We start from the raw sequence: 56,188 nt of genomic DNA, 5'->3' as shown, positions 1-56,188 counted from the left end.
GCGAGTTGAAGCTGAAGTACTGGTGCAGGAGCATCCAGGTGAGCTCGTGCTCGAACACCTCCGCGTCCTGCGGCGAGGTGAAGTACCCGTGCTCCTCGCCGGCCTTGCGGTAGGTCTTCACGACCCGGTCGAGCAGCTGCTTGAGGCTCCACTCGCGGTTGTCGTGACCGATCGCGCCACGGAAGTACTTCGTGGTGACGATGGTCGACGCGTTCACGCTCCAGAAGTCGGGGAACTCGACTCCGCGCTGCTCGAAGACCGTCTCACCCGTCTTCCAGTTCTGCTGTACGACGTCGCGGCGCTCCCACGTCACCTCGTCGTACGGGTGGACGCCTTCGGTGCTGAAAACGCGCTCGATGGTGAGTCCCGTGGGCGCGTTCTTGCGCCCTCGGAACCCGGCCGCCGACCGCTTGGTCGACCCCGAGTGGCCGGTCACCGTCTCTGTCATGGTTGCTCCTCGCCCTGTGTCTACTACCGCGGTCTGTCGGGACCGCCCCGTTGGTGTAACGCCTGTAACGCCTGAACTACCTGGAACTACCGTTCCCCCGGTTTATGTCTGCTGGGTCGGCTTCAGCGGGTCCGGCTCGGTGCCCTGCGGCTCCTTCTCGGCCCGCAGCAGCGCGATCTCCGTCTCGAAGTCGTCGGCGGACTCGAACTGCCGGTACACGCTCGCGAATCGCAGGTACGCGACCTCGTCGAGCTCCCGCAGCGGCCCGAGGATCGCCAGTCCGACCTCGTGCGCGGGCACCTCCGGCGAGCCGCTGCCCTTCAGCGCGTCCTCGACCTTCTGACCCAGGCGCGCGAGCTGGTCGGCGTTCACCGGCCGGCCCTTGCACGCCTTTCCGACCCCGTTGATGACCTTCTCCCGGCTGAACGGCTCGGTCGCGCCGGAGCGCTTCACGACCGTGAGCTGCATCTGCTCGACAGTGGTGAACCGCTTCTCGCAGACCGGGCACTGCCGGCGGCGGCGAATCGCTCCGCCGTCCTCGGCCACCCGGCTGTCGACGACCCGGGAGTCGGCATGTCGGCAATACGGACAGTGCACGACGAATCACTCCTCCCGTGCCACCCGCGAGGGGTGGGTTGTGGATCAGCCTGGGGACAACTTGTGTAGAACCTGTGTGCAACTAACCACTACCTGTGGAAAATTACACCCGTGTAACCACTACATCTAGGGATCCTAGATCGCTGCTCCGACAGTTTGCAAGCACGCCCCGGTTGCCCGCGCGTGTCATAGGTTTCAACACTCGCGCGGCCCCGTGTACTCCCGCGTGGCGCCACCGCGGCGACCCTTTCGAGGCGCAAACTACGGCCCGCACAGACCACTCCCCGGGACCGGTGCGGGATAGGGTTCGGCGGGACCCAGGGAGGATGTGGTGAGCGTGACCGAACCGGTCGACGAGCATGCGCAGCACGGTTACATCGGCGACAAGAAGGCGTACCTCGCGCGGCTGAAGCGGATCGAGGGCCAGGCCCGCGGGTTGCAGCGCATGGTCGAGGACGAGAAGTACTGCATCGACATCCTCACCCAGATCTCGGCCATGACGAAGGCGCTCGAGTCCGTCGCGCTCGGTCTGCTCGACGACCACCTCACGCACTGCGTGGTCGACGCCGCCGCGGCCGGCGGCCCGGAGGCCGATGCGAAGATCAAAGAAGCGTCCGCTGCGATCGCACGGCTGGTGCGCTCCTGACCGGCGTGCATCAGGATGTGCGCATGAAGCCGGTGATTCTCGATGTGGACACAGGGCTGGACGATGCGTGCGCGCTGCTGCTGGCGGCACGGCATCCCGAGCTCGATCTGAAGGCAGTGACCTGCGTCGGCGGGAACGTCGGCATCGACGACGTCGTGCGCAACACGCTCACGGTCCTCGACGCCGCGGGCCGTCCCGATGTCCCGGTTGCCCGCGGTGCCGCCGTACCGCTGATCCAGCCTGTGCGGTCGGCGCGGCATGTCCACGGCGAGGACGGGCTCGGGGATCTCGACTGGCCACGGTCGACGCGGTCGACGGACCCTCGGCATGCCGTCGAACTCCTCCGCGACGTACTGCGGGACGCGGCGGCGACTGGTGAGCTCATCACGTTGATCCCGTTGGCGCCGTTGACGAACATCGCGCTGTTGCTGCGGACGTATCCGGAGGCGGCGCGCGGGCTGCGCGAGATCGTGTTCATGGGCGGCGCCGCCGGGATCGGGAACGCGACAGCCGCGGCGGAGTTCAACATCTGGACCGATCCGGAGGCAGCCGCGATCGCGCTGACCGCGGCCAAGGATCTCGGCATCCCGGTGACCATGTACGGGCTGGATGTCTTCTACGACGTCGTGGTCACGCTCGATCAGGCGCGCGCGTTGAGCGGATCGCCCTCGGCGGAGCTGGCGTGCAAGCTGATCGAGAAGCGCAGCGAGCGGTACCAGTCGGACGGCGGCAGCATCGGCGACGGCGGCGCGGTGTGCGCGGTGATCGATCCGTCGGGCCTGACGACGCTGGAGTACCCGGTACGCATCGAGCTGTCCGGGAGTTGGTCGCGCGGGCGGACGATCGTCGACACGCGGGGCGCGTCGGACGTCGCGAACGATCCACAGGGACCAGCGGCGACGATCCGGGTCGCGACGGCAGTGGACGGCAAGCGGTACGCCGAGCTGTGGCTGGCGACCGTCAGCTGACCAGCTCGAGAAGCCGGGCGCGTACGCCGTACAGGAACAGGTCGAGGCCGTCGGCGAACAGGTCCGTGTCGTCGGCGTGCTCCGCGACGACGGCGGCCAGGCTCCAGCGCGCGGTGACTTCGAAGAGGTGACGCGCCTCGGGCTCCGGTACGCCGATACGCACCAGGGCGTCGATCTGGGCGCGGATGAGTTCGGCTCGCGAGCCTGCACCCTGGTCGCGGTCCGGCGTCGCCTTCGACTGCATCAGCCCGGCCAGCCCTGGATGGTCCGTGTAGAAGGCGCGGAGCTCTAGCGAGCCGGATCTGGTGAGCTCGATCCACTCGTCGACGGTGGTGAGTTCCTCGTACGCCGTGTTGTCCGCCGTGAACTGGTCGAACGCGTTACGAGCGACCAGGTCGAGGAGCTCGGACTTGTTGTGGACGTGGTGATACAGCGACGGGGCGCGAACCTGGAGACGCTCCGCGACGGCGCGCATGGTGAGACTGTCCACACCGTCGGCGTGGATGATCGCCAGGGCGGCGTCGGCGATCGAGGTGACGGTGATACCGGCCGCCGCATGCGACGAAGGGTCACGCCTGGTCACGAGATCCGTTGTCCGTCTGGTCACGAAATCTGTTGTCCCCGGTCGTGGATGGTGGGTACTGTCTAACGTCATTAGACAGCTTAGCCGAGGATGGTGCCGTGACTGGATTCCGACCCGCGTACCCGCTGCTGACCGAGCGGCTGGAGTTGCGGCCGCATCGGATGGACGACCTGGACGACCTGTTCGCGTTCCACTCACGGCCGGAGGTCGTGCGGTACACGCCGTGGCCGGTGCGGAACCGGGAGGAGACACGGGCCGCACTGGAGCGGAAGCTCCCGCAAGGTGAGTTGACCGCGGATGGTCAGTGGCTGGTGCTGGCGATCGAACTGCGCGAGACCGGGACCGTGATCGGCGAGGTGCTGCTGAAGTGGGCGAGCGAGGCCGATCGCCAGGGCGAGATCGGGTTCGCGCTGCACACCGACTACCAGGGCAAGGGGGTGGCCGCCGAGGCTGCGCGGGAGATGCTGCGGGTCGGCTTCGAGGAACTCGGACTGCATCGGATCGTGGCGATTCTCGACGACCGGAACACTGCCTCGGCGCGACTGCTCGAGCGGTTGGGGATGCGGCGCGAGGCGCATCACCTGCATGCCTCGCAGTTCAAGGGCGAGTGGGGCAACGAGTACGCGTATGCGTTGCTCGAGGACGAATGGCGCGCCGGGCGGGGCTGATCAGCAGGCGGGGTCGATCAGCCGGCGACGGGGATCTGCAGGGTCTGGCCGGGGATGATGTCCGCGGGCGTGGCGAGGTTGTTGAGGTTGGCGATCTTCTCCACGACCGCGGCGGGATCCTGGCCGGGGTTGGTGTCCTGGGCGATGGACCAGAGGCTCTGGCCCGGGGCGACCTGCACCGGCACGGTGTGGGTGAAGTGCGGGCCGGGCTCGAGGACGCCGGCGACCCGGAGGCCGAGGACGAGGATCGCGGCGCCGAAGATGAGGACGGACACGGCGGTCAGCAGCATCCGGCCGCGTCGGGTCAGCCGGAGGGCGGCCGGCTCGGGCTGCACGGACGCCCGGCGACCGAGCTCTTCACCCGAGCACCCGCGAACCGGCATCCGGTCGGTGGTCGCACCCTCGATCCGCGGACGCCGGCGCGGCGCCACCGTCGGGGCGGGAGTTACCGGCGAACCGGCCCGTGCGGCCGGCGACTCGGCGGGTGCGGCCGGGACGGCCTTGAGGTGAGCGGGCGCTGACCGCCGGCGTGGCGGGGTGGCCTCCGGCGAGCGGTGTCGGCCCAGTGCGTCGGCCGCTACGGCTGCTGTGCTCATCGGGTCCTCCAGACCTCTGTTCGGTGCGCGTCCTGCGGTGTCGAGTCCTGTCTATCGGCTGCCTCCGACAGTTTCTGGAGACCAGCCCGTTCAACCGACCCGAACACCTGTTCGATCGAACGCCTGTACGAATGATTAACCGACAGCCGCCCCTCGCGCAACCACTTCCAACCAGGACACGCCCAGGAAATTCCCTGCCGCGGCAGCACTCCGCGTACGCCTTATAACCTGACACCCGAACAAACATGCGAACCGACACGCCTTCGAACAGATGTTTGAAGAATCTCAGGATTCGGTCTACGGTCAACTCAGTCGAGCAAGTTTCGGCCGGTGGGACGATCGCCGGCCCGACCCGAGGAGTTACCACCGATGGCCAGGACGCCGAGCGGTTCCAGCAAAGATGACCGGGGCGGTGGGGCGGGGCAGCAAGGGCCCGCGCGCAGCAAGGCGGACCGGACCGTCGCGGAGCTGCCGGACGGACCGGCGGACGCGACCGGGCTGACCCCGCGCCAGCGCCGCGTGCTGGACGTGATCCGCGACTCGGTGGACAGCCGCGGCTACCCGCCGTCGATGCGCGAGATCGGTGAGCGGGTCGGCCTGACCAGCTCCTCCTCGGTGTCACACCAGCTGCGGGTGCTCGAGCAGAAGGGCCTGCTCCGCCGCGACCCGAACCGGCCGCGGGCGATCGAGGTCCGCTACCCGGGCGAGCTCGACGCGGCGGCCCGGCGGTCGGCGGTCGGCTCGGTGCGGCAGACGGCGTACGACGAGACCGGGGCCGGCGACGCGCACCCGGACGCGGTGTACGTGCCGGTGGTCGGCCAGATCGCCGCCGGTAACCCGATCCTTGCCGAACAGGAGATCGAAGAGGTCTTCCCGTTGCCCAAGGCAATGGTCGGCGAGGGCACGCTGTTCATGCTGAAGGTCAAGGGCGAGTCGATGATCGACGCGGCCATCTGCGACGGTGACTGGGTGGTCGTGCGGCAGGAGCAGACCGCGGAGAACGGTGACATCGTGGCCGCGATGATCGACGGCGAGGCGACCGTGAAGAGGTTCAAGAAGACCAAGACCGAGATCCTGCTGCTACCACACAACCCCGCTTTCGAGCCGATCGACGGCAAGGACGCGGTCATTCTCGGAAAGGTCGTAACAGTTCTGCGGCGAGTCTGACATATCGGACGGCGAGCGAAGTCGGGCGTGTCGTGTCAGCATTGAGCTATGACGACTGTCTATGACTTCAGCGCCACGCGGATCGAAGGCAATGAACAGTCTCTTGCCGATTTCCGCGACCAGGTGCTCCTGGTGGTGAACACGGCCTCGCAGTGTGCCCAGACCCCGCAGTACACGGGTCTGCAGAAGCTCTACAAGACGTACCGTCGGCAGGGCTTCTCGGTGCTCGGTTTTCCCTGCGACCAGTTCGGCCACCAGGAGCCTGGTGACGAGAACGAGATCGCGAACTTCTGCTCGACGATCTACCACGTCACCTTCCCGATGTTCGCCAAGATCGAGGTCAACGGGTCGCGGACGATCCCGTTGTACAACTGGCTGAAACGCGAGCAGGGCGGCCTGCTCGGCGGCCGGATCAAGTGGAACTTCACCAAGTTCCTGCTCGGTCGTGACGGCGGGGTGATCGCGCGCTACGCGCCGACGCACTCGCCGGAGAAGCTGGTCGACAAGATCGAGTCCGCACTGGCGGTGCCGGCGCCGTCCCGGGAAACGAACGACTGAAATTAGGTCATTTTCTGCGACAGTTGAACAGAGAATGTCGCAGCGCCGCAGAACATTCTCCGCATTTCAAACATTTCGGTCGGTGGCCGCATGTCCCGAATGCATTCAGGCGCGCTCTACAAGGACCGATCCCGGGTTGATGTCGAGGCGCAAACCGCGCCATACCGGATGCCGCAGCCGGCCGTCGCCGCCCCAGCCGGAGTAGGTGACTTCGGCGACCAGCGCAGGGTCGAGCCAGTGCGCGCGGCGCCGGTCCGTCATCGGGATGCTCGACGGGTCGAACGCCGGCCGATCGATCTCGAGACCGGTCAGCTCGGCGCTCAGCAGGTCCAGCGTCGCGAAGTCGAGTCCGGAGCCAACCTTGCCGATCAGCACCAGCTCATCGTCGGCGTACGCACCGCAGTAGAAGGAGCCGATCTTCCCTTCCCGGTTGCCCTCCCCCGGATGCCAGCCGCACAGCACGACGTCTCTCGTCAGCACCGGCTTGATCTTGATCCAGTCGGCGCTGCGCCGCCCCGGCAGGTACCGCGACTTGCGCCGCTTCGCCACCACCCCTTCGAGCCCTTGCGCAGCAGACTGTTCGAGCGCCTGGTCGCTGTCCAGCAGCGCCGGCGGCACCTCCCAGAACGGGTCGCCGATGTCCAGCGACTCGAGCAGTCCGCGACGCTCGTCGTACGTTGCCTCTAGCAACCACTCGCCGTCGAAGCGGAGCAGGTCGAACAGCCGCACGGACACCGGCACCTCGGTGATCAGGTGCCGGAGCTGGCGCGGGTCGCGGACATGCATCCGCCGCTGCAGCAGGCCGAACGACGGTGCTCCGTTCTCGTCCAGCGTGACGATCTCCCCGTCCAGTACGGCGGGCAGCCGCAGCCCCGGCGCTTCCGCCAGGCCGATCAGTTCGGGGTAGCCGCCGGACACGTCGTGGCTGTTCCGCGACCACAGCCGGCAGACCCCGTCGTCGACCTCGGCGATGACGCGGATGCCGTCCCACTTCATCTCGTACGACCAGCCCGCTCCGGACGGCATCTGCCCCAGGGCCGCCATCATCGGCAGCGCCGGCGGACCGGTCACGGGACTCATGACTGGCTCATGTGGTCTGCAACCGCTTCAGCGCGCCGAGCACCTTCTCACGATCGGCGGTCGGCCACATCGGCGGCAAGGAGGCGCGCAGGAACGCGCCGTACCGCTGGGTGACGATGCGGGGGTCGAGGATCGCGACGATGCCGCGGTCCGAGCTGCGGCGGATCAGCCGGCCGGTGCCCTGCGCGAGCAGCAGTCCGGCGTGCGTCGCGGCCACGGACATGAACCCGTTGCCGCCCGCCTCGTCGACGGCCCGCTGGCGGGCCGCCATCAGCGGCTCGTCCGGGCGCGGGAACGGGATCCGGTCGATGATCACCAGGTTGCAGGTCGACCCCGGTACGTCGATTCCTTGCCACAGCGACAACGTGCCGAACAGCGACGTCTCGGGGTCCTCGACGAACTCGCGGGCCAGCTCGCCGAGTTGCGCGTCGCCCTGGCACAGCACCTTGAGGTCGGTGGCCTCGCGCACCGCGGCGGTCGCCGCCTCGGCCGCGCGGCGGGACGAGAACAGGCCGAGGGTCCGTCCGCCGGCCGCGGTGACCAGGTCGATGATCTCCTCGAACTGCTTCTTGCCCAGTCCGTCGCGGTGCGGCGGCGGGAGGTGCTTGGCGACGTACAGGATCGCCTGCTTCTCGTACTCGAACGGAGAGCCGACGTCGAGACCGCGCCACGGCAGTGGACCGGTCTCGGAGGAGTCGTCCAGCTCGGGCATCTCGTCGTCGTCCGCGAGCTTGTCGGACGGCCGGAGGCCGACCTGGCGGGCGATCGCGTCGAAGTCGCCGCCGAGCGTCAGCGTCGCGGAGGTGAGCACCGCCGTACGGTCGCGGAGGACCAGTTCGCGGAGCAGGCCGGCGACGGTGAGCGGGGCGATCCGGAGCTCGCGGCCGAAGCGGTCGCGGTCGATCATCCAGACCACGTCGGCGTCGCTCAGCGCGGCGACGCGTTCGGCGACGTCGAAGATCTCCTTGACCGCGCCCTTGGACTGCCGCTTGGCGCCGTCCGGGTCGTCGTCCTTGTCGTCGGACTTCTTGTTCAGGTCGGAGTACATGCTGCGGGCCGCGTCGCGGACCAGGGCGGCGGCCTCCAGGACCGGCGCGTTGGACCCCTCGATCCGGCCTTCGCGAGTGCCCTCGAGCGCGGCGCGGAGCGCGTCGGAGGCGTCGATCAGGTCGTCGGCCTTGTCGTCGTCGACGAACCGGCGGCCGCGTTTGGCGGCGCGCTCGACCATCTGCGGGGACAGCTCGTCGCCGGCCGCACCGGTGACTCGGGCAGGCAGTTCGTGCGCCTCGTCGACGATGATGACGTCGTGCTCGGGCAGGACGGTCCGGTTCTCGAAGGCGTCGATCGAGAGCAGGGCGTGGTTGGTGATGACGATGTCGGCCTTGCGGGCGTGTTCCTTGGCCTTCTCTGCGAAGCACTCCTCGCCGTACGGGCACTTCTGCGCGCCGAGACACTCGCGCGCGCTGATCGCGACCTGCTGCCAGGCCTGGTACTGGTGCGACGGGGCGTGATCCCGGTCGCCGGCCTCGCCGTCGGCGAGCTGCTGCTCCGCCCAGTCGCGGAGCTCGACGACCTGACGGCCGACCTCCCCCGACGGCGGCACGTCGACGAGCATGCCGTCGTCGTCCGGCGCGCCCTCCCGGATCCGGTGCAGGCAGGCGTAGTTGTTCCGCCCCTTCTGGATCGCGTACTTCGGTCTGCGCGGCAGGAGCTTCTCGGTGGCGTCGAGCAACGCAGGTACGTCGCGGTCGACGAGCTGGGACTGCAGCGCGAGGGTCGCCGTGGAGACGACCACGCGACGGTCCTCGATCGCGTGCAACAGCGCGGGCACCAGGTACCCCAGGGACTTGCCGGTGCCGGTGCCTGCTTGGACGAGCAGATGCGATCCGTCGTGCATCGCGGTGTCGACGGCTTGCGCCATCTCCACCTGCCCCGGCCGTGTCTGACCGGCAATCCCGGCCACGGCAGCTTCCAGCAGATCCCGCACATCAACACCCACCGCCATACCCTAGCCCGCACCCCGGACAGATTTACGCTCCGGCAGGCGCAGCTGTGGATAACCGGCTCTTGTGATGCATGTGTGGGTGGGCTGGGCTGATCCGGCGCCCCCCTCGACCGCCGAGCCGCAGGCATCTTGTGTGGTCCTGGGACCACACAAACGCCACCACTCGGCGCGGTCGGGAGAGCCGGGGTTATCCCCTCGTGTGCAGGGTTCTCCCGTCGTGTATCAGTAGAGAACCCCCACCGCGAGGGGATAACCCGTCGTCTGCTAGACGACGGCGCCGCGGTCGGGTTGGGCGTCGCGATCGACCTGGGAGCGCTTGGGGCGCGGTGGTGGGGCCGGATAGCGGCGTTCGAGTTCGAGGAGCAAAGGCGCTGCGGTGAGGTTGGACGAGTAGGTGCCGACGAGGATGCCCAGCAGCAGCGCCAGGGAGAAGTCGGCGAGTGAGTCGCCGCCGAGGAACAGCAGTGCGGCGAGGATGAAGAGGGTCGAGATACCGGTGTTGACGGTTCGTGGCAGGACGTTCACGATCGCGGTGTCGATGGTCGTGCCGAGGTTGTCGGTGGCCCGGGCGTTGCGGGTCTCGCGGATCCGGTCGAAGACGACCACCGAGTCGTTCACCGTGTAGCCGATGACGGTCAGGAGCGCGGCCAGGAAGATGCCGTCGATCGGCCTCCCGGTCCAGGCGAAGACACCGACCACGACCGCGACGTTCTGCAGCAGCGCGAGAACGGCGCCGGCGCCGAACGTCCAGCGGAACCGCGCGGCGAGGTACGCCAACTGAGCGAGCAGGGCGATGCCGAGGGCGATCAGGCCCTTGTTCCGCAGTTCCTCACCGAGCGACGGGCCGATGCTCTCGTTGCGGATCACCTCGGCGTCGCCGCCGATCCGGGCCAGCGACTCCTTGATCTTCACCGCTTCGTCGTCGCTGATCGTGCCGGTCCGCACGGTGATGTCGTCGGTCCCGGACGCCTGCACGACCGCGGTCGGGTACCCGGCCTCGGCGACGGCGGCGCGCGCCTGGTCCGGCGTGATCCGTTGCGCCGTACTGACCTCGATCAGCCGGCCGCCGGTGAACTCGATGCCGAGGTTCAGGCCGCGGACGGCGACGCCCGCGACGCTCACGATGATCGCGACGGCGGTGATGACGAGCCAACGGCGGCTGTGCTTCATCAGCGACGGCTGCCGGGCCTCCAGCCAGGTCCGGACCCGGCCGTGGCCGGCGATCCCGCTCAGGCCCGGGCGGCGCAGGACGAACCCGCGCGACACGACGAACTCGGCGAGGACGCGGGTCACCACGAGAGCCGACAGCATCGACGCGATCACACCGATCGAGAGCGTGACGCCGAACCCGCGGACAGGACCGGCGGCCAGGACGAACAGCAGGCCGGCCGCCAGGAGCGTGGTGATGTTGGAGTCGGCGATCGCGGACAGCGCATTCTGGAAGCCGCTGCGCAGCGATCTGCGCAGGCCGTCGGTGCGGCCGGCGATGAAGTCCTCGCGGGCGCGCTCGAAGACAAGGACGTTCGCGTCGACCGCCATCCCGATCGCGAGCACGAATCCGGCCAGGCCGGGCAGGGTGAGGGTGGCTCCGAGCGCGGTGAGCGCGGCGTACGACATCGCGGCGTACCCGACGAGACCGATGACCGCCATCAGGCCGACGAGGCGGTAGACCACGATGATGAAGAGCGCGGTCAGTGCGAGGCCGATGATCGCGGCGAGCGCGCTGGCCTGGATCGCGTCCTGACCGAGCGACGGGCCGACCGTGCGCTGGTCGATCACCTCGACCGGAACGGGCAGTGCGCCGCCGGAGATCAGGGCGGCCAGGTCCTTCGCACCCGCTTCGGTGAAGGAGCCGGAGATCGTGGTGCTGCCGCCGGCGATACCGATCTTGCAGAGCTGGTTGCCGCCGTTCGGGTCGACCTGCGGCGAGCTGATGACCTCGTTGTCGAGCACGATCGCGATCAGCCGCTGCGGGGTGCCGACCGGGTTACAGGCGGCCTTGCCGGTGATGTTCGCCCAGGTCTTGCCGCCGTCGCCCTTGAAGTTCATCTCGACGAACCAGCCCTGCGCGACCTGCTGCGGGTCGAGCCGGCCCTCGGCGCCGCTGACCAGTTCGCCGGTCATCGCGGGTTTGGCGAGCCGCAGGAGGCCCTGGCCGCTCTCGGGCGGCAGGTAGGTCTCCCCCGCCGCGGGCTTGGCCGGCTTGGCCGCGACCTGGTCGAGCACCTCGTGGAACGTGAGCTGCGCGGTCTTGCCGATCACCTTGGCGGCCTCGCGCGGGTCCTGGACGCCGGGCAGCTCGACGATGATCCGGTTCTCGCCCTGGCGGGTGACGTTCGGCTCGCTGACGCCGAGCGCGTCGATCCGCCGGTGCAGGACCTGGGTGGCCTTGTCGGTGGTCTCCTTGGTCGCCTTGACCGTCGGCGAGTCCTTCGCCTGGAGGACGATCTGCGTTCCGCCACGCAGGTCGAGACCGAGCTGTGGTTTCGCCGTCAGCGTGACGTACGTCGACGCCGCCAGGATCAGGAAGGCGAGAAGTGCGCGGACAAGGGACGACCGGTTCACCGAATCCTCCGGAGATAGGCACCCGCAGTGCAGGTGTCGTGACAGAGAGCATCCACGCGGACGTGGAACGCACAGTGTACGAACGCCATTCAACCGGCCCACCACACAAACCCACAAGCGACCGTGTCGCATGGTCCGGACTACTCCGTGGCGTCCAGGCCGTGTTCTATGGCGTAGCGGACTAGTTCGGCTCGGTTGTGGAGTTGGAGTTTGCGGAGGGTGTTCTGGACGTGGTTCTCGACGGTGCGGTGGGAGAGGACCAGGCGGGTGGCGATCTGTTTGGCGGTGAGGCCGCGGGCCACCAGGCGCAGGACCTCGGTTTCGCGGTCGGTGAGGTGCGGGACCTCGGGGCCGGTCTCGCCCAGGCGGCGGTACTCCCCCAGCAAGAGCCCGGCCAGGCCCGCGCTGAAGATCGCGTCGCCCTCGGCAGTACGGCGTACTGCCTCGTCGAACTCGTCCAAAGACGCCGACTTCACCAGATACCCGGACGCGCCGTTCTTGACGGCCGCGAGTACGTCGTCCTGCTCGGCGCTGGCCGACAAGACCAGGACGCGCGTGTCGGGGAGGGCCGTGGTGATCTCGCGGGTCGCGTCCACGCCGGAGCCGTCGCCGAGTTGCAGGTCCATCACCACCACGTCCGGGCGGGTCGCCAGCGCGATCTTCACCGCACTCGCGACGTCCGAGGCGGTCGCGCACACGTCGTACCCGCGGCTTCCCAGGTCGCGCGCCACACCCTCCCGCCACATCGGATGGTCGTCGACGATCATTATTCGCGTCACGAAACCTCCACTTTCAGCTCCCATTCGGTTCCTTCGCCGGGGGCGGTCCGGACGGTGACGGTGCCGCCCAGGTCGGCGATCCGGCCGCGGATGGACTGGCTGACGCCCAGGTGGCCGTTCACGCGGGCCTGCTCGAGGCGCGCGGGCGTCGTACCGACTCCGTCGTCCCGGATCGACACGCCGACTTCCCCGCCCAAGTCCTCGACGACCACCCACGACCGGGCGTCGGGGCCAGCGTGCTTCGACACGTTACTGAGTGCTTCCTTGACCGCGGCAACCAGTTCCTCGGCCGTGGAGGCGGGCAGCAGGACCTGCGTGGCCGGTACGACGACGTCGATCCGGGTCGTGGCCAGTGGCAACAACAATCCACACAGATCAACGCGATTGCCCGCCGCGACGGTCGGGCGGGTGGACATCAAGGTGCGGAGGGCAACTTCCTGTTCGGCGGCCAGCTGGGCCAGTTCGGTCGCTTCGCCGCCGATCGCCGTACCGCGACGCTGCACCTGGGCCAGCACCTGCAGTACGCCGTCGTGGATCGAACGACTGAGCCGCAGCCGCTCGGCGGTCGCGCTCTCCGTAGCGATCGCCTCGCGCAGCCGAACGCCCGCCTGCCGCATGGTCGAGGCGGCGTACCCGACGACGAGACCGGCCACCAGCAGCAGCTGGACGTTGCTGAGGATCTTCGACACGTTCTCGACCCCACGCAGCGACAGCAGCGCGAGGCTGATCGTGGCGGCGCCGAGCAGGCCGCCGTCGCGACCGCGGGAGATCGCGAGCGCGAGGACCGGCCCAGCCGCCCACACCGAGGTCAGCACGGAGGCGCCGGCGCGGATGTCTAGCAATGGCTGTGCCCACAAGGTCGCGAACATGCAGCCGACCGTGACGATCAGGTCCGCGAACGCGAGCCGCGTGTTGCGGCGGCCCCAGCGGCGGCTGTAGCCGTACGACGAGATCAGCGTCCAGATGCCCATCACGGCCAGCTGGAGCACCGCGCCGAACGGGCGGACGATGCCGTCCCAGCGAGTCCACACGCCGAAGCACGCGAACGCCCAGGTCAGCAGGCGGAACACGACCAGCGCACGCCACAGCGGCTGCAGCAGGTCCACGGTCTCGCGCTCCACGCGCATCAGTCTGCCAAGTGCCAGGGGTGGAATGCGTGAGCCCTTCTACTCAGAGTGCAGGTTTCCCCGCTCCTTCACAGCATTTCCTCAGTTCCACTTCAGCTGACGCTCATTTCCCCGTACTCTCGCGCAAACACGCTCGGGGGAGCTACGAACACACTGCGTTATCAGACACGGAGGGGAATCGTGCGCAAGCTACCCGCTGGGCTGTTCAGCCTGGCTTTGGCGGCGACGACCGGGCTCGGCATCGCCGCAGCTACGGCCGGGAACGCCGCCACACCGTCCAAGCAAGGGTCTGCGCCGAGCGCAAGTGAGGCCGCACCAGCATCTGACGAGCTGCCCAGCCCGCTCGAGGACAAGCGCCGCGAGCTGCGGCAGGAGGCTCTCACCAAGGTCATCAACGGTCAGGCCAAGCCTGAGAAGCGCAACGGCAGCACGGTCGTCAAGCTCGGCACCAAGGCGGCCGGCACGAAGGGCGTCCTCGGCGCCAAGGCTGTGAAGACCGCCACGGGCCGCGTCGACCAGTACGTCGAACTCTCCCGGGAGAAGACCGACCGGATCTTCGTGGTGCTGGCCGAGTTCGGCAACGAGCGGCACCCGAGCTACCCGGACAAGGACCAGGCGCCGACCATCCCCGGCCCGGCCACCTTCGAGGGCCCGCTGCACAACGCGATCCCGGAGCCGGACCGCTCGGTGGACAACTCCACCGTCTGGCAGGCCGACTACAACCAGCAGCACTTCGCGGACCTGTACTTCGGCAACGGCAACTCGGTGAAGAAGTACTACGAGAAGCAGTCGTCCGGCCGGTACTCGGTGTCCGGCGAGGTCACTGACTGGGTGAAGGTCAAGTACAACGAGGCCCGGTACGGCCGCTCGAACGGCTTCCCGTGCGCCAGCAACGTCTGCAGCAACACCTGGAACCTGGTCCAGGACGCGGTCAACCAGTGGGTCGTCGACCAGAAAGCGGCCGGGCGGACCACGGCGCAGATCACCGCGGACCTGAAGACCTTCGACCAGTGGGACCGTTACGACTTCGACGGTGACGGCAACTTCAACGAGCCGGACGGCTACATCGACCACTTCCAGATCGTGCACGCCGGTGGCGACCAGGCCGACGGCGACCCGCAGCAGGGCGAGGACGCGATCTGGTCGCACCGTTGGTACGCCGGCTTCCCCGGCGGCCCGTCCAACAACCCGGCCGGCGGCGCCCAGGTCGGCGACACCGGGCTCTACGTCGGCGACTACACCATCCAGCCGGAGAACGGCGGCATCAGCGTCTTCGCCCACGAGTACGGGCACGACCTGGGCCTGCCTGACCACTACGACACCTCGGGTGCCGCGGTCGAGAACGGCGTGAACTGGTGGACGATCATGGCGCAGAGCCGGGTCGGCAAGCCGACTGACGGCGGTATCGGCGAGCAGGCGGCCGACTTCGGTGTCTGGGACAAGCTGCAGCTCGGCTGGCTCGACTACGAGATCGTGAACGCGGGCCAGAACAGGACGCTCGAGCTCGGACCGCACGAGTACAACTCGTCCAAGGCGCAGGCCGCGGTCGTCACCTTGCCGAAGAAGCTGGTCACCACGCCGCTGCAGACACCCCCGGTCGGCACCAAGTCCTGGTGGAGCGGTGAAGGCGACGAGTTCACCCACACGATGAACCGGCAGGTCGCCGTACCGGCCGGCACCACCAAGCTGACGTTCCAGGCGAACTGGGACATCGAGGACTGCGGCCCCGACGCGTGCGACTACGCGTACGTCGAGGTCGACGACGGCACCGGTTACAAGCCGATCGCCGGCTCGATCACCACGGCGGCCGAGGGCAACGGCATCGACGGCAAGAGCGACGGCTGGGAAGCGGCGGAGTTCGACCTGTCCGCCTACCAGGGCAAGACGATCGGCCTGCAGCTGCGCTACTCGACCGACGCGAACACCGGTGGCTACGGGTTCTTCGCCGACGACATCAAGGTGATCTCGGGCTCGACCACGCTGGTCGACTCCGGTGCCGAGGCGACGCCGGAAGGCTGGACCCTGAACGGCTTCAGCTCGGTCGGTGCGACCATCACGACGCCGTACGACAACTACTACCTCGCCTCGAACATCAACTACGTGTCGTACGACCAGCACCTGAAGACCGGGCCGTACAACTTCGGCTGGGCGAGCACGTTGGGCGACAAGGTGGAGCACTTCCCGTACCAGGACGGTCTGCTGGTCTGGTACTGGGACACGTCGCAGCGCAACAACAACACCAACACCCACCCGGGTGAGGGCCTGGTCCTGCCGGTCGACAGCCACCCGGTCCCGATCAACCGCATCGACGGCCAGCTGTGGCGTCCGCGCGTCGGCGGGTACGACGCTCCGTTCGGCCTCGAGAAGGCGGACTCGTTCACCCTGCACATCAACGGGCAGGCGAGCTACATCCGTGGCCAGAACGCCGTACCGACCTTCAATGACAGCAAGTCGTACTGGACCGCGGACCAGCCGACGAGCAGCGTCAAGGTCCCGAACAACGGCGTCAACATCAAGGTCGTCTCCAAGACCGGCACCACGATGAAGATCGAGATCTCGAAGCGCAAGTAGTGCCTTGAGCAACAAGTAGTACCGGCGGCCCGGGAGTCCTGCTCCCGGGCCGCCGGTCCGTCTAGGCGGTCAGCGGCTTCGCGAAGACCTTCTCCACGACGGCCTCGTAGCCGAAGCCCATCACCAGGGCGATCCAGAAGCTGATCTCGGTGTCCGGTTTCGCCGACTTGAAGACGGCGAGCACGATCAGCGCGCTCGCCGCGCAGAACGCGAACAAGGCGGCGTACTTCTTCACCCAGGGCGGCAGCCCGGGCACCGCGACAGGCCCGAACTCCTTCCTGATGTAGCCCCTCAGCACCGGATACACCACCGCGATCAGCACACCCAGCGTGATCCCGAGAAACGCACCCATCCCCACCACTCCCCCACCCTTGTTGTCAGATCCAGTTGTCAGACGCACCAATCCGAGTCCTGCCCGCGACCGGCGTTCCCGTCGTCGCCGTCGCCGTCCCGGGAGGCCGGTACGGCGATACTCACGCGCCAATGCGGACGCCCTTCCATCGGCGGACCGTCCAGGACGAAGACGAACGACGGCCGGCACAACCCGGCGACCTCGTAGCCCGACGGCTCGCTGTAGCCGAAGGCCCCACGCAACCGGAAGCCCCGCGCGTCCCCGACCATGCCGTTGACAGCCGCCGCGACCTCCCGCGGATCACGCCACCCCGCAGCGCGGATCCGCTCTGCCCGGGGCCGGACCGTGAGGTCGACGAAGTCCCCGGACGGCAGGTTGAACCAGGTCACGCGGCCGCCAGGACCCACCGACCGGATGCCTTCGATTCTGGTCAGCAGCTGCCGCTGGACGAACTTCGGCGGTTGCTCGTCGGTCCTCAGCTCGACCTCGGGGTCGGGGTCGCGATGGAAGGTCGCGGTGTCGAGGAAGAACTCCACAATGCCGTCCATCGGCAGGTCGTCGACCGGCCCGGCGATGCGGACGGTGCCGGTCCGCGGCGAGATCTCGATCCGCCGGTCGAACTCGTACCGGATGCGCTCGGCCGCGGCCTCTTGCTCTCCCGGTGGCGCGAACAAGAGATTCGGCGGTGGCTCCCGGCCCTGCATCTGGTCAGCGGCCCAGTCGGCCGTGTCGGTCGGCATCAAGTCGTCCCAGTACATGTCACGTCCTCCACGCCAGGCTGGGGACCTGGCTGGTCCGCGGTCCCGGCGGCGAACCCGCCGACGCGAAGTCGAGGACCTTCTGCGCGTCCACGTCGTCGTCGCCGAACGCGATCGCGATCGGTTTGTCGGTGCCGACGTAGCTACCGGCCTGGATCGACGTGAACCACGCGTCGGTCACCGGCTTCGTGGCCAGCTCCTGCGCGAACGCCGTACCGCGGATCGAGGCCTGCCGGGACACCGAGGCCGGCGACGCGAAGCCGAGGACGAGCCGGAGCTGCGGCCCGATCTTGTCGGTGCGCCAGGCCTGGTCCCAGCCGCTCACGCTCGGATCGGCCAGGTCGCAGCAGTCGAAGATCACGATCGACGGGCCCTGGTCGCCGAATCCGCCCGCGAGCACCGGCCAGTCGTCGGCGTGCAGTGCGAGCTCGTATCCGGACGGACCGCTCATCCCGTGTGTGGCGACGTACAGGATGTCGACCTGCTGCGCCTCGCCGCCCTGGCCGAGATCCTGGTCGACCAAGTTCTCGTCGAAGCTGACGAACCGGACGTTCGCGCCGGCCGCGAGCATCCCTTCGAGGAACAGCGCCGGTGCCCGGTAGGCGTAGCGCAGCCGCCGGTACCAGAGCTTGTCGAGACCTTGCCGCTGGAAATGCGTCGACCAGGCGACGCCGATGTTGATGCCGATTGTCATCCCCCACCCCTGTTCCGGAGGATGACACAGCGTGAGCGCGACGCCAAGAGATCGACGTCGCGCTCACGCTGTGTGTTATTAAGCCGTTGCCACCTGGTACGGCGTGAGGTCGCCGGCGAGGGCCGGGTGGACCCGTGCGGTCAGGTGGGTGCCTTCCGCGGTGTGTTCGAGTTGCTCGACCGAGCCCTCGGAGTGGATCCGGGAGACCAGGTCGCCGCGGTCGTACGGCAGCAGGACCTCAAGGGCCACGTGCGGCTGCGGCAGGGCGCCCTCGATCAGTTCGCGGAGCTTGTCCATGCCTTCGCCGGTGCGGGCGGACACGACGATCGCGCCCGGCTCGCGGTGCAGGATCGGCGCCAGCGCGAGCGGGTCGGCGGCGTCGGCCTTGTTGATCACCACGATCTCCGGTACGTCGGTCGCGGCGATCTCGGCCAGTACCTCGCGGACCGCCTGGATCTGCGCGATCGGGTCCGGGTGCGAACCGTCGACCACGTGCAGCAGCAGGTCGGCGTCCGTGACCTCCTCCAGCGTCGAGCGGAACGCCTCGACGATGTCGTGCGGCAGGTGCCGGACGAAACCGACCGTGTCGGTCAGCGTGTACACGCGGCCGTCCGCAGTCGTCGTACGGCGGGTCGTCGGGTCCAGGGTCGCGAACAGCGCGTCCTCGACCAGCACGCCCGCGCCGGTGATCTGGTTCAGCAGCGAGGACTTGCCGGCGTTGGTGTACCCCGCGATCGCGACCGACGGGACCAGGTTGCGGCGACGCTCCTGGCGCATCGTCGACCGGGTGCTCTTCATGTTCTTGAGCATCCGGCGCAGCTTCGCGATCTTGGTGTTGATCCGGCGCCGGTCGGTCTCGATCTTGGTCTCACCGGGACCACGGCCGCCGATACCACCGCCGGCCGCACCGACGCGTCCACCGGCCTGGCGGGACAGGTTTCCACCCCAACCACGCAGGCGCTGCTTCATGTACTGCAGCTGGGCCAGCTCGACCTGGGCCTTGCCTTCCTTGCTCTTCGCGTGCTGCGCGAAGATGTCCAGGATCAGCGCGGTCCGGTCGACCACCTTGACCTTGAGCCGGTCTTCCAGGTTGCGCAGCTGCGCGGGCGCCAGCTCGCCATCGGCGATCACGGTGTCCGCACCGAGCGACGCGACCAGGTTGCGCAGGTCGGCCACCTTGCCGGAACCGATGAAGGTCGCCGGGTCGGGCTTCTTCCGCCGCTGGATCACGCCGTCCAGTACCTCGGAACCGGCGGTCTCGGCGAGCAGCTTCAGCTCGGCCAGCGAGTTTTCCGCGTCCTCGGCGCTGCCCTCGGTCCAGACGCCGACCAGCAGCACCCGCTCGAGCAGCAGTTTGCGGTATTCGACCTCGCTGATGTCCGTCAGCTCGGTCGACATACCAACCACGCGCCGGAGCGCTTGGCGCTCCTCGAGCTCGAGGCCCTCGGTGGTCAGTTCGTTGTCATACTCATCGTGACCCGTCAACGAATCGCCGGAGTCATCGCCCTCGATGAGGTCGGTTTCGACGTCGGTGGTCTCTTCGTATGCGTGTGAATGGGTCGTCATATACCTTCCATGGTGGCACGGGCCTCAAGTACAAGCGACCCGTTTACCAGGAGTCAACGCCCCACGCAGGAATCAGATTCCCAGCCACGCGCGGTCGAACTCGCCACGAGCGTGCAAAACGGCCGGTCCGGTCAGTTCCAGGTGGTTGTCCGCGCGCCACGTCACGCTCACTTCACCACCCGGTACGCCGACGCGGTACGTCACCGGGCGCTCCTCACGGGCCGCCCGCGCGGCCGCCACGGTCACGGCGCAGGTCCCCGTGCCGCAGGACCGCGTCTCCCCCGACCCGCGCTCGTGCACCCGCATCTGGACGTCGCGCGGACCACGCCGTACGACGAACTCCACGTTCACCCCGTGCGGGAACGCATCGGCCGGCGACCACGTGGGCTGATCGCACAGATTGCCCGGCTCGTTCAGGTTGTCGACGAACGCGACCGCGTGCGGGTTGCCCATGTCGACGTGCACGGCGGGCCACCGGTGACCGTTGGCCTCGACCACGATCCCGGCCGCGTCGGGTATCTTCGGCTCGCCCATGTCGGCGGTCAGCGTGCCGTCGTCGTTCTGCGCGACCTCCTTGACGCCCGCGCGGGTGCCGACCCGGACCGGCTTGCCGTCGATCAGGCCCGCCTCCGCCAGGTACTTCACGAAGACCCGGACGCCGTTCCCGCACATCTCCGCGATCGACCCGTCCGCGTTTCGGTAGTCCATGAACCAGTCGCCGCCGTCCTCGACGTACGACTGCTTGTCGCCCTGGATCACCCGCAGTACACCGTCTGCGCCGAGCCCAGCATGCCGGTCGCAGAGGAACCGCACCACCGACGCGTCCAGCTCGCCGTGCACGGAACCATCGGGATCGGGCAGGATCACGAAGTCGTTCTCGGTCCCATGCCCCTTCAACCAGGGAAACGTGCTCATGGGAGAAGCGTACGGTGTCAGCCATGGAGCTGATCGCCTACTTCTGGGAGCAGGAGGACGCAGCGGTTGTCGCCGACCTACTGGACGGCGAGGTACGGCGTGGGCGCTTCCACGGCGAGGACGACGACGAAGACCACCCGTGGATGGTGGTACTGCGGGACGTCGATCAGGCCGTCCTGGACGAACTGCTGTCCGAGAACGACGGCTGGATCGAGACGATCACGGAGCGCTCAGCCACCGCCCCTCCCCCACTCCCGAACGCACCCCAGCGCTTCAAGAAATGACGCGACCGCTGCCGGTGTGAGCCGCTTGGCCGGCTAGGAGGACGTGGTTGATGCCGGTGGAGAGTTGCCACGGATCGTCGTACGTCGAGTTGTCGGTGATCTTGTCGGGGTTCAGGACTGTTAGGTCGGCGATTGCGCCTGGTTTGATGATGCCCCGGTCGGAGAATCCTAGACGGGTTGCGGGGAGTGAGGTCATTCGGCGGATGGCTTCGGGGAGGGTGAGGATGGCGCGGTCGCGGGCGTAGTGGCCGAGGACGCGGGGGAAGGTGCCGAAGTTGCGGGGATGCGGATGTCCCGGGCCGGTTGCGTCCATGATCCAGCCGTCGCTGGCGACTGCCGTTCGCGGATGTTCGAGGACGGTTGTCACGTCCTCCTCGCTCATCGCGTGGTTCACCACGCTGACCGCGGCCTGGTGGGACTCGAGGATGCGAAGGACGATCTCCGCGGCGTCGACCCCGTCGCGCTGCGCGATCTCGGTGAGGCTGAGGCCGCGGCTGTCCTCGTAGCGGCCGGGCGGGAGGGATGCGATCACGACCGAGTCCGGCGAGAGCAAGTCATCGGCGCGGAGGGCTTCGGCGATCCGCGCGCGTTCGGCCGGGTCGGCGAGTCGGTCGAGGAGGGTGCCACCGGCGAGGGCCCAGGTCGGGAGCCTGGTGGTGAGGGTTGTGCTGGTGGCGGTGTACGGGTAGGCGTCCCAGCCGAGGTCGACGTCATCAACCTTGTCCAGGTGTTCGAGCGCGGCGTCGACGAGACCGTAGTTGGCCTTGCCAACGGCCTTGAGATGCGAGATCTCCAGCCGCGCGCCTCCCGCCCGCGCCGCCGCGATCGCCTCGTCGAGCGCAGCGAGCAGACCCGCGCCCTCGTTGCGGATGTGGGTCGAGTACAGCAGCCCGCACTCAGCAGCGGTGGCGACCAACGCGGCCACCTCTTCAGGTGATGCGTACGCGCCCGGCGCGTAGATCAACCCGGTCGAGAACCCGACCGCGCCCTGATCGGCGGCCGCCCGCAGCAGGTCCTGCATCGTCCGGAGCTCGTCGGGCGACGGCAGCCGTTTCGCGCTGCCCATCGCGGCGATCCGCAGCGTGCAGTGGCCGACCTGCAGCGCCAGGTTCACCGCCGGTTGCAGGGTTGCAGCGAACCCGGCGAGGTCGGTCCACGACCAGTCGTGTTTCGGATCGAGGAACGCCGTACCCGCACGCAGCGTCTCGAGGTCGGTGATCGGGAACGGCGACCAGCCGCAGTTCCCCGCGACCAGCGTGGTGACGCCCTGGGCGAGCTGCGACTCGGCGGCCGGGCTCGCGCCGAGACTGAAATCCGCGTGTGAGTGCAGATCGACGAACCCCGGTGCCACAATGTTGCCCGTGGCATCGATGACCTCGGCTTCGGCGACCGGCTCACCGGGTGGCAGCACCGCGGCGATGCGCTCGCCCTCGACCAGCACCGTCCCGGGCACCAGTTCGGCCCCGGTGCCGTCCGCGATCAGGCCGCCGGTCAGTGCCACGCGCATCGAATCACTCCTGTTCTGGTCCGAAGGACTGCTCAGCGACCGTGTTGGCTACGATCAGTCCGCGGTCCACGGCGTGACCGAGACCGGTTGCCTCGGGCACCTGTACAACGCCTTGGACCGCGACCACGGCGGGTACGACGATGTCCCGGGCGTAGTACTTCTCCGAGGCGGACACATCCGATGGGAGGGTGAACCCGGGGAGACTGGAGAGGGCGACGTTCGCGAGCCGGCCGATGCCGAACTCGTGCATGCCGCCGCACCAGACGCCGATCCCGGCCTGCTGCGCCCGATCGTGCGCCGCGCGCGCCGCGCCGAGGCCGCCCATCCGCGACACCTTGATGTTGAGGATCTGCAGCGCTTCTAACGCCAGCGCGGTCTCCAGGTCGTCGACGGTCTCAACACTCTCGTCGAGACACACCGGCGTACCGACCGTGCGTTGCAGCGCGGCGTGCGTGAGCAGGTCCCGCGGCGCGAACGGCTGCTCGATCATCGTCAGCCCGAACTCGTCCAGCTTCCGCACATCAGTCAGGTCGTCGGCCGTGTAGATCCCGTTAGCATCCACATGCAGATCAAGCTCGGGGTACGCCGTACGCACGGCACGGACCGGCTCTACGTCCCAGCCCGGAGCGATCTTCAGCTTCACCCGTGGATACCCGGCGGCGACCTGGCGCTCGACCTCGGTGAGCAGATCGTCGATCGTCGGCTCGATGCCCAGCGAGACACCCGCGACAACCTCGGTCCGCGTACCACCCAGGACGGTTGCCAGCGGCACCGCTTGCGTCTCGGCCCACAGGACCCACGCGGCCATGTCCACACCGGCCTTGGCGAAGTTGTTGCCGCGGACCTTGGACCACACCTTGGCCAGCTGGTCGGGGTGCCTCCACGGTCGGCCCAACACGGCGGGGAGCAGGTACTGCGTGGCGATGTGCCAGCAGGACTCGACCGTTTCGGGCGCGTAGTACGGATCCGAGGACGACGCGATCTCGCCCCACCCGATCGCGCCCGACGCGTCCTCCAGTTGGACAAGGATGTGATCGAGGTACGTCTTGCGGTGCGAGCTGGTCTGGAACTCGTGCACCAACGGCATCCGCACCCGATGCAGCCGGGCGGCGACGATCTTCAGCTCAGTTGACATACAGGCCCAGCTCCGTGTTCAACCGATCCCGCTCCATCAGCCGTCGGCGTGCGCCCTTCGAGCTCGCCGTGGTCAGCGTCGCGAGCACGTGCAGCACCGAGGCGACGACTGTCGGCGAGTCGACGTACGACGCACTCCCGGTCGCGACGTAGATGCTTTGGTCGGCGAGCTTCGCCAGCGGCGCGTCCTCGAAGTCCGTGACCGCGACGAGCTCACCACCGGCCTCGACGAACCGGCGGGCGATCTCGACGGTGTCGCGGCGATACCGGCGGAACGAGAACGCGACCATCAGGTCGTTGGACCGGACGTCGGACAGGACGTCGACGCCGCGGACGACGGTGCCGTCGATCAGCGTCACCTGCGAGAGGCCGACGCCGAGGTCGAACGCCAGCAGCGACGCGTACGAGTACGACTTCGCCGAGCCGATGATGAAGCGCCGGCGGGCGGCGACGATCCGGGCCGCGGCCTGCGCGATCGACTCGTCGGTGAGGATCTGGTCCAGGGCATCGTCGATCGAGGCGCGTTCCTGCTCGACCACGCGACGCTGCAGCAGCGTCGACGATCGGCGTTGCAGCCGGGCGTCGTACCGCTCGTGGGGGCTCGCGAGCTCGCGGTTGTGGGGATCCTCAGGCATGGTCGGCCGGCCCGAAGTAGTAGGCGCCATTGCCGTCCGGGAGCTGCCGGCACGAGACGGCGACGAGTCCCTTGCCGAGCAGTTCCTCGAACGACCTACGGAGTTCGGCCGGATCGGTCGGCACGATCAGCTCGGTCAAAGCATCCGGGGTCGTGGGGTGCTCGCGGGTCAGGTCCCACTCGATGACCACGCGGTCGGTGCCCGGACCGTACATGTCGGGCGCGAACCAGCGGCCGCGGGCGCCGAGCACGTCGAGGTTGAAGTGCGCGTTGCGGATCTGCGCCGGGTCATAGGTCCAGCGCATCCGCGACATACCGTGGCTGAGGGCAACTTCTCGCTGGGCGTGCTTGAGCATCCGGCCGAGGCCGCGGCCCTGCTGCCCGGCGGCCACCACGGCCGACTGCGAGTAGTGGTAGAAACCGCGCCGGTCGGTGCCGCAGAAGCCGTACGCGAACGCGACCAGCCGGTCGCTCTCGTCGAGGATGCCGACCACCGAGCCGCCGTTGCTCGCCAGCGCGCCGAGCAGCCGCGGGTTCAGCCCGTACGCCGGGTCGAGGTAGCCGAAGACCTCGCGGTACAGCGTCGAGGCCTCGGCGAACCGGGACGCCGTGGTGAGCGAGACCGCGCGAAAGCTCACCTCAGAGATACGATTCATATCTTGATCCTATCCCTCGGCAGTCATTGCTGGTCAATCGCTGATCGGATGATGATACGTTGACTATCTATGATGATCGAGCGACTCAGGGAGTACGTCGGCGCGGAGACCCCGACCGGCGACGTGGCCGCGCTGAACGCGTTCGCCGACCGGCTGGAAACGCGGTACGCCGAGCTCGGCGCGACCATCCGCCGCGTGCCGACCCCGACCGGCGACCACCTGGTGGCCGACTTCCCGGGCCGCACCGGCGAGGCTCCACTGCTCTTCCTCGCGCACCACGACACCGTCTGGCCGATCGGGCAACTGCAGAAAGCGATGCCCTGGCGCGAGCAGGACGGTGTCATCCACGGCCCCGGCGTCTTCGACATGAAGGGCGGCCTCGTCGTCTTCGAGACCGCCCTGGAGCAGGTCGCCGGCCGCGACCACCGACCGCTGAGGGTCGTCGTGGTCGCCGACGAGGAGATCGGTTCCCCGTCGGCACGTTCACTGGTGACGGCCGAGGCGAAGGGTGCGTACGCCGCATTCGGGTTCGAACCGCCGCATCCGAACGGCGACCTGAAGACGTCGCGCTGGGGCAGCACCAGGGTGCGCATCGAGGTCACCGGCCGCGAGGCGCATGCCGCTCTCGATCCGGCAAGCGGCGTGTCCGCGATCGATGAACTCGTCGACCAGTTGATCGCCGTACGGCGGATCGCCTCCGACCACGACGAGGTGCTGTGCAACGTCGGCACCATCACGGGTGGCGGGCGGACGAACGTCGTACCGGGATCGGCGGCGACCGATATCGGGTTCCGCTTCGTCGATCCGGCGACAGAAGAGGCCGTGCTACAGGCCGTCACCGAACTACAGCCGGTGCGGGACGCGCAGTTGACGGTGCGCGTCTTGTCGAACCGGCCGGCCTGGCAACCGTCGGCCGCGACTGACGAGTTGCTGGCGAAGGTGATCGCGGCCGGGCGGTCCGTCGGTCAGGAGGTCGGCGGTGCGGCCGCGACCGGCGCGGCCGACACGAATCTGACCGGATGGTTGGGGATCCCAACGCTGGACGGCCTGGGCCCGATCGGCAAAGGCGCCCATGCCGTCCACGAGCAGGTGATCGCGGCGACCCTGACCGAACGAGCCGATCTGGTCGCCGCGATCATCGCGTCACTTTAAGGGCCAGGCCGTTCCCGCTGCTCCCCCGCCGCGTCGGCTCGGTTCGGCCGCCGCGAGGATCGCACCACCGGGCAGGAATTCGAGCGCCGCGACCGCACCGATCTCAGCGGCCGAGCTCCCCGGCAGACCCGGCGCCATGAACGTGTGACCGTACGGCGCCAGCGATGCGCCGTACCTATCGATGAACGCCTGCTCGGCCGTCACCGACGCGGTGTTGCGCTGCGCCGCCCGCGGTGCCGCGATCGCCTCCGGCAGCGTCATGCCGCGGTCGAGACGGTTGGTCAACGTCTGCAGGACGGTCGTGATGATCGTCGAGCCGCCCGGCGAACCGAGCGCGATGTACGGCTTGCCGCCACGCAGCACGATCGTCGGCGACATCGACGACCGCGGCCGCTTCCCGGCCTCGACCCGGTTCGGGTCCGTCGGGCTCGGTACGGCGGAGAAGTCCGTCAGCTCGTTGTTCAGCAGGAAGCCACGCCCCGGCACGGTGATCCCGCTGCCACCGGTCTGCTCGATCGTCAACGTGTACGAGACCACGTTGCCCCACTTGTCGGCCGCGACCATGTGCGTCGTCGAACGTCCCTCGCTATCCGGGCGCTGCTCAACCGCACTACCCTCGGCACACTGCGAGTACTGGCCGTCCGGCGAGCCCGCAGCCACCGGCTTGGTCGCCGCGTGCTGCGGGTCGATCAGGCAGGACCTCTCGGCCCCGAACCCTCGCGACAACAGTTCATTCAGCGGTACGTCGACGTACGCCGGGTCGCCGACGTATGCGCCGCGATCCGCGAACGCCAGTGCCGACGCCTCGAGGTACGTGTGCAGCGCCTGCGTCGTCGACTGCTGCCGCAGGTGCTGCGGCTGCAGGATGTTCAACGCCTCACCGACGGTGCTGCCACCCGACGACGACGGCGGCATGCCGTAGACGTCCAGACCGTCGTACCTGACCTTGGTCGGGGCGCGGTCGATCGCCTTGTACGACGCGAGATCGCCGGTCTCCAAGTAGCCGGGGAAGAACGGCAACGTCGCGTCCGGTGTCTTCGGCGGGTTCTTGGCGACGGCCGCCATCTCACCGGCGAGCGGACCGCTGTAGAACGCCGACGGGCCCTGCTGCCCGAGCAGCTTGTAGGTGGCGGCAAGCTCGGGGTTCTTGAACAGCGAGCCGACCAGAGGCGCGTCGCCGTTCGGCAGGAACAGCTTCGCGGTCGGCACGACCTGCGCGAACCGGTCCTTGTTCTCCAACGTCTGCAGACGGAACGTCGGGTCCACCACGAACCCGCGGTCGGCCAGATCCGCGGCCGGCTTCAGCGCCTTGCCGAGTGACAGCGAACCCCATTGCTTCAGGGCCTTGTCCCAGGTCGCGAGCGTTCCCGGTACGCCGATCGACACCCCCGACGTCACGAGCTGCGCGAACGGGTACGCCGCACCGGTGGCCGGATCCACGAACGCGTTGGGCGGCATCGTCGCTGGCGCCGTCTCGCGGCCGTCGATCGTCGACACCTTGTGCGTCTTGGCGTTGTAGTACACGAAGTATCCGCCGCCGCCGATGCCGGCCGAGTACGGCTCGGTCACGCCGAGCGCGGCGGCCGTGGCGACTGCGGCGTCGACGGCGTTACCACCACGACGCAGTACGTCGAGGCCGATGTTGGTCGCGTCGGGGTCGATCGACGACACCGCGCCGCCGTACCCGATCGAGGTCGGTTGCCGCGTTGGAGCTTGCGCTTCTGCGGTGGTTGAGGCGGTGAAGGCAGTGAGAACGAGGGTGCCTGCAGACAGAGTTGCGACGAGCTTTTTCACGAGTTCCCCCACACGGACTCGGGGACAGGGACAAGCCCTGCCTATCTCAAGTGGAGGTCGCGCGCCAGTCGCAGCGCGTCTAGTTCACCGTGCAGGAGTCCAGGAAGCGGCGGAGTACGTCGTCCGGCCACTCGACCGTGCCGGTCGGGAGCTCGACCAGCAACCACTGGTCGGACAGCTTCACCTGACCGGTCAGGCGGCCGTCGAGGGTGCCGATGTGGAAAGTCTTGCCGCTCGCGTCGGCGACGCGGACATTCGACAGGCTGCGGGCCTGCGGCGCGGCTTGCAGCACCACCTTGGCGGCGCTGTTGGCGGTCCGCATCTCCGGCTGGGACAGCACGACGCGGGTTGCCGTCATCGGAGTCTCGGGACTCCATCCCTTCGGCGCCAGCGTGCAGTTGAACGTGCTCCACGCCTCCTTGTTCGCGACCAGCTCGACGACGGACGCGCCGAACATCGACATCGTCTGAGTGCTCGACGGCGCGGTGCGCGGCTTCGACGCAGGAGTCGCGGGAGTCGCGGACGCGGCGGCGGTCTCCTGCTCGGGAGGACCGCCGGCCACCTCGCTGCCGTTCCCCCACCACTTCAGGTTGCCGATCGCGAGCACGAGCGCCGACGCGGCCGCGACGCACAGCACCCCGGTGACCCGGCGCCGGCGCTTGATCCTCCGCAGCGCGATCCGCCCGCGGGTCACGTCCGCGTCGATATCCGCGTCCGGCAGCCCTTCGGCGGCCTGGTCCGCGAACCCCTCCAACAACCTCTTGACCTCGTCCATCGGCGGTCTCAGCTACTCCCCGTCTCTTCCGTCATCAGTTCCTTCAGGCGCTTCAGCGCCTTGGCTGTCTGGCTCTTCACAGTGCCCTCGGTGCATTCCAGGATCCGCGCGCAGCTGGCAACATCGAGATCCTGGAAATACCGCAGTACCAGGACTGCCCGCTGCCGCGGCGCGAGATCCAGCAACGCGTCGCGGATGGCCAGCGTGTCCGTCTGGTCCGGTACGTCGGTCAACCGCGGCTCGACCGCGTCCGCGGTCATCACCTCCGGGTGGCGGCCGGCCCTGCGACGCTCGTCGAGGAAGGCGTTGACCAGGATGCGGTGCGCGTACGGTCCGGCGCCTTCGTGCTTGATCCGGTGCCAGTGCACGTACACACGGGTGCAAGCGGTCTGGACCAGATCTTCGGCGGTGTGCACATCCCCCGCGGTGAGCAGCAACGCCGTGCGCATCAGCCGCGTACGGTCCGCGAGCAGGTACTCACGGAACTCGGCCTCACGGTCACCCCCTCGCATCTACGGCCCCTGCATCCTGGCCCGGGCCTCTGTTCACCTCGACTACGCCGGGGGCGCCTTCGCGGTTGCCTTGGGCTATCACTTGAAGTGCCTTCTCCACGAGATCGGGGGCGTCGTACGGGAGCCACGTGATGCGTTGGTCCTTACGGAACCACGAGTCCTGCCGGCGCGCGAACCTGCGCGTGGCCTGGGCGGTCCGCTCCCGGGCCTGCTCTTCGTCGATCTCATCGTTCAGCAACGCGATCACCTGCGAGTACCCGAGTGCGCGGTTGGCGGTCCTTCCTTCAATCAAACCCTTGTTCAGCAGACCTCGCACCTCGGCGACGAATCCGGCGTCGAACATCCGGTCCACCCGGCGGTCGATCCGCTCGTCGAGAACCGGCCGCGGTACGTCGAGACCGAGCTGGATCGCACCCGGATAGACGTAATGGTGCTCCGGCAGCGTGGCGACGTACGGGCCGCCGGTGATCTCGATGACCTCGAGGGCGCGGACGATCCGCCGGCCGTTGCTCGGGAGGATCTGTTCGGCCGCCTTCGGGTCTCGCGCGGCCAACTCCTGATGTAGGGCTCCGGAGCCCTTCACCTCGAGCTCGGCCTCCAGTCGCGCGCGGACGGCCGGGTCCGTGCCGGGGAAGACGAAGTCGTCGAGGATCGCGCGCACGTAGAGTGCCGAGCCGCCGGCGAGCACCGGGACCTTGGTCCGGTCGATGCAGTCGTCGATCGCCTGCCGGGCGAGCTCCTGGAACTCGGCCACGGTCGCGGTCTCGGTGACGTCCAGGATGTCCAGCAGGTGGTGCGGTACGCCGGCGCGCTCCGTCGTACTGATCTTCGCCGTACCGATGTCCATGCCGCGGTACACCTGCATGGCATCCGCGTTCACCACTTCGCCACCCAGACGTTGAGAGAGGGCGACGGCAAGGTCGGACTTCCCGGCCGCGGTGGGACCGACGACCGCGACGACGAGTGCAGCAGGCATCGCTCCAGTCTGGCAGCTCCCCGCTCAAGACTTGGCCAAGAGGTCTGTACCAGCCTTGTGGATGACCCGGGAAGAGCGGTAGGAAACTCTGGAGTTCGAGACATTTCTACGGGAGGAACCCAAGTGACGAATCCGTTCGATGAAGGGACCGACGCGGCCAAGGACGCGGCCAAGGACGCGCTCGGCCTGGGGGACGAGGCGGACGCCCAGTCCGGCGGTGACGTGGAATCCGGCGGCGACGTGGAATCCGGCGGCGACGTGGAATCCGGCGGCGACGTCGAGTCGGGTGGCGATGTGGAGTCGGGCGGGGACGTCGAATCCGGCGGCGGCACGACGGACAGCGGCGGCGACGTAGAGTAAGTCCCGTCCGGCATCGTTTTGGGTACGGCGCTCGCGGAGATCCCACAGTTCAGGCGCTGCAGGTGCGAAGATCGCCGTTAGCTGTCTGTAAGCACTCAACTACGCAGGAATGGGAGCCCCGAGATGGGCATCTTCGACAAGTTCAAGGGCAAGGCCGAGGACCTGAAGGACAAGGCCTCCGACCTGGTCGACGGCCACGGCGACAAGGTCGGTGAAGGTCTGGACAAGGCCGGCGACTTCGTCGACGAGAAGACGGGCGGCAAGTACGGCGACAAGATCGACGGAGGCGTCGACAAGGCCAAGGACGGGTTGGACAACCTGGACGGCCAGAACGACGACATCCCCGACGGACCCAAGCCCGCCTGACGTACCCCGAAGGGCCGCAAGCACCCCGCTTGCGGCCCTTCGCCATGCCCACCCGTTGTGCGGCGGCCGAGAGACTCGGGACAGGCAGCGGAGACCCGGAACCGGCTATTGCCCGTGCCCACTCCCCAGCGCCTATTCCCAGTCCCCGGCGAACGTCGCCGCGTCGTGCGAAGATCTGTCATGGCGCTGACGAATCCGTGGTTGTCCGGTCCGGCTCCGACAACGAAGCTTCCGCATGACCGGCTGTCCGAACGGATCCTGAACCTGCTGTCGAGCCAGAACATGTGTGTACTGGCGACTGCGGGTCCGGACGGGCCGTTGGCGACGCCGGTTCGGTACTACCACCTGGATTTCGCGTTGATGTTCACGGCTTCCGCGAAATCACCGAAGATGCGGAACCTGGCTGCGGATCCGCGGGTCTCGGTCGGGATCTTCGCGCCGCTGGTCGGTCAGGCGAGCAGTCGCGGCGCACAGTTCTTCGGTCGAGCACAGGTCCTGACCCCTGACAGCGACAAGTTCGCCGACTACTGGGAAGCGTTCCGTTGGCAGTCGGACCATGTCGAACGCGGCAACTCACTCGACGAACCTCCACTAGGACCGCTGGTGGTCATCGCCCCCGACCGAATCGTCTACACCGAACACTGGCTCCGCCGCGAGGGCTACGCACCCAGACAGTCCTGGCGCCCAAAGCCATAGAACTGGAGCCCGCCATTTCGCCGAATCGTGTGGTTTGGCTCTGGGGAGTCTCGTCGAGTCGTGGATCGAGGCTGGTGACAGCCGGTTTTCACAACCGAATCCCACGACTCGGTGAGCCATGTCCGATCCGCCTTCACCACAGTTGCCCGCCGAGTACACCGCAGACAGCCGCCGCGGAGCGGTGTCGTTGGTGTCGGTGGAGGTGTTTAGGGTGCTTGTATGGATCGGTTTCGGGTGGTGCCGGCGGCTTATGTGATTGTTCGGCGTGGGGACGAGGTGTTGTTGTTGCTTCGGGCCAATACCGGTTATATGGATGGGCATTGGGCGGTTCCGGCCGGGCATGTGGAGCATGGGGAGTCGGCGGTGGCGGCGGCGGTGCGGGAGCTCAAGGAGGAGGTCGGGCTCGACGTCGACGCGGCGGATCTCGTGCCGGTGACGGCGATGCATCGGACGGGCGGGAACGGCGATCCGATCGACGAGCGGGTCGACTTCTTCTTCATGGTGTCGAAGTGGACCGGCGAGCCGCGGTTGATGGAGCCGGAGAAGGCCGCAGGCCTCGAGTGGTACCCGCTGGACAAGCTGCCCGACCCGCTGGTGCCGCACGAGGCGCGAGTGCTCGGCGCGGTGGCCGACGGTGATGCGCTTCCTGCGGTGATCGCCCAGGGTTTCGCCTGAGTTCACACTTCTGTGGGTCGCCTCGCTCTAGTGTTCGCTGCGGTGTCAGTGACCTTGTGGAGGCGGCAATGGATCAGCAGAACGACGGGACGAGCCGACGGCGGCTCCTGCAGGCGGGCGCGGTCGGCGCCGGTGCGGTGATCATGCCGGGCGTGCTCAGCGCCGGGGAAGCAGCCGCGAGCGTCAACGGGACGAGGGGCAGCACAACAAAGAGCGCGGGGCGGATCGATACCGAGCACCCGCGCTTCACGTTGGCCGTCGTACCGGACACGCAGTACCAGTACGACGAGGACCGGGGCGACCCGGCGCCGCTGACCGCGAGCTTCGAGTGGCTGATCGAGCAGCGGTCGGCCGACAACATCGTCTTCGTCGCGCACCTCGGTGACGTGGTGCAGAACGCGCTGGCGATGGAGTTCGCCCAGGCCGACCCCGTCTTCAAGATCCTGGACCGGGCCCGAGTCCCGTACTCCGTGCTGGCCGGCAACCACGACATCGACGGGTCCAAGGACGACACGCGCGGCGACTCGCCGTACCTGCACACGTTCGGGCCGCAGCGGTTCCGCCGGATGTCGACGTACGGCGGATCGACGCCGAACGGCTACAACTCGTACCACGTGTTCCGCGCCGCCGGGCAGCAGTGGTTGCTGCTGGCAATGGACTGGCGGCCGTCGGACGCGAGCTTCGCCTGGGCGCGAGATGTCATCGCCAAGCACCCGAAACTGCCCGTCATCCTCACTATCCACGAGCTGGTGAACGCCGACCACGGCAACCCGGTCGCGTACTTCAGCGACCACGGCAACCGGGTCTGGGAGCAACTGGTGAACGACAGCGACCAGATCTTCCTCACGCTGAACGGCCACTACTGGCCGCCCGGCCGGGTGATCCGGAAGAATGCCGCCGGCAACGACGTGCACCTGCACATCACCAACTACCAGGACCGGTTCTACGGCGGATCGGGGATGGTCCGGCTCTACCACTTCGACCTGGCCCGGAACACGATCGACGTGGAGACCGTCTCGCCGTGGATCATGGACCAAGACCCGGCCAAGCGGAACGAGCTGGCCGAGGCCGAGATCGAGCTGACCGACGACACCAACCGGTTCAGCGTCCCGATCGACTTCGCCGAGCGGTTCGCCAAGTTCGCGCCGGTCGCGGTGCGTCCGGCTCGGCCCGCGTCGCAACTGGTCATCCCCGGCACAGCGGCGTACTGGCGATTCGACGGGCCGGCCGCCGACCAGGTCGTCGACCAGTCGGGTAAGGGCAATCACCTGACCCGTGTGCTGCTCGCCGGTACGGCGCCGTCGGCGAGCGCCGAGTTCCACCCGGACCAGCCGGGGCACGCCAGCTGGCTGTTCCCGGGCGGCAAGAACCCGGCCCGCGGCGGGTACCTGAAGACGGCGGACAACGCGCCGCTGAACCAGCTGACGTTCGCGAACGGCTACACGATCGAGGCGTTCGTGAAGCTTGCCGACGACGGTCAGGACCATTCCTGGGAAGGGCTGCTCTGCCGGCTGGGCACGGGACGTGACGCGGGCAAGACCGGCAGCGACCCGGACGAGCCGACGGTCAAGCTCGGCTTCTCCGGTGGACTCGAACTGCAGTGGGCCGTGTACCCGGTCGACAAGAACGACACGTTCACCAACTGGGGCCATGAGATGGTCGCCGGCCGCTGGTTCCACCTGGCGATCGTGAACGACGGCAGACACAGCACGGTGTACGTCGACTCGTCCGAGCTGCTCCGAAACCCGGCGACCCCGTCGAACGGTCTCGCGACAGCCGGGAAGCCGTGGCTGGTCGGCGCCGGGCACTACGCGAACACGATCGACCAGGGCTTCGCGGGGAACATCGGCGAACTCCGCATCGTCACCCGCGCCCTCAAGCCGTCACAGTTCCTGAACGCCTAGAGGTGGGACCGGATCAGGGCTTCCTGGGCGGGGAGCATGGCGAGCTCGGCGGACGTCAAGGTCCGATTGTTGCCGCGCCGCTCCAGTGCGTCGGGAAGCCCTGGTGTGGGGTCGATCGAGTTGGCCAGGTACGTCCCGAGCGCGTCGCGCAACAGGTCCGTGAGGTTCTCGTACGCAGGGTCGAGGGCGACCTGGGCGAAGATGATCGCGGTCATCGCGACGTCGAACTCCGCGGCGCCCTCCTCCACGTTCCCCCAGTCGATGACGACCGGGCCGTCGGCGGTGGCCATCACGTTCAGTGGATGCAGGTCACCGTGCACGACAACGCGACCCGGTGTACCGCTCGGGGCCGGGATAGCCTGCAGCCGGCGGTGCAGGTCGGCGTGGATCAAGGCGATCTCGGTCGCGCTGAGTTCGCCCGCGATCGCGGCCTCGCCGAGCGTCGGCCCGTCGAGCCGCTGCAGCACCATGTCCGCACCCTCGACATCGCGCACCGCGGGCACCGGGTAGCCGTACCGCGCCACGTGCCGCATGAAGTCGGCCTCGTCGCGCACCGGATGCCCGTCGCGATACCGCCGCAGCACCCACTCGTCGTCGATCGAGTAGATATCCGCGTCTCTGCCGAACGCGATCGGCTTCGCGTCCTTCGGCAGGTTCATCCGACCTGGCAGCCGCCGACTGCCGGCTCGAGGGGCTTGGCGCCGACGGTCGGCATCCCGAGCATCACACCGGGCGTAGCAGCAGGCGTGTCCACCGAGCGCTGCCACGCGTCCCCGGCGCGCGTCCGGCGTACGGCCCCGAACACGTCCGCAACCAGGTGATGCGGAGCGGCGTACGTGACCTCGACCGTTGCCATGTCACCCGGCCGCGGCGCCTCGACACCCTCCGGTACGGCGAAGTGGACGAGCCGGTTGTCCGCGGCGCGACCGCTGAGCCGATGGGTGGCGGCGTCCTTCCGCCCCTCCCCCTCGGCCACGAGCACCTCGACGGACCGGCCGACGACCAGCTTGTTCTCGGCCCACGCCATGTCGTCCTGCAGCGCGACCAGTCGCTCGTACCGATCCTGGACGACGTCGCGCGGGACCTGGTCCTCCATCGACTCGGCCGGCGTCCCGGGACGCTTCGAGTACTGGAACGTGAACGCCCCCGCGAACCGCGCCTGCCGGACCACGTCGAGTGTGCCCTGGAAGTCCTCCTCGGTCTCCCCCGGGAACCCGACGATGATGTCGGTCGTGATCGCCGCATCGGGCATCGCGGCCCGCACGTCCTCGATGATCTTCAGATACCGGTCCCGACGGTACGAGCGCCGCATCGCCTTCAGAACCGTGTCCGAACCCGACTGCAGCGGCATGTGCAGCGAGTGCATCACGTTCGGCGTCTCGGCCATCGCCTCGATCACGTCGGCGGTGAAGTCCCGCGGGTGCGGCGAGGTGAACCGGACGCGCTCCAGCCCGTCGATCTCCCCGCACGCGCGGAGCAGCTTCGAGAACGCGTACCGGTCGCCGAACTCCACGCCGTACGAGTTCACGTTCTGGCCGAGCAGCGTCACCTCGAGCACGCCCTCGCCGACCAGCGCCTCGACCTCGGCGAGGATCTCGCCCGGCCGGCGGTCCTTCTCGCGGCCGCGCAGCGCCGGCACGATGCAGAACGTGCAGGTGTTGTTGCAGCCCACACTGACCGACACCCAGGCGGAGTACGGCGATTCGCGGCGGGTCGGGAGCGTCGACGGGAACACGTCGAGCGACTCGAGGATCTCGACCTGCGACTCCTGCTCGATCCGGGCCCGCTCCAGCAGCACCGGCAGCGCGCCGATGTTGTGGGTGCCGAAGACGACGTCGACCCACGGCGCCTTCTTCGTGATCGACGCCTTGTCCTTCTGCGCCAGGCAGCCGCCAACGGCGATCTGCATGCCGGGTTTGCGCGCCTTCACCGGCGCCAGGTGACCGAGGTTGCCGTACAGCTTGTTGTCGGCGTTCTCCCGGACCGCGCACGTGTTGAAGACGACCACATCGGCCTCGTCGCCCTCGGGCGCGCGGACATAGCCCGCGTCCTCCAGCAGCCCGCGCAGCCGCTCGGAGTCGTGAACATTCATCTGACACCCGTAGGTGCGGACCTCATAAGTACGCATAACAGCCACCAAGAGTACGTGAGTTGCTCGCACACCTCGTCGAGGCCGGGGCCCACCGCCTCGCTCGAGCACCTCTTTGTGCACCCACCAACCAGATTCCTCGCCGATTCTTGGTTGGTGGGTGCTCAAAGTCGTCTGACCGGGCGGATCAGGCGGGCGGAGTGATGCTCCAGATGCCGCGGCCGTGGGTTGCCGCGTAGATGTTGCCGTCGGGTCCGGACTCGATGTCCATGACCGTGGTGGTCGGCAGTCCGGTGCCCAGGACCTGCCAGTTCGTCGCACCGGGTGCGCGGTAGAACGTGGCCAGGTCGGACCCGACCACCAGCGCGCCGTTGGCCAGCTGCTTGACCGCGCTGGTCGGGATGTCCGGCAGGTTCGCGGAGATGTCCGACCAGGTCGTGCCGCCGTCCTTGGTCTCGTAGACGTGGCCGACGCCCGCGCCCGGGCCCTCGGTGAAGCGGCGCGAGAAGCCGTTCACGGCGACGTACGCGTGCTGCCCGTTGGCCGGATCGATCCCGACGCCGGCGAGGTAGCGGTTCGGGAAGCTGGACGGCAAGGTCACCTGATGCCAGGTGCCGCCCGAGTTGGTGGCCAGACCGCGGGCGAAGCCGGCGTTGTTGCACGGCCCGCACCAGCTGACCCACCCGGTACCGCCGCGCATCGCGACCGCCGTCGCCGAGTGTCCGGCGCCGAGATCGAACGCCTTGGTCCACTCGGACGCGCTCCGCATGCCCCAGCCCTTGGTGGAGGTGTAGACGTACTGCCCACCCGCGATGAAGCCGTTGGAGTTCGCGGAGTCGATCGCGATCGGGGCGATGAACCGCGGGCTCGGATCACCCGGGTCCAGGCTCCACGAGCTTGCCTCGGCCTCACTCAACGCACCCTTGTTCAGCGCGCAGTTGTTGGTGATCTTGACGGCCAGGGCGACGTACTCCTGCAGCTGGTTGCAGCCGTTCTGCGGATCGGTCGCGCCGTCACCGCCGTCACCGCCGAAGTTCGAGCCCATCTTGGTGTCGGTGTTGCTGCCGTTCGGCTGCACTCCGAACAGGTTCGAGACGCCGTTGTCCTGCAGGCCGCCGGACACCACCACGCCGCCGTTCTTGGTGTCCTTGCCGACCGACACCGAGTAGTACTGCAGGGCATCCATGGTGCCGTCCGCGGTCAGCGAGGACCAGTCGGTGCCGTTGTGGTTGGCGTTGACCTGCCCGTTCACCGGACGCTTGTAGATGCCGCCGTCGTTGCCGACGAAGACGACCGGCTTGCCGCCCGACGTACCCACGGCGACCGAGTGCTGGTCGGAGTGCGGCGCCATCGGACAGGTGTTCTTGGCGTCGTCGATGTTCCAGCACGAGAAGCCGAAGTTCCAGTACGGCCCGACGGTGGCCCAGTGCGACCCCGCGTCGGTCGTCTCGAACACTTCCTCCAGGCCCGCCCACACGTGGTCGGCGTTGGCCGGATCAACGGTCAGGAACTGGTTGTACCAGGCCTGCACACCGACGGCGTACCCCTTGCGGTCCAGTGCGGAGCCGCTGTTGTGCAGGATCTGCGGATCGGCGATCTTGTTCCACGGACCGGACGGGCTGCCGGTCTTGGAGACGAAGATGCCGGCCAGGCTCGTGCTGCCGTTGATCTTGCTCGGCTGCTGCACGAGCGCGTAGAGGCGGTCGCCGGTCTTGCTGAACGCGAACGTCGTGTAGCCGACGTCGGTGCTGTTCTTGATGCCGCCCAGAACCACGCTCAGCCGCTTCCAGCTCGACGGTCCGGCGGTGTAGTCGTTGGTCTCGTAGAACCCGTTGTAGGTGTCGCCCGAGCGCCAGCCGATGGCAGCGATGATGTGCTTGGGGTTCTTCGGGTCGATCGCGATGTCGTTGACGATGTTCTTGTACGCCGCGTTCGTCGCGCCGCCGGTCTGACTGCCGGCCGGTACCAGCACGTTGCCGGCATCGTCCTTGATCTCCGGCATGAAGTCCGGGTTCGGGTAGTAGGCGACCTTCCAGGCGCCGGCGGTGGTCGACGCGTCGTGGTACCAGACGCCGCGGTTCGTCGCGGCGAACACCTGCCCGCCACCCCACCGCAGCCGCCCGACGGTGGTCGACTCCAGTTCCTTGCCGCCGACCCGGTCGGACGGCGAATAGGTTCCGGTCACCGGGTTCGCGAGACGGTAGACACCGGACCCGACGTACGACGTACCGCCGGTGTTGGCCTCGCCCGTCGCGTACCAGAGCGAACCGTCACCGGCGAGCTGCAGGTCGCCACCGCTGAGGGACGGCAGCGAGTCGCTGAGCGGTGTCCAGTTGCCACCGCCCGAGGTGGAGCGCCACACGCCTCCGTTCGCGCCGGCGGCGTACACGTGGTTGGCGTTGTCGGCCGCCAGACCGGTGATGCGGCCGGTGACGTAGCCAGCGCCGCCACTGGAGTTGGAGTACCAGTCACGGTAGCGGGCGTCGTCGGCGTCGTACGGGACCCTGGTGACGTCGTGCCAGGTCCCCGCAGTGTGCGGGAGCGCCGTGAGCTGGGCGAACGCGGCCGAATACGCGCCCGGGGCGACGATGCCGCCCGGCGCGGTCCTGGCCTGCTCGAACTCGTCGGCGATCGTGAAGGCTTCCTTGGACTCGCTCTGCATCTCCGACGGATTGCCGCCGGCGATCATCAGGGCCTTCTCCATCACGGCGGCGTTGTAGTGCCGGCCGGCCCATTGGTGCTTGAGCCACTCTTCCTTCAGCTCGTAGCGGCCGGCGTAGCCGCCGATCCCGGCGGCGATCAGGGCGGCCCCCAGGCCGCCGGCGATGAGTTTGCGACTGCGTGTGGCCAGCGAGATTCGCATCACGTACTCCGGATGTTTCTTGGCGGGTCGCCGTCCCGAGGCGGCGCTCCCGTAGCCCTGGGTCAACGCACAGAGCCGCGGAGACCATACGTCCGTTGTATCGGCCACGGAAGTAATTGGTCGCGCTCCGCAACAGGCAAGGGAAAACCTGCGGCTCCCAGCCTGGGCGGGTCCGGCGCGAGGGAGCCGTCGGGAGCGACGTGGGCAAAGATCTGCTCGACCAGTGCGATCACGTGGGGGTCCTGGACGGTGTAGAACTGCCGGCGGCCCTCGCGTCGGGCAGTCACCAGGCCGGCGAGGCGGAGTTTGGCCAGGTGCTGGCTCGCCGTCGGCACGCTGACGCCCACCCGGGCAGCCAGCGTGCCGACGTCGTACTCGCCACAACTCGCCAACGCGACCAGGTGCAGTCGGACCGGCGCCAGCAACAGGCCGAAAGTCCTGGCCGCGGTGGCGAGCTGTGGCGAGGTCGGCTCGATCATGCGTCCACGCGCTCCTTGGGTCCCGCTCAGTAGATGTTGGACGGGCGGACCATACCCTCGGCGAGGTCGCCGAAGCCGGGCGCCATGATCGCGCCGGGATTGCCGAGGATCTCCTCGACGACCGCGGTCTCGGTGGTGATCAGCAGCGCCGCGATCGAGGCCGCGCTCTCCAGCGCCGCCCGGGTGACCTTCAGCGGGTCGATGACCGCCTCGGCGATCATGTCGCCGTACTGGCCGGTGAGTGCGTTGAAGCCGTGGCCGCGCGGCAGTCCGGCGACCTGGGCGACCACGTCGTCGCCGTCGTACCCGGCGTTGATCGCGATCCACCGCAGCGGTTCCGGGAGCGCCCGCCGGACGATCTCCCGTCCGATCGCCTCGTCACCGCTCAGCTCCAGCTTCGACAACGCCGCCTGTGCCTGGACCAGGGCGGTTCCGCCTCCGGCGAGGACACCCTCCTCGAGTGCGGCGCGGGTCGCGGCGAGCGAGTCGTCGACCCGCAGCATCCGTTCCTTCAGCTCGACGCTCGTCGCGCCGCCGACCCGGATCACCGCGACCTTGCCGGCCAGCCGCGCCATCCGCAGTTGCAGGCTGTCCTGGTCGGCGTCGATCTTGGCCCGTTCGAACTGCTTCTCCAGCTGGGCGATCCGCGCCTCCACCAGGGACGCGTCGCCGTGACCGCCGACGATCGTGGTGCTGTTCTCGGTGATCGTGATCCGGTCGCAGGAGCCCAGGTGGTCCCGGCTGACCTCGTGCAGGTCGAGGCCGGTGTCCTTCGCGATCACGGTGCCGCCCAGCGCGGTGGCGAGATCCTCCAGCTCCGCGATCCGGCGGTGCCCGAAGCCGGGAGCGTGCACGACGACGGACCGCATCGTGTTGTGCATGTTGCCGCCGACCAGCAACTGCAGGGCCGGCCCGTCGACGTCCTCGGCCAGGACGACGAGCGGACGGTCCGCGCGCTTGGCGATCTCGACGGTCGGCATGATGTCCTGGACCTGGGTGATCTTCTTGTTCGTCAGCAGGATCACCGGGTTGTCGTAGACGGTCTCCATCCGCTCCCGGTCGGTGACCATGTACGCCGACACGTACCCGTGATCGAACTCGATGCCGTCGACGACCTCCACCGACATCCCGAGCGTGTCGGACTCCTCGGTGGTGACGACGCCGTTGCGCCCGACCCAGTCGACCGCGTCCGCGATCACCGCGCCGATGGTCTCGTCGTCGCTGGCCGCCAGGGTCGCGATGTGCCGCAGCTCGTCGCGGCCGCCGACCTCGACGGCCCAGCTCCGCAGCGTCTCGATCACGACCGCCACGGTCTGCTCGATGCCGCGCCGTACCCGCATCGGGTTCGCGCCGGCGTCGACCTCGCGCAGCCCTTCGCGGACCATCGCCTGGGCGAGCACGGTCGCGGTGGTGGTGCCGTCGCCGACCACCCCGTTGGTCTTCATCGCGACTTCCTTCACCAACTGGGCGCCCATGTTGGCGAACGGCTCGCGCAGCTGGATCTCCCGCGCGATCGTGACACCGTCGTTGGTGATGGTCGGCGGGCCGGTGAGCTTCTCCAGCACCGCGTTGCGGCCTTTCGGCCCGAGTGTCACCTTGATCGCGTCGGCCAGCGCGTTCACGCCGGACTCGAGCAACCGCCGGGCGTCGGTGTTGAACCGCAGTTCCTTCGCCATGGTCAACCTCCTGCTAGGGAATGAGGATCGCCCGGCCGCGGACCAGGCCGCGGTCGAGGTCGTCGAGGGCCCGCTGGAAGTCCTCCAGCGGGTACTTCGTGGTGTGCAGCGCGACCTTTCCCTGCGCCGCGAGCTCCATCAGGTCCTGCAGGTCGTTGTAGGAGCCGACCAGGTTCCCGATGAAGTTGATCTCGGTCGAGATGACGTCGATGGTCGGTACGTCGAGGTTCTCGCCGTACCCGACGACGTAGTAGTTGCCGGCCCGCCGGAGCATCGCCACCCCGTCCGCGGTCGCGCCGCCCTCACCGACGAAATCGATCACCGCCTCCGCGCCGGCACCACCGGTCAGCTCCCGGACCTGTTCGACGTGCGTGCCATCGGCAACGATTCCGTGATCGGCACCGATCTCCACCGCCAGATCGACCGCCGCCTTGTTGCGATCGACAACAACCAGCGTGGCCGCCGAGATCGCCTTCATCACCTGGATCCCGATGTGCCCGAGCCCGCCGGCGCCGATGAGTACACAGACGGCGCCGGGCCGGAGTGCTCGCGCCGCCTTGGCCGCGGCGTGGTACGCCGTGAGCCCGGCATCGGCCAGCGCCGCCACGTCGGCCGGCTCCAGGCGATCGTCGATCCGTACGACGCTGCGGGCAGTCGTCCGCAGATAGTCGGCGTACCCGCCGTCAGTGTCGATGCCCGGGAAGCTGCTCGCTTCACAGTGCACGTCGTCGCCCGAGCGGCAGGCCCGGCACAGACCACAGGTGATCAGTGGGTGCAGGATCACCTTGTCGCCGACCGAGACGTGCGTGACGGCGTCGCCGACCGCGTGCACCCAGCCCGCATTCTCGTGCCCGATCGTGTATGGCAGCCGTACGCCGCTCTTCTCGGCCCACTGGCCTTCGAGGATGTGCAGATCGGTCCGGCAGACGCCCGCGCCGCCGATCCGCACGATGACGTCCAGCGGTCCGGTGATCTTCGGTTCCGGGATCTCGGTGAGCTGAAGCTTGGTGTGATACCCGATCACCTGCACCGCTCTCATGTGGTCCTCCTCGTATCGGTGATGAGGCCGCCCGGCTCGTTGTCGTACCTGGTGGCCAGCAGGCCGCGGCAGAAGTGCGCGTTGCCTTCGACCGAGATCCGTACGGCCTTGGCGAAACGCAACCGCGCCGGCACGGCGTCGGGCGGCACCGGTACGCCGTCGTCGTCGACCAGCACCAGGTCGTCCGGCCGGATGCCCAGCCCGATGGCGGCGCGGCGACGCAGCAGGGCGTCCTTGTGGGAGCCGCCGGGCAGTTGCCCGAGCGTGAGCCCGGGCAACTGTTCGACGGTCGTACCGGTGGATCTGAGCAGCGCCATCACGCTGCGCTCCATCGCGGCCGTGTGCGCCTTGCGCTGGAAGATCCGGCGCAGCTCGTCCAGGTCCTGCTCGGCCTCGGATCCGAAGGTGCCGACGTACCCCGCGTCCGCGGCCAGGCCGGCGTTGATCTTGTCGGAGTCGTGGTGATCGTCGAGCAGGACGGTCACCTTCCCCACGTCGGGCACCCGACGCAGGGCGTCGACCGCGTCGGATGCCATCAGGTAGGCGAAGTTGGGTGCGCAGAACGAGGTCGGCAGCCGGAGGTGGACCGTCACACCGGTCCGGTCGATCCGGATCGACCGGACGAAGCCGAGGTCGGTGATGGGCTGGTCCAGCTCAGGGTCGACGACGGTCGCCAGGGCCGCGACGACCTCGGACTGCAGCGACTGGGCGACCGCGATCATGACGCCACGGCTTCTTCCCTCGACCCGGCACCCGCGGGGAGCCTGAGCTCCTCGGGTACGTCGAGGCCGTACAGCGCTGCCGCGTTCAGCCCGAGGATCTTCTTCTTCTGCTCGACGGTGATGGGCGCGTACTCGGTCAGCTCCACCGGGATCTGGAAGTCCACGAACGCCTCGACCAGCCACTTCGGCGTCCAGAGCGCATAGTCGCTGGAGAACAGGATCCGGTCCTCGCCGATCCAGTAGAGCAGCTCACCGATGATCTGCGCGAAGTAGCCCGGCCGGGTGTGGATGAACGGCATCGCCACCGCGAGACCGCCGTACACATTGGGCTCCTGGGTCGCGATCCAGCAGAAGTCCTCCAGCCGGGGCAGGCCGACGTGCTCGACGATGAAGTTGAGGTCGGTGTAGTCGGTCGCCACCTTGTCGATGTCCGCGACGTCGAACGAGTCCCGGTCCAGCGGCCTGATCGTGGGGCCCTTGTGCACGTGGATGTTCTTGATCCCGAGCTCGAGGCACTCCTCGAGATAGCGCCGCGACCACGGGTCGTCCAGCTTCCAGCCGCGCGAGTCGCCGTACCACTCGGCGGTGTAGAGCTTGACGCCTTGCAGGTTCATCCGCGCGGCGTCCTTGCGCAGCTGCTCGAGCCCGGCCTCCGCGTGCCGCGGGTCCCAGGCGTGGTTGTACGTGAGCTTGCCGGGGTTGGCCCGGGTCAGCGCGAGTGCGTCCTCGGTCTGCCCGAAACCGTTGACGTAGAAGTCGCTCAGGATCGCGGGCTGGAAGATCGCGTGGTCGACGTACCCGTCCTCGAAGAGGTCCTTCAGCAACCGCTGCCCGCCGTAGTAGGTGTAGGTGTCGTAGTCCCAGACCTCCTCTTCGGGGCTCAGGTTCTTGTGGTAGTCGTAGAAACAGTCGATGAACTGCTTGCCGTGGATGTTCTTCTGGTTCGCCGCGCGCGCGTCCCACAGGGCGATGTGCGCGTCGACGATGAAGTACTTCTCGCCGTTCTTCTCGTACATCCCGGCCTCACTTCGTGGTGAGGTCGAAGCCGATGTACTCGGCGGCGTCCTCGGGGCTGGCGAACAGGATGGTCTTGTCGTCCAGGTGGACCATCCGGCCGTAGTGGGTCGAGCTGATCTCCTCGAAGACCGAGCCGTCGAACTCCGACCCGAGCGCGTCGGTCAGCTCGGCGTAGTCGAAGTTCAGCAGGCCCACGCCGTCGACCCGGATCATGGAGGGGTACTCGGTGAGCTCGACGCCCTCCTTGGCGCCCATCACCTCCGCGACGACCCGGCCGATCGGCGTGTTCATCAGGGTCACGCCGCACTTGTTGGAGAACTCGGTGGCCGATCCGAACTGCATGCTCACTGGTCCAGCTCCTTCGGAGAGTCGAGCCCGAGATCCTCGAGCAGCGAACGGAACTTCTGCTTGGCCGCGTCCAGGCTGGATGCGAACGTGACGGACTTCTCGGCCGGCTGCGACCAGATCGGCTGCAACGCGTGCGCGGCATCGAGGCAGCGCGGCACCCAGGTCGCGAGCCATTCGCCGAACAGCACCTTGTTGGTCTCGCCGTACTCGGCGTCCCGGGTCAGCAGCCGGAACAGGTTGCGGGTGTAGCCGAGGTCGCGGTCGTAGTCGTACTCGCCGGTGCCGACGATGGTCGGCGTGATGTAGTCGCCGTTACGAGCGGCGATCTGCATCACCAGCTCGGTCCGGAACAGTGACCCGACCAGCTGCTCGAAGACGATGTTGGCGGCGAACAACAACTCGCACCAGTCCCCCACCGCCGTCAGCCGCTCGACCACCTCACGGGTCGGCTGCCATTCCGGTGCGCTCTTCCAGACCTCTTTGTGGGCGGCGCCGTCGAAGGGTACGTCGGCCTCCGACAGATCCAGGTTGAACAGGGCGAGGTCCTGGGCGAACCGCATCTTGTGGGCGGCGTTGACCGCGACCGCGGTGTTGATCATGTTCGTCGGGCCGGACCGCTGGATGCTGGTGAACACGTGCAGGGCGAGGCCGTTCTCGGCGTGCATCCAGGCGCCCAGGTTCCGCTCGATGAACTTCAGCCAGGCCGGGTTCCAGCTGTCGTACGCACGGGCCCGCTTCGCGTTCTGCAGGCACAGGTCGACCTGATGAACGACGGCCGAGTTGTTGCGGTAGATCGTCTGGTCCCACTCCTCGTTCGGGTCGAGGAAGGCGTGCCAGTTCGACGACCTCGCGGCCGTCCACTCCTTCGGGTAGCCGCCCGGACCGTCGCCGAAGCCGTAGATCCAGCCCTGGCTCAGGTGCCGCTCCGGGTCCGGCTGCACGTCGACGGTGACGTCCTCGTACATCGTCGCGCGCAGCTTGGCCGGCTTGTAGTAGTTGTACGCGCGGCTGGTCGAGCTCGGGAACTCCAGCGCGCCGGCCTCGGAGTCGGTGAACTCGATCGTCGGAAAGCTGCGCTGCTTGGTTTCTGTCATCTCAGGCTCCATCGTTGGTCGCTGGGCTGGTGAACTTGTCGTAGAAGACCTGGTCCTTCGGCACGTTGCTTGCCTCGAGCAACGCCAAGGCGGCGTCGACCATCGGCGGCGGGCCGCACAGGTACACCTCACTGCGGTGCAGATCGGGCTCCCGCCGTTCGACGATGTCGGTGACGTTGCCCTGCTCGACCTGCAGCCCGTCCGAGCCCTGAGCCGACTCGGACAGGCAGGCGATGAACTCGAAGCCGGTGAGATCCGCGCCGAGATCCTCGATCGCATCCAGGTAGAACAGGTCGGCCGCCGTACGGGCGCCGTAGTAGAACCGGACCGGACGCGTGCTGCCGGTCTCCCGCAGGTGTCGCAGGATCGACAGGATGGGGGCCATCCCGGCCCCGCCGGCGACGCAGATCACCGGCAGCACATGGCCGTCCTTCAGCGTCGACGAGCCGTACGGCCCGGTCAGCGACAACTCGTCGCCGACCGCGAGCTCGCCGTCGAGGAGGGCGGAGAACCGGCCGCCCGGGTACTTCTTGATCAGGAACTCGATCTCGTCCGGCGTCGACTGGGTGGTCGCCATCGAGAACGATCGGTGCTCGTCGGTGCCGGGGATGGTGATGTCGGCGTACTGCCCCGGCCGGAACTCGAAGGGTCGCTCGGTTCGCAGCCGGAGCGAGACGATGTCCCGGGTGACGGGATCGATCGCCTCGACGCGGGCGCCGACTGTCTGGATCGGGACGCCGCCGAGCAGCTCGTCCTCGTCGAAGTTGAGCAGCTCGATCGTGCAGTCACTGAAGGCATGCGCCCGGCAGAGCAGCACGTACCCCTCGGCGACCTCGGCGTCGTTGCAGGCGAAGGTGGAGTAGCGCTCCATCTGCAGGTCACCGTCCAGGACGTACGACTTGCAGGCGGAGCACTGCCCCTCCCGGCACCCGTGCATCAGGTGGATGCCCTGCCGGAACGCCGCGTCGAGGATCTTGTCGTCCTCCGTGACGTCCATCTCGATGTCGACCGGTTCGAAGCGGATCCGGTGGGTGTCGGCCATGTCGGCCTCCTCCTGATACTCGGTTTCGGATTCAGGCCGCGGTGGTGCCGTTCGCGCGGTACGCCGCCACGTGGGCCTCGCGCTCCGCGTCGGACATCTCGTTCAGCAGCACGTTCGGGCTCATGAACGTGTTGCCGCGGACGTCGTCGAGGGTCCACATCTTCTTCGGGTCGTCGAGGTCGAGGTGCGGCTGGCCGATCAGCGTCTTGCCGTCGTCACGCACGTACCCGAGGTCCTGCACGATGTCGGCCAGGTCCTTGTTGTGGTGCAGGGTCTCCCACTCGCGGAAGCCGGTCAGGCGGCCCATGTTCGGCGTCGGACGGCCGTCGTACTCGCCCCGGAACGCGACCGCGTCCGTCCAGTAGCACGTCTCCGAGCAGTACGTCCGCCACTGGTCGTCGACCTTCTCGACCACCATGTCCTCGCGGATCAGCGCCGGCACCATGCAGGTCCAGCAGCGGTGCGGGTACTGGTACCCGACCTCCTCGAAGGCGATCGGCTTGTTCCGGCCCGGGTACGCGAGCCGGTTGTAGTTCTCCCACCACTTGCCGTACTTCGAGTACCAGCCCGGGTACTTGTGCTCGAACCACTCGAAGTCCTTGTCGGTCATCGCGTCGATCCGCCAGTAGTTCACCGGCCAGCCGGTCGCGAAGAACCGCGCCACCTCGTGCACGTAGCCCTTGTTGGTGATCCGGTTCCACGCTTCCTCGACCAGGTCGTGCGGAATCGTGAGCCCGTACTTCTCCAGCGGCAGCAGGTAGCTGCGGTAGTAGTCGTCGTAGATCCAGCGACGCCACATCTCGGCGTACGACTCACGGTCCTTGCGGCGGTCCTTGGTGCCGTACTCGATGAACGTTCCGATGGCGGCGTCCACGACGCAGTGGTTGTTCCACCACGCGTACCGCAGGTCGCGCTCCAGCAGCGGCCGGTTGCGCTCGTCGGCCAGTGCCATCAGCAGGATCGAGTACCCGTTGCTGATGTGGCGCGACTCGTCGGACTGCACCGAGTGGAACACGGTCGGCAGCAGGTAGTCGCCGTTCGCGGCCGCCTCGTCGGGCATCGCGACGAACAGCGTGTTGGTGAACGCGGTCTCGGCGACCACGGTCAGGTAGATGTTCGCGGCGGTGATCGCGTCACCGGTGATGAACCCCTCGCCGAACTGCCGGCCGATGGTGCCCGCGTAGTTGTTCGCGAACGCCTTCTCGGTCATGTCGAACCCGGCCGGGTCGATGTAGTTGTTCATGTACAGGCGCTTGAGGTTCATCTGGATCGTCGAGTGCCTGACCTCGTCGATCATCTGTACGGCGAGCCCGTTGTGGATCTCCGGGTTCGGTACGGCGTCGATCGCCATCGGCATCGCCCGCGCGGCGGAGATCTCCGGGAACGGGATGATGCTCAGGAACAGCTTCTGCCACTCCAGCCAGCGCTGCTGCACCTGGCGGAACATGTTCCCGCGGATGGCGCCGTCCATGGCGCCGTACACGCGGTTGTCCTTCTCCTCCTCCATCGGGAAGTAGGACCGCATGATCTGCTTCAGCGGGTCCTTCTTCGGCGCCTTCTCGAACGTGTAGTCGGTGCCGAAGCGGGTCGCCGGGGTCGCGAAGGTCGGTTCCCAGGACAACTCGGTGATCTTGGCGTGCGCCTTGGTAAGACTCTGCCTGCTCAATGTGGGCCTCCATCATCGGGGTTGAACAGTGATGAAAGCCGCGGATCGGACGTCGCTGTGTCTCAATGTGAGATGGCGCTCCCGCGTCAGGCGGCTACCGTGGGAGCAGTTCCGCTGGTGACGGACGTGAAGGAGACGGCCCATGGGCGCTGCACAGCCAGTCCGGGATCCGATCCGGGTCTCATGGGAGCGTTCACACGCCTCCCGGGTGGACGTCGACCGCCCGGCGCCCGTGTACTTCGACCGGATCGACCGGGAGACCACGCTGATGCGGGCGGCCCGGCCGGTCATCGACGCACTGTCGGCGGAGCTCCACAACGAGCCGGTCTGCATCATCCTGACCGACGCGAAGGGCGTCGTCCTCGACCGCCGGGGCGGCGACCCCGCCCTGCTCCGGCGACTGGACTCGGTCGACCTCGCACCCGGCTTCCAGTACGCCGAGTCCGCGGTCGGGACCAACGGGATCGGTACGGCGCTCGAGGTGTGCGGGCCGATCCTGGTCGACGGCGCCGAGCACTACAACGGCAAGCTGCGGATGTTCTCCTGCGCCGGCGCACCGATCACGCATCCGGTCACCGGCGGTCTGCTCGGCGTACTGGACATCACCACCCAGGCCAGGAACTCGAACTCGATCCTGCTGTCGTTCGCCAAACTCGCCGCCCGGCGGATCCACGAGCGGGTCGTCGAGGAGGCGAACGCTCTCGACCACGCCTTGCTGAGCGACTACTACGCTGCCTGCCGGCACAGCGGCGGCCCGGTGCTCGCGCTCGGCGACGAAGTCTTCATGATGAACGCCTACGCGCAGGCGCGCTTCGACGCCATCGACCAGGCGGCCCTGATCGATCGGACCCGGGACGCGCGCGGCGGCACGAAGCCACAGATCTTCCTCACCGATCTGCCCAGCGGGACAACCGCCCGGATGGCCTATCGGCCGACCTTCGTCGGCGACACCCTGGCCGGCGGGGTGATCCAGATCAAGGAGCAACGTCTCCCGGCCCGCGGACACCAGATAACGCGGGTCCCGCTGGTCCCCGGGACGACCGGAACCAGCGCGGTCTGGCAGCACATCATCCAGGAGATGCTGGATGCGTGCAGCCGGTCCGAGTGGCTTATCGCCGACGGCGAGCCGGGTGCGGGCAAGCTGTCGCTGCTGCGCGCTGTCCGCAGGCACGTGGCACCTGACCGGCGGCTTGCGGTTCTCGATCCGGCGGTGACGGGCGAAGACCTGGTGGCCGAGGCCCGCGCGGAGCTGGAGTCCGGCGCCGACCTGATCATCCGGCGGGCGCATCTGCTGACCGGCGAGGCCCTCGACGGCTTCACCGAGCTCTTGCAGAGCGCCCGCGACGGCGCGACGGCCGGGGACGCCTGGGTCGCGCTCACGCTGCCGGCGGACCGCACCGAGATCGCCGACCAGCTGCTGGCCTTCTTCCCGCGGACCGTCGAGGTGCCGCCGCTGCGGCATCACGTCGAGGACGTTCCGGCACTGGTCCGGTCGCTGCTCGCGAAGGCCGGCATCAACGGCTTGACGTTCTCCACCGCCACGATGAACCAGCTGATGCGGCTGCCGTGGGCGGGCAACATCACTCATCTGCGTTCGGTCCTCGCAGCGGTGGCCAGGCGACGCCGGTCCGGCGTGGTCGAGCTGGCGGATCTGCCGCCCGAGTGCCGGGCCACGACCCGGCGGCAGCTGACGCCGATCGAAGCGCTCGAGCGGGACGCGATCGTCGACGCGTTGTCGACGTACGACGGTGACAAGAAGGCCTCGGCCACCGCGCTCGGGATGTCCCGGGCGACCATCTATCGCAAGATCCGCGAGTACGGAATCGTCACCTGACGCGGCGCCCCGATCAGAAACGGACAAACCCGAGCAGTCTGTGACCGGAGCATCACGATCCGCTTCGTTTATTGCAGATCGTTACCACCGTGGAACCACCCGGGCCTGCGACCGCACCCCCGCCTCCGCTAGGTTCTGGCCATGAGCGATTCCGACACGCTGACGAAAACTGGTCTGGTAGCGCTGACCGGCGTCAACAAGCATTTCGGCGAGCTGCACGTCCTGAAGGACATCAACCTGTCCATCGATCAGGGCGAGGTCGTCGTGGTGATCGGCCCCTCCGGGTCCGGTAAGTCGACGCTCTGCCGCGCGATCAACCGGCTGGAGCCGATCGACTCCGGCAGCATCCTGCTGGACGGCCAGGCGCTGCCCAGCGAGGGCAAGGCCCTCGCCAAGCTGCGTGCCGACGTCGGCATGGTCTTCCAGTCGTTCAACCTGTTCGCGCACAAGACGATCCTGCAGAACGTCACGCTCGGCCCCTTGAAGGTCCGCAAGACCGACCCCAAGCAGGCCGAGAAGCGGGCGATGGAGCTGCTGGAACGGGTGGGGGTGGCCAACCAGGCCTCGAAGTACCCGGCTCAGCTGTCCGGTGGCCAGCAGCAGCGCGTCGCGATCGCGCGGGCCCTGGCCATGGACCCCAAGGTCATCCTCTTCGACGAGCCGACGTCGGCGCTCGACCCGGAGATGATCCAGGAGGTCCTCGAGGTGATGATCGACCTGGCCAAGCAGGGCATGACGATGGTCGTGGTCACGCACGAGATGGGCTTCGCCCGGACCGCGGCGAACCGGGTGGTGTTCATGGCCGACGGCGAGATCGTCGAGGAGGCCACCCCGGAGACCTTCTTCACCAACCCGACCTCGAGGCGTGCCCAGGACTTCCTGGGCAAGATCCTCAAGCACTGACGTCCGCCCGCAGCCGTACCCAGCAACGAAACGAAGGGGAACCCGATCATGAGAATGCGCACCCTCGTCGCCACCTGCGGCGTCGCAGCGCTCGCGCTGACCGCCGCCGCCTGTGGCAAGGACGAGCCGAGCGCCGGCGGCGGCAACAGCGGCGGCAACGCAACCGACTCCTGCGGCGAGCTGCACAAGTTCACCGCCGCGACCGGCGTGGACGTGCCCGGCAGCACGGCGTTCACCAAAATCAAGTCCGCCGGCAAGGTGACCGTCGGCGTCAAGGCCGACCAGCCGAACCTTGGTTACAAGGATGCCGACGGCAAGCGCTGCGGCTTCGACATCGAGGTGGCCCGGATGGTGGCAGCCGGCCTCGGCGTCGACCCGGACAAGATCGAGTACAAGGAGATCCCGTCCGCGAACCGCGAGACGGCGATCGCCGGTGGTGAGATCGACTACTACGTCGGCACCTACTCGATCACCGACAAGCGCAAGAAGCAGGTCTCGTTCGCCGGCCCGTACTTCGTCGCCGGTCAGGACCTGCTGGTCCGCAAGGACGACCCGTCGATGGACGCCGGCAAGACCGCTCTGAAGGGCAAGAAGGTCTGCTCGGCGACCGGCTCGACCCCGATCCAGCGGGTCAAGGACGAGCAGCTGACCGAGGCGAGCAACATCTCCGAGTTCAAGACCTACTCGGAGTGCGTCTCCCAGCTGCTGGACAAGAAGGTCGACACGGTCACCACCGACGACGCGATCCTCAAGGGGTATGCCGCCACGGCGCCCGACGAGCTGCGCGTGGTCGGCAAGCCGTTCAGCACCGAGAAGTACGGCATCGGCCTGCCGCTGGCCGACAAGGCGCTGCGCGAGAAGGTCAACTCCATCCTGGAGACGTCGGCCTCCGACGGCACCTGGAAGGCGATCTACGGCGAGACGCTCGGCAAGTCGGGTTCGGACTCGACCCCGCCGCCGCTCGAGAAGTACTGATCCAGCAGCCGGCCGCGGTGTCCTCGACTGGGCTCCGCGGCCGGACTTTGTTCCTGTAGGCACAGGCAGGTAAGAGGAAGGTCGCGATGTTCTCGGTCCTCACCGACAACTGGCCGTTGTTCCGGGACGGCTTCTGGCTGACCATCAGGCTGTTCCTGGTGTCCGGCGTACTCAGCCTGATCATCGGCACCGCGCTCGGAGCGTTCCGCGTCTCCCCGGTGCCTGCGCTGCGCGGCTTCGGCACCGGCTACGTCAACATCCTGCGGAACACCCCGCTCACGCTGGTTTTCGCGTTCTTGTTCTTCGGCGCCGCCAAGATGGACCTCGCCCTGCCCAACCCGTTCTGGACCGCGGTCGGCGCGCTGACGATCTACACGTCGGCGTTCATCTGCGAGGTGGTCCGGTCGGGCGTCAACACGATCGCTCCGGGCCAGTCCGAGGCGGCGCGCGCGGTCGGCATGTCGTTCCCGCAGGTGCTCACGATCGTGGTGCTGCCGCAGGCCTTCCGGGCGATCATCCCGCCGTTGATGAGTGTGCTGATCGCCTTGCTGAAGAACACGACGATCGCCGCCGGCTTCTCGGTGGTGGAGGCCGGCTCGATCCCGGCAGCGATGTCCGAGCGCGGTGAGAACCAGCTGCTCACGCTGCTGTGGATCACGATCGGGTTCCTGATCCTGATCGTGCCGCTGATCTTCCTGCAACGGTGGGCCGAACGACGGACGGCGGTAGCCTGATGAGCGCAGTTCTGTACGAGACGCCCGGGCCGCGCGCGAAGCTCCGGAACCGGATCTCCAACGTGGTGGTCCTGCTGGTGCTGCTCGGCGCGATCGCGTGGCTGATCCACCGGATGTACGCGTTCGGCCAGTTCGAGGGACGGCTCTGGCGGCAGTTCCAGTACTCGTCGATCCAGCGGCAGTTGCTGGACGGTCTGCTCAACACGCTGAAAGCCGCAGGGCTGGCGGCTGTTCTCGCGCTGTTGTTCGGTGCGGTGTTCGCCGCGGCGCGGATCAGCGACCACAAGTGGCTGCGGACCCCGGCGACGCTGATCGTCGAACTGTTCCGCGCCGTCCCGCTGCTGATCCTGATGTTCTACTTCTACTTCGGCAACATCCAGTTCGGCCTCGGACTCGGCCCGTTCTGGGCGGTCGTCTTCGGTCTGACCCTGTACAACGGGTCGGTCCTCGCGGAGATCTTCCGGGCCGGCATCGCCGCCGTACCGAAGGGTCAGCGCGAGGCGGCGTACGCGCTCGGTCTGCGGAAGAACCAGGTCGTCCGCCTGGTGCTGTTGCCGCAGGCCATCAGTGCGATGCTGCCGGCGATCGTGAGCCAGTTGGTCGTGCTGCTGAAGGACACCGCTCTGGGCTTCATCATCACGTACGGCGAGTTGCTGTACGTCGCGAAGCAGATGGGTGGCCGGCTCACGTACGGCTTCCCGTACATCCCGACGTACATCGTGACCGCGGTCATCTACATCGGCCTGTGCTCGCTGCTGTCGCTGCTGGCCCGCTACCTGGAGGGCCGCTCGAGGCGCCGTCGCAAGATCACCGGCGCCCCGCCACCACTGCCGCTGGCCAATGACCCGAGCGAAGGAGCTCCGGTCTGACAATCGAGGGCCCCTCCGCGTGGAGGGGCCCTCGATTCTTGTTCAGCGCAGGGTGTTGAAGGAGTCGCGGATGATGTCGAGGGCTTCGGCGGCTTCTTCCTCTGTGAGAGTCATGGGCGGGGCCATCCGGAGGACGTTGCCGTAGAGGCCGCCCTTGCCGACCAGGAGGCCGCGGTTCTTGGTTTCCTGCTGGAGCTTGGCCGTGGCGGCCGCGTCCGGGCTGTTGTCGTCCGGTTTGACCAGCTCGGCGGCGAGCATCAGGCCCTTGCCGCGGACGTCGCCGAGTTCGGGGAACTCGTCGGAGATGCCGCGCAGGCCGTCGACGAGTTGCGCGCCGCGCTTCGCCGCGTTCGCCTGCAGGTCCTTGTCGAGCAGGTAGTCGATCGTGGCCTTCGCCGCACTGGTCGAGATCGGATTGCCGCCGAACGTCGACAGCGAGTTCGCCTTCACGCTGTCCATCAGGTCGCCGCGCGCGACCACGCCGCCGATCGCGAACCCGTTCCCGAGGCCCTTCGCGAACGTCATCGCGTCCGGTACGACGCCGTGCGCCTGGATCCCCCAGAAGTGGTCGCCGGTGCGGCCCCATCCGGTCTGCACCTCGTCGGAGACGAAGAGGATCCCGTACTCGTCCAGGACCTCCTTGAACGCGGCGTACAGACCGTCCGGCGGCGACGAGAACCCGCCGACGCCCTGGATCGGCTCCGCGATCATGCAGGCGACGTCGCCCGCGGTCGTGGTCTCGATGACGTTGCGCAGGTCGTCGACGCAGACCTTGATGTACTCCGCGTCGGGCAGGTCGCGGAACGGGCTGCGGTACCGGTACGCGCCCTGGACGTACTGCACGTTCACCGGCGACAGGCTGCTCGCGGACCAGCCGCGGTTGCCGGTGATCGCGACGGTGCCGAACGCGCGGCCGTGGTACGAGTTGCGCATCGCCAGCACCTGGTTGGAGCGGCGGTTCTGGGTGGCGAGCAGGAGGGCCGTCTCGTTCGCCTCGGTGCCCGAGTTCGCGAAGAACACCTTCGCGTCCGGGATCCCGGACAGCTCGGCGATCTTCTCGGCCAGCTCGATCTGCTTGCGGATCAGGTACACCGTCGAGGTGTGCGCGATCCCGGACCCGAGCTGCTCCCGCACCGCATCGGAGATCTCCGCGATGTCGTACCCGATCGCGTTGGTCAGGATGCCGGCGAAGAAGTCGAGGTACGTGTTCCCCTCACCGTCGGTCACCCGGCGCCCGGACCCCTGCACGATCTCGATCGGCTCCTCGTAGTACAACGCGAGCCAAGCCGGCATAACGGCCTTGTGACGCTCCCAGAGCTCCGCATGTGTCATGCCCTAAGCATTACCTCAGCCGATAGCAGGCGTCTATTAGTGTGCTCTCCGTGACGTTGCCGAGCATTCCGCATGTCGATATCGAGTCGCTGGAGCAGTTCGACCGGCTGCTGGCCGCGGGCGCCACCGCGATGGCCGGGTGGCGGGTGCAGTCAGTGGATCTGACCGGCCGTACGTCGGAACTTCTCGGGCTGCAGCCGACCGGCTCGGTGTTCCTCGGCTGCGTGCTGGAGGACAAGGCGGACGGATGGGTCCGGGACGGCGGCGGGCTGGTGTTCCCCGCGATCCCGGAGCTGCCGTTCGACGCGTACCGCGGGCGGCTGTACGACGCGGACGAGCTGTACGCCGGTCTCGAGAACGGGTACGACGCCACGCCCGACGCCCGGATCTACGCGTGGTCCCGCCAGCACGACGAGAAGGGCGACACGAGCCGTACGCTCGCCACCGCGCTCCACGACCACGCGATCGGGGATGCGTTGGCAGAACTGCCCTACGACGAGCCGTGGGTGGGGGTGATGGGCGGTCACGGCGTACTGCGGGGCGACGGCAACTACCGCGCCGCCGTACTGCTCGGACGTACGCTTGCCCGGCGCAACCACCTGGTCGTCACGGGCGGCGGGCCGGGCGCGATGGAGGCCGCCAACCTCGGTGCGTCCCTGGCGTCGTACGACGAGGCTGACGTCGACGCCGCACTTTCCGAGTTGGCCGCCGTACCGTCGTTCCGCCCGTCGATCGGCGCGTGGGCCGCCGCCGGGCTGGGGGTGCGCGCCCGGTTCCCCGGGAACGGCGGGGTGTCGATCCCGACCTGGTTCTACGGCCATGAGCCGCCCAACGTGTTCGCCGGCTCGATCGCGAAGTACTTCTCGAACGCCCAGCGCGAGGACGTCCTCCTCGGCCGCGCCCGCGGCGGCATCATCTACCTCCCCGGCGCCGCCGGCACCGTCCAAGAGGTCTTCCAGGCAGTAACCCCCAACTACTACGGCGACGCAGCCACCCAAATCCCCCTCGTCCTCGTAGGCGTCGACCACTGGACGACTCAACTCCCGGTCTGGCCCCTCCTCCAATCCCTAGCCACCAACCGCCCCATGACCCACTCGACCCACCTCGTAGACACCATCGACGAGGCAGCCGAGCTCGTCGGCTAGTTCTGTCGGTGGGGTGGTTTACGGTGCGGGGCATGGTGAACTTTGTGTTGGTGCCGGGGGCTTGGTTGGGGGCGTGGGCCTGGGATGAGGTTGCCGGGGTGCTGCGTGGTGCGGGGCATGGGGTTTACCCGGTGACGTTGAGTGGGCTGGCTGAGCGGCGGGGTGTGGATGCGGGTCAGCAGCAGCATGTCGACGACATCGTGGCGGTGGTGGAGTCGCAGGACCTGCAGGACGTCGTACTCGTGGGGCACAGCTACTCCGGGATCCCGGTCGGGCAGGCGGCGGGGCGGATC

Annotated in this window: 55 protein-coding genes (2 of these 55 cut by a window edge); 20 read left to right on the top strand and 35 right to left on the bottom strand. The window is 68.0% G+C overall.

Features of this window, described 5'->3' with window-relative positions; genetic code table 11:
- On the bottom strand, positions 1-448 hold the 5' portion of the coding sequence (locus EV649_RS33980; RefSeq protein WP_130387742.1) for a vitamin B12-dependent ribonucleotide reductase. Its footprint begins 2,456 nt before the window's first position; 448 of the gene's 2,904 nt are visible here — the first part of the coding sequence; the start codon lies at positions 446-448; the stop codon falls past the left edge of the window.
- 102 nt (positions 449-550) lie between these two features.
- Positions 551-1,045, bottom strand: a complete 495-nt coding sequence (gene nrdR / locus EV649_RS33975) for a transcriptional regulator NrdR (protein ID WP_130387741.1) — start codon at positions 1,043-1,045, stop codon at positions 551-553.
- Positions 1,046-1,376: 331 nt separating this feature from the next.
- Between nrdR and EV649_RS33970 the strand changes: the two genes are divergently transcribed.
- Together EV649_RS33970 and EV649_RS33965 are read left to right on the top strand one after the other, a co-directional pair.
- Positions 1,377-1,691: a metal-sensitive transcriptional regulator gene (locus EV649_RS33970; RefSeq protein WP_277875730.1), complete on the top strand. Its 315-nt coding sequence runs from the start codon at positions 1,377-1,379 to the stop codon at positions 1,689-1,691.
- Between the two features lie 23 nt (positions 1,692-1,714).
- Positions 1,715-2,659, top strand: a complete 945-nt coding sequence (locus tag EV649_RS33965; protein WP_130387740.1) for a nucleoside hydrolase — start codon at positions 1,715-1,717, stop codon at positions 2,657-2,659.
- Here EV649_RS33965 and EV649_RS33960 read toward each other — a convergent pair.
- Complete coding sequence (locus EV649_RS33960; RefSeq protein WP_241999015.1) at positions 2,652-3,242, bottom strand: TetR/AcrR family transcriptional regulator; 591 nt, start codon at positions 3,240-3,242, stop codon at positions 2,652-2,654. The genes EV649_RS33965 and EV649_RS33960 overlap by 8 nt on opposite strands.
- 98 nt (positions 3,243-3,340) lie before the next feature.
- Between EV649_RS33960 and EV649_RS33955 the strand changes: the two genes are divergently transcribed.
- Complete coding sequence (locus EV649_RS33955) at positions 3,341-3,910, top strand: GNAT family N-acetyltransferase (RefSeq protein ID WP_241999013.1); 570 nt, start codon at positions 3,341-3,343, stop codon at positions 3,908-3,910.
- 17 nt (positions 3,911-3,927) lie between these two features.
- Here the strand turns inward: EV649_RS33955 and EV649_RS33950 are convergent, their stop codons facing one another.
- Positions 3,928-4,506 carry a LysM peptidoglycan-binding domain-containing protein gene (locus EV649_RS33950; RefSeq protein WP_130387738.1) on the bottom strand — a complete coding sequence of 193 codons (579 nt, stop codon included), beginning with the start codon at positions 4,504-4,506 and terminating at the stop codon, positions 3,928-3,930.
- 369 nt (positions 4,507-4,875) lie between these two features.
- Between EV649_RS33950 and lexA the strand changes: the two genes are divergently transcribed.
- Both lexA and EV649_RS33940 read left to right on the top strand, forming a co-directional pair.
- A complete protein-coding gene (gene lexA / locus EV649_RS33945; protein ID WP_130387737.1) occupies positions 4,876-5,673 on the top strand; it encodes a transcriptional repressor LexA in 798 nt (265 codons plus the stop codon).
- Between the two features lie 48 nt (positions 5,674-5,721).
- The gene (locus EV649_RS33940) at positions 5,722-6,231 is read left to right on the top strand and encodes a glutathione peroxidase (RefSeq protein ID WP_130387736.1); all 510 of its coding nucleotides are present in this window, start codon (positions 5,722-5,724) and stop codon (positions 6,229-6,231) included.
- Positions 6,232-6,336: 105 nt separating this feature from the next.
- Here the strand turns inward: EV649_RS33940 and ligD are convergent, their stop codons facing one another.
- The 5 genes from ligD to EV649_RS33915 form a co-directional block, all read right to left on the bottom strand.
- On the bottom strand, positions 6,337-7,311 hold the full coding sequence (gene ligD, locus EV649_RS33935; protein ID WP_130387735.1) for a non-homologous end-joining DNA ligase: 975 nt from the start codon (positions 7,309-7,311) through the stop codon (positions 6,337-6,339).
- A 7-nt stretch (positions 7,312-7,318) separates the two neighbouring features.
- A complete protein-coding gene (locus tag EV649_RS33930) occupies positions 7,319-9,316 on the bottom strand; it encodes an ATP-dependent DNA helicase (RefSeq protein WP_130387734.1) in 1,998 nt (665 codons plus the stop codon).
- A gap of 264 nt (positions 9,317-9,580) precedes the next feature.
- Positions 9,581-11,881 (bottom strand): protein translocase subunit SecD, encoded by a 2,301-nt coding sequence (secD, locus tag EV649_RS33925; protein WP_130387733.1) that lies wholly within the window; start codon positions 11,879-11,881, stop codon positions 9,581-9,583.
- A gap of 140 nt (positions 11,882-12,021) precedes the next feature.
- Positions 12,022-12,660, bottom strand: coding sequence for a response regulator transcription factor (locus EV649_RS33920; RefSeq protein WP_241999011.1), 639 nt, complete (start codon positions 12,658-12,660; stop codon positions 12,022-12,024).
- Positions 12,657-13,787, bottom strand: a complete 1,131-nt coding sequence (locus EV649_RS33915; RefSeq protein WP_130387731.1) for a DUF5931 domain-containing protein — start codon at positions 13,785-13,787, stop codon at positions 12,657-12,659. Before EV649_RS33915 ends, EV649_RS33920 begins: the two co-directional genes overlap by 4 nt.
- A 180-nt stretch (positions 13,788-13,967) precedes the next feature.
- Here EV649_RS33915 and EV649_RS33910 point away from each other — a divergent pair, with 180 nt between their 5' ends.
- Complete coding sequence (locus EV649_RS33910) at positions 13,968-16,358, top strand: immune inhibitor A domain-containing protein (protein ID WP_130387730.1); 2,391 nt, start codon at positions 13,968-13,970, stop codon at positions 16,356-16,358.
- A 61-nt stretch (positions 16,359-16,419) separates the two neighbouring features.
- Here the strand turns inward: EV649_RS33910 and EV649_RS33905 are convergent, their stop codons facing one another.
- The 5 genes from EV649_RS33905 to dapF all read right to left on the bottom strand — a co-directional run bounded on the left by EV649_RS33905 (position 16,420) and on the right by dapF (position 20,643).
- Positions 16,420-16,710 carry a hypothetical protein gene (locus EV649_RS33905; RefSeq protein ID WP_130387729.1) on the bottom strand — a complete coding sequence of 97 codons (291 nt, stop codon included), beginning with the start codon at positions 16,708-16,710 and terminating at the stop codon, positions 16,420-16,422.
- A 38-nt stretch (positions 16,711-16,748) separates the two neighbouring features.
- Entirely contained in the window at positions 16,749-17,468 is a 720-nt protein-coding gene (locus tag EV649_RS33900; RefSeq protein WP_130387728.1) for a hypothetical protein, read from the bottom strand.
- Position 17,469: 1 nt separating this feature from the next.
- Positions 17,470-18,162 carry a DUF6345 domain-containing protein gene (locus tag EV649_RS33895; protein WP_130387727.1) on the bottom strand — a complete coding sequence of 231 codons (693 nt, stop codon included), beginning with the start codon at positions 18,160-18,162 and terminating at the stop codon, positions 17,470-17,472.
- 78 nt (positions 18,163-18,240) lie between these two features.
- Complete coding sequence (gene hflX, locus EV649_RS33890) at positions 18,241-19,728, bottom strand: GTPase HflX (RefSeq protein WP_130387726.1); 1,488 nt, start codon at positions 19,726-19,728, stop codon at positions 18,241-18,243.
- Between the two features lie 72 nt (positions 19,729-19,800).
- Entirely contained in the window at positions 19,801-20,643 is an 843-nt protein-coding gene (gene dapF / locus EV649_RS33885) for a diaminopimelate epimerase (RefSeq protein WP_130387725.1), read from the bottom strand.
- Between the two features lie 23 nt (positions 20,644-20,666).
- On the opposite strand from dapF, the gene EV649_RS33880 reads away from it, so the two are divergent.
- The gene (locus tag EV649_RS33880; RefSeq protein ID WP_130387724.1) at positions 20,667-20,927 is read left to right on the top strand and encodes a hypothetical protein; all 261 of its coding nucleotides are present in this window, start codon (positions 20,667-20,669) and stop codon (positions 20,925-20,927) included.
- On the opposite strand, the gene EV649_RS33875 is transcribed toward EV649_RS33880, so the two are convergent.
- The 4 genes from EV649_RS33875 to EV649_RS33860 are packed head-to-tail and all read right to left on the bottom strand — an operon-like array spanning position 20,917 to position 24,858.
- Positions 20,917-22,434 carry an amidohydrolase family protein gene (locus EV649_RS33875; RefSeq protein WP_130387723.1) on the bottom strand — a complete coding sequence of 506 codons (1,518 nt, stop codon included), beginning with the start codon at positions 22,432-22,434 and terminating at the stop codon, positions 20,917-20,919. The two genes, EV649_RS33880 and EV649_RS33875, sit on opposite strands and share 11 nt — an antisense overlap.
- 4 nt (positions 22,435-22,438) lie before the next feature.
- Positions 22,439-23,569: an o-succinylbenzoate synthase gene (gene menC, locus EV649_RS33870; RefSeq protein ID WP_241999009.1), complete on the bottom strand. Its 1,131-nt coding sequence runs from the start codon at positions 23,567-23,569 to the stop codon at positions 22,439-22,441.
- Positions 23,559-24,203 carry an SIS domain-containing protein gene (locus EV649_RS33865; protein WP_130387722.1) on the bottom strand — a complete coding sequence of 215 codons (645 nt, stop codon included), beginning with the start codon at positions 24,201-24,203 and terminating at the stop codon, positions 23,559-23,561. The genes menC and EV649_RS33865 overlap by 11 nt, the downstream gene beginning before the upstream one ends.
- Positions 24,196-24,858 (bottom strand): GNAT family N-acetyltransferase, encoded by a 663-nt coding sequence (locus EV649_RS33860; RefSeq protein ID WP_130387721.1) that lies wholly within the window; start codon positions 24,856-24,858, stop codon positions 24,196-24,198. The genes EV649_RS33865 and EV649_RS33860 overlap by 8 nt, the downstream gene beginning before the upstream one ends.
- 69 nt (positions 24,859-24,927) lie before the next feature.
- On the opposite strand from EV649_RS33860, the gene EV649_RS33855 reads away from it, so the two are divergent.
- Positions 24,928-26,010, top strand: coding sequence for a M20/M25/M40 family metallo-hydrolase (locus EV649_RS33855; RefSeq protein ID WP_130387720.1), 1,083 nt, complete (start codon positions 24,928-24,930; stop codon positions 26,008-26,010).
- Here the strand turns inward: EV649_RS33855 and ggt are convergent.
- The 4 genes from ggt to miaA all read right to left on the bottom strand — a co-directional run bounded on the left by ggt (position 26,002) and on the right by miaA (position 30,067).
- Positions 26,002-27,804 carry a gamma-glutamyltransferase gene (gene ggt, locus EV649_RS33850; RefSeq protein WP_198682833.1) on the bottom strand — a complete coding sequence of 601 codons (1,803 nt, stop codon included), beginning with the start codon at positions 27,802-27,804 and terminating at the stop codon, positions 26,002-26,004. The two genes, EV649_RS33855 and ggt, sit on opposite strands and share 9 nt — an antisense overlap.
- 79 nt (positions 27,805-27,883) lie before the next feature.
- Entirely contained in the window at positions 27,884-28,579 is a 696-nt protein-coding gene (locus tag EV649_RS33845; protein WP_130387718.1) for a hypothetical protein, read from the bottom strand.
- A gap of 8 nt (positions 28,580-28,587) precedes the next feature.
- Positions 28,588-29,091, bottom strand: coding sequence for a SigE family RNA polymerase sigma factor (locus EV649_RS33840; protein ID WP_130387717.1), 504 nt, complete (start codon positions 29,089-29,091; stop codon positions 28,588-28,590).
- Positions 29,078-30,067: a tRNA (adenosine(37)-N6)-dimethylallyltransferase MiaA gene (gene miaA / locus EV649_RS33835; RefSeq protein ID WP_130387716.1), complete on the bottom strand. Its 990-nt coding sequence runs from the start codon at positions 30,065-30,067 to the stop codon at positions 29,078-29,080. Before miaA ends, EV649_RS33840 begins: the two co-directional genes overlap by 14 nt.
- Positions 30,068-30,190: 123 nt before the next feature.
- Here miaA and EV649_RS33830 point away from each other — a divergent pair, with 123 nt between their 5' ends.
- The 5 genes from EV649_RS33830 (at position 30,191) to EV649_RS33810 (ending at position 34,068) form a co-directional block, all read left to right on the top strand.
- Positions 30,191-30,427: a hypothetical protein gene (locus EV649_RS33830; protein ID WP_130387715.1), complete on the top strand. Its 237-nt coding sequence runs from the start codon at positions 30,191-30,193 to the stop codon at positions 30,425-30,427.
- 123 nt (positions 30,428-30,550) lie between these two features.
- Positions 30,551-30,793 (top strand): antitoxin, encoded by a 243-nt coding sequence (locus EV649_RS33825; protein ID WP_130387714.1) that lies wholly within the window; start codon positions 30,551-30,553, stop codon positions 30,791-30,793.
- 180 nt (positions 30,794-30,973) lie between these two features.
- Complete coding sequence (locus tag EV649_RS33820; RefSeq protein WP_130387713.1) at positions 30,974-31,489, top strand: pyridoxamine 5'-phosphate oxidase family protein; 516 nt, start codon at positions 30,974-30,976, stop codon at positions 31,487-31,489.
- Between the two features lie 219 nt (positions 31,490-31,708).
- On the top strand, positions 31,709-32,164 hold the full coding sequence (locus EV649_RS33815) for an NUDIX domain-containing protein (RefSeq protein WP_130387712.1): 456 nt from the start codon (positions 31,709-31,711) through the stop codon (positions 32,162-32,164).
- Positions 32,165-32,232: 68 nt separating this feature from the next.
- A complete protein-coding gene (locus tag EV649_RS33810; RefSeq protein ID WP_241999007.1) occupies positions 32,233-34,068 on the top strand; it encodes a LamG-like jellyroll fold domain-containing protein in 1,836 nt (611 codons plus the stop codon).
- Here EV649_RS33810 and EV649_RS33805 read toward each other — a convergent pair.
- The 12 genes from EV649_RS33805 to EV649_RS33750 form a co-directional block, all read right to left on the bottom strand.
- The gene (locus tag EV649_RS33805) at positions 34,065-34,727 is read right to left on the bottom strand and encodes a phosphotransferase (protein WP_241999005.1); all 663 of its coding nucleotides are present in this window, start codon (positions 34,725-34,727) and stop codon (positions 34,065-34,067) included. The genes EV649_RS33810 and EV649_RS33805 overlap by 4 nt on opposite strands.
- Positions 34,724-36,196, bottom strand: coding sequence for a tRNA (N6-isopentenyl adenosine(37)-C2)-methylthiotransferase MiaB (gene miaB / locus EV649_RS33800; RefSeq protein WP_130387711.1), 1,473 nt, complete (start codon positions 36,194-36,196; stop codon positions 34,724-34,726). Before miaB ends, EV649_RS33805 begins: the two co-directional genes overlap by 4 nt.
- A gap of 148 nt (positions 36,197-36,344) precedes the next feature.
- A complete protein-coding gene (locus EV649_RS33795) occupies positions 36,345-39,020 on the bottom strand; it encodes a glycosyl hydrolase (RefSeq protein ID WP_130387710.1) in 2,676 nt (891 codons plus the stop codon).
- A gap of 62 nt (positions 39,021-39,082) precedes the next feature.
- Positions 39,083-39,499, bottom strand: coding sequence for a metalloregulator ArsR/SmtB family transcription factor (locus EV649_RS33790; RefSeq protein WP_130387709.1), 417 nt, complete (start codon positions 39,497-39,499; stop codon positions 39,083-39,085).
- A 26-nt stretch (positions 39,500-39,525) separates the two neighbouring features.
- Positions 39,526-41,175 carry a chaperonin GroEL gene (gene groL, locus EV649_RS33785; protein WP_130387708.1) on the bottom strand — a complete coding sequence of 550 codons (1,650 nt, stop codon included), beginning with the start codon at positions 41,173-41,175 and terminating at the stop codon, positions 39,526-39,528.
- A gap of 13 nt (positions 41,176-41,188) precedes the next feature.
- On the bottom strand, positions 41,189-42,214 hold the full coding sequence (locus tag EV649_RS33780) for an NAD(P)-dependent alcohol dehydrogenase (protein WP_130387707.1): 1,026 nt from the start codon (positions 42,212-42,214) through the stop codon (positions 41,189-41,191).
- Positions 42,211-42,936 (bottom strand): iron-sulfur cluster assembly protein, encoded by a 726-nt coding sequence (locus EV649_RS33775; RefSeq protein ID WP_130387706.1) that lies wholly within the window; start codon positions 42,934-42,936, stop codon positions 42,211-42,213. The genes EV649_RS33780 and EV649_RS33775 overlap by 4 nt, the downstream gene beginning before the upstream one ends.
- A complete protein-coding gene (locus EV649_RS33770) occupies positions 42,933-43,952 on the bottom strand; it encodes an amidohydrolase family protein (RefSeq protein WP_130387705.1) in 1,020 nt (339 codons plus the stop codon). The genes EV649_RS33775 and EV649_RS33770 overlap by 4 nt, the downstream gene beginning before the upstream one ends.
- 7 nt (positions 43,953-43,959) lie before the next feature.
- A complete protein-coding gene (mimD, locus tag EV649_RS33765; protein WP_130387800.1) occupies positions 43,960-44,295 on the bottom strand; it encodes a propane 2-monooxygenase effector subunit MimD in 336 nt (111 codons plus the stop codon).
- 2 nt (positions 44,296-44,297) lie between these two features.
- The gene (locus EV649_RS33760) at positions 44,298-45,395 is read right to left on the bottom strand and encodes an aromatic/alkene monooxygenase hydroxylase subunit beta (RefSeq protein WP_130387704.1); all 1,098 of its coding nucleotides are present in this window, start codon (positions 45,393-45,395) and stop codon (positions 44,298-44,300) included.
- 1 nt (position 45,396) lies between these two features.
- Entirely contained in the window at positions 45,397-46,437 is a 1,041-nt protein-coding gene (locus tag EV649_RS33755) for an FAD-binding oxidoreductase (RefSeq protein ID WP_130387703.1), read from the bottom strand.
- A 31-nt stretch (positions 46,438-46,468) separates the two neighbouring features.
- Positions 46,469-48,103 carry a methane monooxygenase gene (locus EV649_RS33750; protein WP_130387702.1) on the bottom strand — a complete coding sequence of 545 codons (1,635 nt, stop codon included), beginning with the start codon at positions 48,101-48,103 and terminating at the stop codon, positions 46,469-46,471.
- A gap of 142 nt (positions 48,104-48,245) precedes the next feature.
- Here EV649_RS33750 and EV649_RS33745 point away from each other — a divergent pair, with 142 nt between their 5' ends.
- From EV649_RS33745 to EV649_RS33725, 5 genes are all read left to right on the top strand, one after another.
- Positions 48,246-49,937 (top strand): helix-turn-helix domain-containing protein, encoded by a 1,692-nt coding sequence (locus EV649_RS33745; RefSeq protein ID WP_130387701.1) that lies wholly within the window; start codon positions 48,246-48,248, stop codon positions 49,935-49,937.
- Between the two features lie 174 nt (positions 49,938-50,111).
- Complete coding sequence (locus EV649_RS33740) at positions 50,112-50,840, top strand: amino acid ABC transporter ATP-binding protein (protein ID WP_206751597.1); 729 nt, start codon at positions 50,112-50,114, stop codon at positions 50,838-50,840.
- A 48-nt stretch (positions 50,841-50,888) separates the two neighbouring features.
- The gene (locus EV649_RS33735; RefSeq protein WP_130387699.1) at positions 50,889-51,815 is read left to right on the top strand and encodes a glutamate ABC transporter substrate-binding protein; all 927 of its coding nucleotides are present in this window, start codon (positions 50,889-50,891) and stop codon (positions 51,813-51,815) included.
- 86 nt (positions 51,816-51,901) lie between these two features.
- Positions 51,902-52,549 carry an amino acid ABC transporter permease gene (locus tag EV649_RS33730; protein ID WP_130387698.1) on the top strand — a complete coding sequence of 216 codons (648 nt, stop codon included), beginning with the start codon at positions 51,902-51,904 and terminating at the stop codon, positions 52,547-52,549.
- Entirely contained in the window at positions 52,549-53,418 is an 870-nt protein-coding gene (locus tag EV649_RS33725; RefSeq protein WP_130387697.1) for an amino acid ABC transporter permease, read from the top strand. The genes EV649_RS33730 and EV649_RS33725 overlap by 1 nt, the downstream gene beginning before the upstream one ends.
- A 42-nt stretch (positions 53,419-53,460) precedes the next feature.
- Here EV649_RS33725 and EV649_RS33720 read toward each other — a convergent pair whose 3' ends face one another.
- The gene (locus EV649_RS33720; protein ID WP_130387696.1) at positions 53,461-54,750 is read right to left on the bottom strand and encodes an aspartate aminotransferase family protein; all 1,290 of its coding nucleotides are present in this window, start codon (positions 54,748-54,750) and stop codon (positions 53,461-53,463) included.
- A gap of 131 nt (positions 54,751-54,881) precedes the next feature.
- Between EV649_RS33720 and EV649_RS33715 the strand changes: the two genes are divergently transcribed.
- Together EV649_RS33715 and EV649_RS33710 are read left to right on the top strand one after the other, a co-directional pair.
- Entirely contained in the window at positions 54,882-55,895 is a 1,014-nt protein-coding gene (locus EV649_RS33715; protein WP_130387799.1) for an LOG family protein, read from the top strand.
- 32 nt (positions 55,896-55,927) lie between these two features.
- A protein-coding gene (locus tag EV649_RS33710; RefSeq protein ID WP_130387695.1) for an alpha/beta hydrolase crosses the window boundary here: on the top strand, positions 55,928-56,188 show its 5' end (the start). Its footprint extends 462 nt past the window's final position; the window shows 261 of its 723 coding nt (coding positions 1-261); its start codon is at positions 55,928-55,930; its stop codon lies beyond the right edge, outside the window.

The organism is Kribbella sp. VKM Ac-2569 (assembly GCF_004216905.1).
Classification (GTDB): Bacteria; Actinomycetota; Actinomycetes; order Propionibacteriales; family Kribbellaceae; genus Kribbella.
The sequence above is the reverse complement of the archived record's forward strand: the minus strand, read 5'-3'. Positions and strand labels throughout refer to the sequence as shown.

What these genes read in the sequence shown, in the direction of transcription:
- menC (WP_241999009.1), bottom strand. Translation starts at nt 23,569, where the DNA reads ATGTCAACTGAGCTGAAGATCGTCGCCGCCCGGCTGCATCGGGTGCGG.
- EV649_RS33880 (WP_130387724.1), top strand. Translation starts at nt 20,667, where the DNA reads ATGGAGCTGATCGCCTACTTCTGGGAGCAGGAGGACGCAGCGGTTGTC.
- EV649_RS33715 (WP_130387799.1), top strand. Translation starts at nt 54,882, where the DNA reads ATGGCCGGGTGGCGGGTGCAGTCAGTGGATCTGACCGGCCGTACGTCG.
- EV649_RS33915 (WP_130387731.1), bottom strand. Translation starts at nt 13,787, where the DNA reads ATGCGCGTGGAGCGCGAGACCGTGGACCTGCTGCAGCCGCTGTGGCGT.
- EV649_RS33735 (WP_130387699.1), top strand. Translation starts at nt 50,889, where the DNA reads ATGAGAATGCGCACCCTCGTCGCCACCTGCGGCGTCGCAGCGCTCGCG.
- EV649_RS33725 (WP_130387697.1), top strand. Translation starts at nt 52,549, where the DNA reads ATGAGCGCAGTTCTGTACGAGACGCCCGGGCCGCGCGCGAAGCTCCGG.
- miaA (WP_130387716.1), bottom strand. Translation starts at nt 30,067, where the DNA reads ATGCCTGCTGCACTCGTCGTCGCGGTCGTCGGTCCCACCGCGGCCGGG.
- EV649_RS33755 (WP_130387703.1), bottom strand. Translation starts at nt 46,437, where the DNA reads ATGGCCGACACCCACCGGATCCGCTTCGAACCGGTCGACATCGAGATG.
- EV649_RS33855 (WP_130387720.1), top strand. Translation starts at nt 24,928, where the DNA reads ATGATGATCGAGCGACTCAGGGAGTACGTCGGCGCGGAGACCCCGACC.
- EV649_RS33790 (WP_130387709.1), bottom strand. Translation starts at nt 39,499, where the DNA reads ATGATCGAGCCGACCTCGCCACAGCTCGCCACCGCGGCCAGGACTTTC.
- EV649_RS33745 (WP_130387701.1), top strand. Translation starts at nt 48,246, where the DNA reads ATGGGCGCTGCACAGCCAGTCCGGGATCCGATCCGGGTCTCATGGGAG.
- EV649_RS33805 (WP_241999005.1), bottom strand. Translation starts at nt 34,727, where the DNA reads ATGAACCTGCCGAAGGACGCGAAGCCGATCGCGTTCGGCAGAGACGCG.
- EV649_RS33865 (WP_130387722.1), bottom strand. Translation starts at nt 24,203, where the DNA reads ATGCCTGAGGATCCCCACAACCGCGAGCTCGCGAGCCCCCACGAGCGG.
- ligD (WP_130387735.1), bottom strand. Translation starts at nt 7,311, where the DNA reads ATGAGTCCCGTGACCGGTCCGCCGGCGCTGCCGATGATGGCGGCCCTG.
- EV649_RS33950 (WP_130387738.1), bottom strand. Translation starts at nt 4,506, where the DNA reads ATGAGCACAGCAGCCGTAGCGGCCGACGCACTGGGCCGACACCGCTCG.
- EV649_RS33730 (WP_130387698.1), top strand. Translation starts at nt 51,902, where the DNA reads ATGTTCTCGGTCCTCACCGACAACTGGCCGTTGTTCCGGGACGGCTTC.
- EV649_RS33815 (WP_130387712.1), top strand. Translation starts at nt 31,709, where the DNA reads ATGGATCGGTTTCGGGTGGTGCCGGCGGCTTATGTGATTGTTCGGCGT.
- groL (WP_130387708.1), bottom strand. Translation starts at nt 41,175, where the DNA reads ATGGCGAAGGAACTGCGGTTCAACACCGACGCCCGGCGGTTGCTCGAG.
- EV649_RS33795 (WP_130387710.1), bottom strand. Translation starts at nt 39,020, where the DNA reads ATGCGAATCTCGCTGGCCACACGCAGTCGCAAACTCATCGCCGGCGGC.
- EV649_RS33775 (WP_130387706.1), bottom strand. Translation starts at nt 42,936, where the DNA reads ATGATCGCGGTCGCCCAGTCGCTGCAGTCCGAGGTCGTCGCGGCCCTG.
- EV649_RS33840 (WP_130387717.1), bottom strand. Translation starts at nt 29,091, where the DNA reads ATGCGAGGGGGTGACCGTGAGGCCGAGTTCCGTGAGTACCTGCTCGCG.
- lexA (WP_130387737.1), top strand. Translation starts at nt 4,876, where the DNA reads ATGGCCAGGACGCCGAGCGGTTCCAGCAAAGATGACCGGGGCGGTGGG.
- EV649_RS33905 (WP_130387729.1), bottom strand. Translation starts at nt 16,710, where the DNA reads ATGGGTGCGTTTCTCGGGATCACGCTGGGTGTGCTGATCGCGGTGGTG.
- EV649_RS33940 (WP_130387736.1), top strand. Translation starts at nt 5,722, where the DNA reads ATGACGACTGTCTATGACTTCAGCGCCACGCGGATCGAAGGCAATGAA.
- hflX (WP_130387726.1), bottom strand. Translation starts at nt 19,728, where the DNA reads ATGACGACCCATTCACACGCATACGAAGAGACCACCGACGTCGAAACC.
- EV649_RS33825 (WP_130387714.1), top strand. Translation starts at nt 30,551, where the DNA reads ATGGGCATCTTCGACAAGTTCAAGGGCAAGGCCGAGGACCTGAAGGAC.
- EV649_RS33860 (WP_130387721.1), bottom strand. Translation starts at nt 24,858, where the DNA reads ATGAATCGTATCTCTGAGGTGAGCTTTCGCGCGGTCTCGCTCACCACG.
- EV649_RS33780 (WP_130387707.1), bottom strand. Translation starts at nt 42,214, where the DNA reads ATGAGAGCGGTGCAGGTGATCGGGTATCACACCAAGCTTCAGCTCACC.
- EV649_RS33770 (WP_130387705.1), bottom strand. Translation starts at nt 43,952, where the DNA reads ATGTACGAGAAGAACGGCGAGAAGTACTTCATCGTCGACGCGCACATC.
- EV649_RS33720 (WP_130387696.1), bottom strand. Translation starts at nt 54,750, where the DNA reads ATGACACATGCGGAGCTCTGGGAGCGTCACAAGGCCGTTATGCCGGCT.
- miaB (WP_130387711.1), bottom strand. Translation starts at nt 36,196, where the DNA reads ATGCGTACTTATGAGGTCCGCACCTACGGGTGTCAGATGAATGTTCAC.
- EV649_RS33930 (WP_130387734.1), bottom strand. Translation starts at nt 9,316, where the DNA reads ATGGCGGTGGGTGTTGATGTGCGGGATCTGCTGGAAGCTGCCGTGGCC.
- EV649_RS33820 (WP_130387713.1), top strand. Translation starts at nt 30,974, where the DNA reads ATGGCGCTGACGAATCCGTGGTTGTCCGGTCCGGCTCCGACAACGAAG.
- mimD (WP_130387800.1), bottom strand. Translation starts at nt 44,295, where the DNA reads ATGCAGTTCGGATCGGCCACCGAGTTCTCCAACAAGTGCGGCGTGACC.
- EV649_RS33760 (WP_130387704.1), bottom strand. Translation starts at nt 45,395, where the DNA reads ATGACAGAAACCAAGCAGCGCAGCTTTCCGACGATCGAGTTCACCGAC.
- EV649_RS33845 (WP_130387718.1), bottom strand. Translation starts at nt 28,579, where the DNA reads ATGGACGAGGTCAAGAGGTTGTTGGAGGGGTTCGCGGACCAGGCCGCC.
- EV649_RS33900 (WP_130387728.1), bottom strand. Translation starts at nt 17,468, where the DNA reads ATGTACTGGGACGACTTGATGCCGACCGACACGGCCGACTGGGCCGCT.
- EV649_RS33875 (WP_130387723.1), bottom strand. Translation starts at nt 22,434, where the DNA reads ATGCGCGTGGCACTGACCGGCGGCCTGATCGCGGACGGCACCGGGGCC.
- EV649_RS33965 (WP_130387740.1), top strand. Translation starts at nt 1,715, where the DNA reads ATGAAGCCGGTGATTCTCGATGTGGACACAGGGCTGGACGATGCGTGC.
- EV649_RS33895 (WP_130387727.1), bottom strand. Translation starts at nt 18,162, where the DNA reads ATGACAATCGGCATCAACATCGGCGTCGCCTGGTCGACGCATTTCCAG.
- dapF (WP_130387725.1), bottom strand. Translation starts at nt 20,643, where the DNA reads ATGAGCACGTTTCCCTGGTTGAAGGGGCATGGGACCGAGAACGACTTC.
- EV649_RS33810 (WP_241999007.1), top strand. Translation starts at nt 32,233, where the DNA reads ATGGATCAGCAGAACGACGGGACGAGCCGACGGCGGCTCCTGCAGGCG.